Annotated in this window: 47 protein-coding genes (1 of these 47 only partly in view); 31 read left to right on the forward strand and 16 right to left on the reverse strand. The window is 67.1% G+C overall.

The window, feature by feature from the left end:
* The first annotated feature begins 1,154 nt into the window (after positions 1-1,154).
* Both ACFPK0_RS12665 and aceE read left to right on the forward strand, forming a co-directional pair.
* A complete protein-coding gene (locus ACFPK0_RS12665; RefSeq protein ID WP_056084681.1) occupies positions 1,155-3,452 on the forward strand; it encodes an NADP-dependent malic enzyme in 2,298 nt (765 codons plus the stop codon).
* 151 nt (positions 3,453-3,603) lie between these two features.
* Positions 3,604-6,300 (forward strand): pyruvate dehydrogenase (acetyl-transferring), homodimeric type, encoded by a 2,697-nt coding sequence (aceE, locus tag ACFPK0_RS12670; protein ID WP_377341236.1) that lies wholly within the window; start codon positions 3,604-3,606, stop codon positions 6,298-6,300.
* An 80-nt stretch (positions 6,301-6,380) separates the two neighbouring features.
* On the opposite strand, the gene ACFPK0_RS12675 is transcribed toward aceE, so the two are convergent.
* Positions 6,381-6,713 carry a hypothetical protein gene (locus ACFPK0_RS12675; protein ID WP_056084687.1) on the reverse strand — a complete coding sequence of 111 codons (333 nt, stop codon included), beginning with the start codon at positions 6,711-6,713 and terminating at the stop codon, positions 6,381-6,383.
* A gap of 88 nt (positions 6,714-6,801) precedes the next feature.
* Positions 6,802-7,470, reverse strand: coding sequence for a glutathione S-transferase family protein (locus ACFPK0_RS12680; protein WP_377341238.1), 669 nt, complete (start codon positions 7,468-7,470; stop codon positions 6,802-6,804).
* Between the two features lie 366 nt (positions 7,471-7,836).
* On the opposite strand from ACFPK0_RS12680, the gene ACFPK0_RS12685 reads away from it, so the two are divergent.
* The 3 genes from ACFPK0_RS12685 (at position 7,837) to ACFPK0_RS12695 (ending at position 11,332) form a co-directional block, all read left to right on the forward strand.
* Positions 7,837-10,068: a glycoside hydrolase family 3 C-terminal domain-containing protein gene (locus ACFPK0_RS12685; RefSeq protein WP_417715062.1), complete on the forward strand. Its 2,232-nt coding sequence runs from the start codon at positions 7,837-7,839 to the stop codon at positions 10,066-10,068.
* Between the two features lie 142 nt (positions 10,069-10,210).
* Positions 10,211-10,513, forward strand: coding sequence for a DUF3247 family protein (locus ACFPK0_RS12690; RefSeq protein ID WP_056084696.1), 303 nt, complete (start codon positions 10,211-10,213; stop codon positions 10,511-10,513).
* A gap of 81 nt (positions 10,514-10,594) precedes the next feature.
* Complete coding sequence (locus tag ACFPK0_RS12695) at positions 10,595-11,332, forward strand: hypothetical protein (RefSeq protein ID WP_056084699.1); 738 nt, start codon at positions 10,595-10,597, stop codon at positions 11,330-11,332.
* Between the two features lie 9 nt (positions 11,333-11,341).
* Here ACFPK0_RS12695 and ACFPK0_RS12700 read toward each other — a convergent pair whose 3' ends face one another.
* Together ACFPK0_RS12700 and ACFPK0_RS12705 are read right to left on the reverse strand one after the other, a co-directional pair.
* Positions 11,342-12,163, reverse strand: a complete 822-nt coding sequence (locus ACFPK0_RS12700; RefSeq protein ID WP_056084702.1) for a ferritin-like domain-containing protein — start codon at positions 12,161-12,163, stop codon at positions 11,342-11,344.
* Between the two features lie 132 nt (positions 12,164-12,295).
* Positions 12,296-12,712, reverse strand: a complete 417-nt coding sequence (locus ACFPK0_RS12705; RefSeq protein WP_056084705.1) for a universal stress protein — start codon at positions 12,710-12,712, stop codon at positions 12,296-12,298.
* Positions 12,713-12,922: 210 nt separating this feature from the next.
* Between ACFPK0_RS12705 and ACFPK0_RS12710 the strand changes: the two genes are divergently transcribed.
* The 10 genes from ACFPK0_RS12710 (at position 12,923) to lpdA (ending at position 21,633) form a co-directional block, all read left to right on the forward strand.
* Positions 12,923-13,381, forward strand: a complete 459-nt coding sequence (locus ACFPK0_RS12710; RefSeq protein ID WP_056084707.1) for a hypothetical protein — start codon at positions 12,923-12,925, stop codon at positions 13,379-13,381.
* Positions 13,382-13,493: 112 nt separating this feature from the next.
* Positions 13,494-14,024, forward strand: a complete 531-nt coding sequence (locus ACFPK0_RS12715; RefSeq protein ID WP_056084711.1) for a peroxiredoxin — start codon at positions 13,494-13,496, stop codon at positions 14,022-14,024.
* A complete protein-coding gene (locus ACFPK0_RS12720) occupies positions 14,024-14,551 on the forward strand; it encodes a hypothetical protein (protein WP_056607814.1) in 528 nt (175 codons plus the stop codon). The genes ACFPK0_RS12715 and ACFPK0_RS12720 overlap by 1 nt, the downstream gene beginning before the upstream one ends.
* A gap of 83 nt (positions 14,552-14,634) precedes the next feature.
* Entirely contained in the window at positions 14,635-15,384 is a 750-nt protein-coding gene (locus tag ACFPK0_RS12725; RefSeq protein WP_377341245.1) for a DUF2884 family protein, read from the forward strand.
* An 85-nt stretch (positions 15,385-15,469) separates the two neighbouring features.
* Positions 15,470-15,916, forward strand: coding sequence for a ferritin family protein (locus tag ACFPK0_RS12730; RefSeq protein WP_056084717.1), 447 nt, complete (start codon positions 15,470-15,472; stop codon positions 15,914-15,916).
* Positions 15,917-15,927: 11 nt separating this feature from the next.
* A complete protein-coding gene (locus ACFPK0_RS12735) occupies positions 15,928-16,503 on the forward strand; it encodes a DUF924 family protein (RefSeq protein WP_377341247.1) in 576 nt (191 codons plus the stop codon).
* A gap of 135 nt (positions 16,504-16,638) precedes the next feature.
* Complete coding sequence (locus ACFPK0_RS12740) at positions 16,639-16,968, forward strand: hypothetical protein (protein WP_377341249.1); 330 nt, start codon at positions 16,639-16,641, stop codon at positions 16,966-16,968.
* A gap of 262 nt (positions 16,969-17,230) precedes the next feature.
* Positions 17,231-18,886: a dihydrolipoyllysine-residue acetyltransferase gene (gene aceF, locus ACFPK0_RS12745; RefSeq protein ID WP_377341251.1), complete on the forward strand. Its 1,656-nt coding sequence runs from the start codon at positions 17,231-17,233 to the stop codon at positions 18,884-18,886.
* 10 nt (positions 18,887-18,896) lie between these two features.
* Positions 18,897-19,808: a mechanosensitive ion channel family protein gene (locus tag ACFPK0_RS12750; protein WP_377341252.1), complete on the forward strand. Its 912-nt coding sequence runs from the start codon at positions 18,897-18,899 to the stop codon at positions 19,806-19,808.
* A gap of 52 nt (positions 19,809-19,860) precedes the next feature.
* Complete coding sequence (gene lpdA / locus ACFPK0_RS12755; RefSeq protein WP_377341253.1) at positions 19,861-21,633, forward strand: dihydrolipoyl dehydrogenase; 1,773 nt, start codon at positions 19,861-19,863, stop codon at positions 21,631-21,633.
* Between the two features lie 56 nt (positions 21,634-21,689).
* Here the strand turns inward: lpdA and dinB are convergent, their stop codons facing one another.
* Positions 21,690-22,826, reverse strand: a complete 1,137-nt coding sequence (gene dinB / locus ACFPK0_RS12760) for a DNA polymerase IV (protein WP_082520277.1) — start codon at positions 22,824-22,826, stop codon at positions 21,690-21,692.
* Positions 22,827-22,962: 136 nt separating this feature from the next.
* Between dinB and ACFPK0_RS12765 the strand changes: the two genes are divergently transcribed.
* Together ACFPK0_RS12765 and ACFPK0_RS12770 are read left to right on the forward strand one after the other, a co-directional pair.
* Complete coding sequence (locus ACFPK0_RS12765; RefSeq protein ID WP_056084736.1) at positions 22,963-24,291, forward strand: APC family permease; 1,329 nt, start codon at positions 22,963-22,965, stop codon at positions 24,289-24,291.
* Positions 24,292-24,433: 142 nt separating this feature from the next.
* On the forward strand, positions 24,434-26,557 hold the full coding sequence (locus tag ACFPK0_RS12770) for a beta-agarase (RefSeq protein ID WP_377341254.1): 2,124 nt from the start codon (positions 24,434-24,436) through the stop codon (positions 26,555-26,557).
* Between the two features lie 44 nt (positions 26,558-26,601).
* Here ACFPK0_RS12770 and ACFPK0_RS12775 read toward each other — a convergent pair whose 3' ends face one another.
* Genes ACFPK0_RS12775 through ACFPK0_RS12785 form a run of 3 tightly spaced genes read right to left on the reverse strand, consistent with a single transcriptional unit; the run spans position 26,602 to position 28,399 of the window.
* Entirely contained in the window at positions 26,602-27,009 is a 408-nt protein-coding gene (locus ACFPK0_RS12775; protein WP_056607802.1) for a hypothetical protein, read from the reverse strand.
* The gene (locus ACFPK0_RS12780) at positions 27,006-27,476 is read right to left on the reverse strand and encodes an Mpo1 family 2-hydroxy fatty acid dioxygenase (protein ID WP_377341255.1); all 471 of its coding nucleotides are present in this window, start codon (positions 27,474-27,476) and stop codon (positions 27,006-27,008) included. Before ACFPK0_RS12780 ends, ACFPK0_RS12775 begins: the two co-directional genes overlap by 4 nt.
* 26 nt (positions 27,477-27,502) lie before the next feature.
* The gene (locus tag ACFPK0_RS12785) at positions 27,503-28,399 is read right to left on the reverse strand and encodes a phosphoribosylaminoimidazolesuccinocarboxamide synthase (protein ID WP_056607798.1); all 897 of its coding nucleotides are present in this window, start codon (positions 28,397-28,399) and stop codon (positions 27,503-27,505) included.
* A gap of 150 nt (positions 28,400-28,549) precedes the next feature.
* Here ACFPK0_RS12785 and ACFPK0_RS12790 point away from each other — a divergent pair, with 150 nt between their 5' ends.
* The 10 genes from ACFPK0_RS12790 to ACFPK0_RS12835 all read left to right on the forward strand — a co-directional run bounded on the left by ACFPK0_RS12790 (position 28,550) and on the right by ACFPK0_RS12835 (position 42,095).
* Positions 28,550-28,861 carry a c-type cytochrome gene (locus ACFPK0_RS12790; RefSeq protein WP_377341256.1) on the forward strand — a complete coding sequence of 104 codons (312 nt, stop codon included), beginning with the start codon at positions 28,550-28,552 and terminating at the stop codon, positions 28,859-28,861.
* On the forward strand, positions 28,858-29,664 hold the full coding sequence (djlA, locus tag ACFPK0_RS12795) for a co-chaperone DjlA (protein ID WP_056607793.1): 807 nt from the start codon (positions 28,858-28,860) through the stop codon (positions 29,662-29,664). Before ACFPK0_RS12790 ends, djlA begins: the two co-directional genes overlap by 4 nt.
* 150 nt (positions 29,665-29,814) lie before the next feature.
* Entirely contained in the window at positions 29,815-30,492 is a 678-nt protein-coding gene (rpe, locus tag ACFPK0_RS12800) for a ribulose-phosphate 3-epimerase (protein ID WP_056607785.1), read from the forward strand.
* Positions 30,493-31,158: 666 nt separating this feature from the next.
* Positions 31,159-31,848 carry a proteobacterial dedicated sortase system response regulator gene (pdsR, locus tag ACFPK0_RS12805; RefSeq protein WP_056607784.1) on the forward strand — a complete coding sequence of 230 codons (690 nt, stop codon included), beginning with the start codon at positions 31,159-31,161 and terminating at the stop codon, positions 31,846-31,848.
* Between the two features lie 14 nt (positions 31,849-31,862).
* The gene (locus ACFPK0_RS12810) at positions 31,863-32,444 is read left to right on the forward strand and encodes a hypothetical protein (protein WP_377341484.1); all 582 of its coding nucleotides are present in this window, start codon (positions 31,863-31,865) and stop codon (positions 32,442-32,444) included.
* A gap of 32 nt (positions 32,445-32,476) precedes the next feature.
* Positions 32,477-34,501, forward strand: a complete 2,025-nt coding sequence (locus ACFPK0_RS12815) for an ATP-binding protein (protein ID WP_377341257.1) — start codon at positions 32,477-32,479, stop codon at positions 34,499-34,501.
* A gap of 73 nt (positions 34,502-34,574) precedes the next feature.
* Entirely contained in the window at positions 34,575-36,086 is a 1,512-nt protein-coding gene (gene trpE, locus ACFPK0_RS12820) for an anthranilate synthase component I (RefSeq protein WP_377341259.1), read from the forward strand.
* A 65-nt stretch (positions 36,087-36,151) separates the two neighbouring features.
* Positions 36,152-38,818, forward strand: coding sequence for a glycoside hydrolase family 3 C-terminal domain-containing protein (locus ACFPK0_RS12825; protein WP_377341261.1), 2,667 nt, complete (start codon positions 36,152-36,154; stop codon positions 38,816-38,818).
* Between the two features lie 47 nt (positions 38,819-38,865).
* A complete protein-coding gene (locus tag ACFPK0_RS12830; RefSeq protein WP_377341263.1) occupies positions 38,866-40,953 on the forward strand; it encodes an alpha-N-arabinofuranosidase in 2,088 nt (695 codons plus the stop codon).
* A complete protein-coding gene (locus tag ACFPK0_RS12835; protein WP_377341265.1) occupies positions 40,950-42,095 on the forward strand; it encodes an alpha/beta hydrolase in 1,146 nt (381 codons plus the stop codon). Before ACFPK0_RS12830 ends, ACFPK0_RS12835 begins: the two co-directional genes overlap by 4 nt.
* Positions 42,096-42,146: 51 nt before the next feature.
* Here ACFPK0_RS12835 and ACFPK0_RS12840 read toward each other — a convergent pair whose 3' ends face one another.
* Positions 42,147-43,352 carry an AGE family epimerase/isomerase gene (locus tag ACFPK0_RS12840; RefSeq protein WP_377341267.1) on the reverse strand — a complete coding sequence of 402 codons (1,206 nt, stop codon included), beginning with the start codon at positions 43,350-43,352 and terminating at the stop codon, positions 42,147-42,149.
* A gap of 126 nt (positions 43,353-43,478) precedes the next feature.
* On the opposite strand from ACFPK0_RS12840, the gene ACFPK0_RS12845 reads away from it, so the two are divergent.
* Positions 43,479-45,026: a carboxylesterase/lipase family protein gene (locus tag ACFPK0_RS12845; RefSeq protein WP_377341269.1), complete on the forward strand. Its 1,548-nt coding sequence runs from the start codon at positions 43,479-43,481 to the stop codon at positions 45,024-45,026.
* A gap of 6 nt (positions 45,027-45,032) precedes the next feature.
* Here the strand turns inward: ACFPK0_RS12845 and ACFPK0_RS12850 are convergent, their stop codons facing one another.
* A complete protein-coding gene (locus ACFPK0_RS12850) occupies positions 45,033-46,424 on the reverse strand; it encodes a GDSL-type esterase/lipase family protein (protein ID WP_377341271.1) in 1,392 nt (463 codons plus the stop codon).
* Between the two features lie 254 nt (positions 46,425-46,678).
* Here ACFPK0_RS12850 and ACFPK0_RS12855 point away from each other — a divergent pair, with 254 nt between their 5' ends.
* The 3 genes from ACFPK0_RS12855 to ACFPK0_RS12865 are packed head-to-tail and all read left to right on the forward strand — an operon-like array spanning position 46,679 to position 50,001.
* Entirely contained in the window at positions 46,679-47,929 is a 1,251-nt protein-coding gene (locus tag ACFPK0_RS12855) for a sugar MFS transporter (RefSeq protein WP_056607771.1), read from the forward strand.
* Positions 47,926-48,930, forward strand: a complete 1,005-nt coding sequence (locus ACFPK0_RS12860) for a carbohydrate kinase family protein (protein ID WP_377341273.1) — start codon at positions 47,926-47,928, stop codon at positions 48,928-48,930. The genes ACFPK0_RS12855 and ACFPK0_RS12860 overlap by 4 nt, the downstream gene beginning before the upstream one ends.
* A 21-nt stretch (positions 48,931-48,951) precedes the next feature.
* Positions 48,952-50,001, forward strand: coding sequence for a LacI family DNA-binding transcriptional regulator (locus ACFPK0_RS12865; protein WP_377341275.1), 1,050 nt, complete (start codon positions 48,952-48,954; stop codon positions 49,999-50,001).
* A gap of 292 nt (positions 50,002-50,293) precedes the next feature.
* Here the strand turns inward: ACFPK0_RS12865 and ACFPK0_RS12870 are convergent, their stop codons facing one another.
* The 6 genes from ACFPK0_RS12870 to ACFPK0_RS12895 all read right to left on the reverse strand — a co-directional run.
* Positions 50,294-51,445, reverse strand: a complete 1,152-nt coding sequence (locus tag ACFPK0_RS12870) for a lactonase family protein (RefSeq protein ID WP_377341277.1) — start codon at positions 51,443-51,445, stop codon at positions 50,294-50,296.
* 123 nt (positions 51,446-51,568) lie between these two features.
* The gene (locus ACFPK0_RS12875; RefSeq protein WP_377341279.1) at positions 51,569-52,339 is read right to left on the reverse strand and encodes an N-acetylmuramoyl-L-alanine amidase; all 771 of its coding nucleotides are present in this window, start codon (positions 52,337-52,339) and stop codon (positions 51,569-51,571) included.
* Positions 52,340-52,403: 64 nt separating this feature from the next.
* Positions 52,404-53,096, reverse strand: a complete 693-nt coding sequence (locus tag ACFPK0_RS12880; RefSeq protein WP_377341281.1) for a M15 family metallopeptidase — start codon at positions 53,094-53,096, stop codon at positions 52,404-52,406.
* A gap of 155 nt (positions 53,097-53,251) precedes the next feature.
* On the reverse strand, positions 53,252-54,832 hold the full coding sequence (locus ACFPK0_RS12885) for a serine hydrolase (RefSeq protein ID WP_377341283.1): 1,581 nt from the start codon (positions 54,830-54,832) through the stop codon (positions 53,252-53,254).
* A 148-nt stretch (positions 54,833-54,980) separates the two neighbouring features.
* Positions 54,981-56,180, reverse strand: coding sequence for a dipeptidase (locus ACFPK0_RS12890; RefSeq protein ID WP_377341285.1), 1,200 nt, complete (start codon positions 56,178-56,180; stop codon positions 54,981-54,983).
* 137 nt (positions 56,181-56,317) lie between these two features.
* A protein-coding gene (locus tag ACFPK0_RS12895) for a TonB-dependent receptor (protein WP_377341287.1) crosses the window boundary here: on the reverse strand, positions 56,318-57,435 show its 3' end. Its footprint extends 1,939 nt past the window's final position; the window shows 1,118 of its 3,057 coding nt (coding positions 1,940-3,057); the start codon falls outside the window, past its right edge — the gene reads right to left on this strand; the stop codon is at positions 56,318-56,320.

The following is a 57,435-nucleotide window of genomic DNA, read 5'->3' on the forward strand; positions in this document are numbered from 1 at the left end:
GTACGCAGGGTCATGGATGTGGTTTCCTTCCAGGGCATGAAGTGGCACCTCGACCGCGTCAGAAATCAGCAGCGAGGTGTAACCCATGTCCTGGCACATCTGTTACCTGTGTCTCCGGTCCATACAGTGGCCAAGAGAAAAGTAACCAAAAGAGAAGGCCACCCCGCTTACGCGCCTTGCGGACATCCTGTCCGCAAGGTTCGCGGACGGGCTGCGGGGTTTGTCGACAGCACATCCTGTGCTGACGCCAAACTGGCTTGCATCCATGCAAGCCACCCTTCGGGCTTTTCCTCCGCCTGCCCGCCGCTTCAGAGGGGGCCCCCGGGTAGAGCAGCGCGCCATCGTGGCGCGCACTCGGTACGCAGCGGCTGCGCCGCCGCGAGAGCGTCGCGGCATGAAGCCTCTGCTTTTTTCTCACCTTTTCCCTCACCGTCCGATCGCCCTGAGCGTAGCCGCGTCGCGGCGAAGTCGAAGGGTGAGGCCGTGCGGCCCTTCGACTTCGGCCTTCGGCCTACGCTCAGGGAGAACGGCTGAGGTTGGCGGCTTTGCCTTTGCCTTTGCCTTTGCCTTTGCTTTCGCTTTTTGCCCTGGCTCCATCCCGAGTACGGGCCAGGATGGCCCGTCGCTCTACCCGGGGCCCCTGTGCGGCGGTGAGGCGGGGTCGACAAGGCCGCACAGCGGGCGTTGCCAAGGATGACAACGCCTTTTCGCGCGGGCAGGAGCCCGCTCGAAAAGCCCGGCCCCGCCTCACGGACTTGCCGCCCATGGCGAGGGCATGGATGCCCGAGTTGAGGCAACGCAGGAGCGGTTGCCCGATGCCCGGCAAGCGCCAAGCGGGGTGGCCTTTCTCTTTGGTTACTTTCTCTTTACTCCGGGCGTCCTGCCCTCCACCCTTCGGGCCAGCTTCGCTGTTCGCACGCGCTTCCTGCGCGTGCGTGGCCACGCAAAGAGAAAGTGACTCGAGCGCCGCAGGCGATCGAAAGCTCTTGCTTTTGCATCGGCTCTAGCTCTACCAGAAAGCATCGCGACTGAAGTCGCTCCCACAACCCGCCCGCACGGTACTTTTGGAACGGGTCGCCGGTTTAACCCGGTGCTAACATCGAACGAAGCTTCCGCCGCGCGGAATTCTCCCTTTTCTCGCCGAAAACGCACCGATGACTCTTCCTGAAGAACTGCGTCTTGCCGCCCTCGAATATCATCGCCTGCCGCGCCCCGGCAAGATCAAGGTCACGCCGACCACCTCGCTGCTGACGCAGCGCGATCTGTCGCTGGCCTATTCGCCCGGCGTCGCCGCGGCCTGCGATGCGATCGTGGAGGACCCGACGTCGGCGGCCGAATACACAGCCCGCTCCAACCTGGTGGCGGTGATCAGCAACGGCACGGCGGTGCTGGGGCTGGGCAACATCGGGCCGCTGGCGGCCAAGCCGGTGATGGAAGGCAAGGGTGTGCTGTTCCAGAAGTTTGCCGGCATCGATGTATTCGACATCGAGATCGACGAGAACGATCCGGACAAGCTGGTCGACATCATCGCCAGCCTGGAACCGACCTTCGGCGGCATCAACCTGGAAGACATCAAGGCGCCGGAGTGTTTCATCGTGGAGCGCAAGTTGCGCGAGCGGATGAAGATCCCGGTATTCCACGACGACCAGCACGGTACCTCGATCATCGTGGGCGCCGCGGTGCTGAACGCGCTGGTGGTGGTGGGCAAGCGGATCGAGGATGTGCGCATCGCCACCACCGGTGTGGGTGCGGCGGGCATTTCCTGCCTGGACATGCTGGTGGCACTGGGCGTGAGGCGCGAGAACATCCTGGCCTGCGACGTGCACGGCGTGCTGCACAGCGAGCGCACCGACCTGGACCCGGACAAGCAGCGTTATGCGCGCGACACGCCGATGCGCACGCTGGAGGAGATCGTCGATGGCGCCGACATTTTCCTGGGCCTGTCCGCCGGCGGCATCCTGAAGCCGGCGATGGTCGCCACCATGGCCGAGCGGCCGATCATCTTCGCGCTGGCGAACCCGAACCCGGAGATCACCCCGGAAGACGCCAAGGCGGTACGGCCGGACTGCATCATGGCCACCGGCCGTTCGGATTATCCGAACCAGGTCAACAACGCGCTGTGTTTCCCGTACCTGTTCCGCGGCGCGCTGGACGTGGGCGCCACGGTGATCAACGAAGCGATGAAGATTGCCTGCGTCAAGGCCATCGCGGCGCTGGCGCGGCGCGAGTCGTCCGACGTCAGCGCGCGCGCCTACGGCGGCAAGCCGCCCAGCTTCGGGCCGAATTACCTGATCCCGCAGCCGTTCGATCCGCGGCTGCTGATCCAGTTGCCGCCGGCGGTGGCGAAGGCGGCGATGGAGTCGGGCGTGGCGACGCGGCCGATGGAGGATTTCGTCGCCTACAACGACAAGCTCACCAGTTTCGTGTTCCGCACCGGCCTGCTGATGAAGCCGGTGTTCGAGCGGGCCAAGGCGGCGCCGGCGCGGGTGGTTTACGCCGAGGGTGAGGAGGAGACCGTGCTGCGCGCGGTGCAGACGGTGGTGGACCAGGGCCTTGCCGTGCCAATCCTGATCGGCCGCCCCGAGGTGATCGAGAAACGCATCAAGCGCGCCGGCCTGCGGCTGAAACCCGGCGTGGACGTGGAGATCTGCAACATCAACTCCGACCCGCGTTTCGACGCCTACTGGCAGCACTACCACCAGCTGATGGAGCGCCGCGGCGTGACCCCGTCGATGGCCAAGGCGGTGGTGCGCTCGCGTCCCACCGCGATCGCGGCGCTGATGGTGGAGCGTGGCGAGGCCGATGCGCTGCTGTGCGGCATGGTCGGCCAGTTTCCCAGCAAGCTGAAATATATCCGCGACATCATCGGCATGGACGAGGGCGTCAGCTCGGCCTCGGCAATGGCGGCGGTGGCCACCGAGAAGGGCACGTTCTTCTACCTCGACACCCACGTGATGGACGACCCCACGCCCGAGCAGATCGCCGAAGCCACGCTGCAGGCGTCGATCCGGCTGAAGCTGTTCGGCATCACCCCGAAGATCGCCCTGTTGTCGGCCGGCAACTTCGGCAGCCGCGACTGCTGCGGCGCGCACAAGATGCGCAAGGCGCTGGAGCTGATCCGCGCCAAGGCGCCGCGGCTGGAGGTGGAAGGTGAAATGCAGGCCGACACTGCGCTCACCCCCGCGCTGCGCGAGAAGCTGTTTCCGCACTCGCGGCTGGAGGGCAAGGCCAACGTGTTCGTGTTTCCCAATCTGGATGCGGCCAACATCGCCTACAACATGAGCCGCATGCTCACCGACGGCGTGGTGATCGGGCCGATCCTGATGGGTGTGGCCAAGCCGGCGCACATCCTGATGCCGCAGTCGACGGTGCGCCGGATCGTCAACATGACCGCGGTGGCCTCGGTCGAGGCGCAGATCCGCATCGGCACCCGGATTCAGGCGGCGCCCTGAGACGAAACGCCGCCGCACCGCCGTGACACCGGGCTGCCACCGTGCGGTGGCGCACGGGTGGGCCGGCCGCTAAACTTGATGGGCTCGCTGCATCCCCGGCCGCGGGTTCCCACATCAAGTCAGGCACCGCACGGCGCCGCGGAGAATCTTCATGGATCAGCTCGACGATATCCTCAATCAGGACATCGACCCTACCGAAACCGGCGAATGGATCGATTCGCTTGATGCGGTGATCCATCACGATGGCACCGAGCGCGCGCATTTCCTGCTGGAAAAAATGGTCGATACCACCCGTCGTTCGGGTGGCTACCTGCCGTTCAACCCCACCACTGAATACGTCAACACGATCCCGCCCAGCCAGGAGGCCAAGAGCCCCGGCGATGCGGCGATGGAATGGCGCATCCGTTCGCTGATCCGCTGGAACGCGATGGCGATGGTGGTGCGGGCCAACCGCAAGCCGGGTGAACTGGGCGGCCACATCGCCAGCTTCGCCTCCAGCGCCACGCTGTACGACGTGGGCTTCAACCATTTCTGGCGCGCACCCAGCGCCGACCATCCGGGCGACCTGATTTTCCATCAGGGCCATTCCAGCCCGGGTATCTACGCCCGCTCGTTCCTCGAAGGCCGCTTCGACGCCGACCAGCTCGACCTGTTCCGCGCCGACGTGATCGGCCGTGGCCGTTCGCTGACCTCTTACCCGCATCCGTGGCTGATGCCCGACTACTGGCAGGTGCCGACGGTGTCGATGGGCCTGGGCCCGATCCAGGCGATCTACCAGGCGCAGTTCTTCAAGTACCTGGAAAACCGCGGCCTGGTGCCCAAGAGCGACCGCAAGATCTGGTGCTTCATGGGCGACGGCGAATGCGACGAGCCGGAGTCCCTCGGCGCCATCTCGCTGGCCGGCCGCGAGGGCCTGGACAACCTGATCTTCGTGATCAACTGCAACCTGCAGCGGCTCGACGGCCCGGTGCGCGGCAACGGCAAGATCATCCAGGAGCTGGAGGGCGTGTTCCGCGGCGCCGGCTGGAATGCCCTCAAGCTGGTCTGGGGCAGCTACTGGGATCCGCTCCTGGCGCGCGACAGCAAGGGCGTGCTGCGCAAGCTGATGATGGAAACCGTCGACGGCGAGTACCAGGCCTGCAAGGCCTTCGGTGGCGCCTACACGCGCGAGAACTTCTTCGGCAAGTACCCGGAGACGCGCGAGATGGTGGCCAACCTCAGCGACGACGACATCTGGCGCCTGAACCGTGGCGGCCACGACCCGCACAAGGTGTATGCGGCGTACCACGCCGCGTCGAACACCAAGGGCATGCCGACCGTGATCCTGGCCAAGACGGTCAAGGGCTACGGCATGGGCCTGGGCTCGGGCGAATCGCAGAACCCCACCCATCAGCAGAAAAAGCTGGACGACGAGTCGGTGCGCACGTTCCGCGACCGCTTCAACATCCCCGTACCCGACGACAAGCTGCACGAAGTGCCGTACTACCACCCGGGCAAGGACTCCCCGGAAGTGCAGTACATGCTGGAGCGCCGCAAGGCACTCGGCGGCGCGCTGCCGCAGCGTCGGCGCACTACCGATGTGAAGCTCAAGGCGCCGGACCTGTCCGCGTTCGAGCAGATCACCAAGGGCACCGGCGACCGCGAGATCAGCACCACGATGGCGTTGGTGCGCGGCATGAACCTGCTGTTGCGCGACAAGGCCATCGGCCCGCGCGTGGTGCCGATCGTGGCCGACGAGGCGCGCACGTTCGGCATGGAAGGCATGTTCCGGCAGATCGGCATCTACGCGCCGTTCGGCCAGAAATACCGTCCGCAGGATTCCGACCAGCTGCTGTACTACCGCGAGGACCAGAAGGGCCAGGTGCTGCAGCAGGGCATCAGCGAGGCCGGCGGCATGGCCTCGTGGATGGCCGCGGCCACCAGCTACAGCATCAGCAACCAGCCGATGCTGCCGTTCTTCATCTATTACTCGATGTTCGGCTTCCAGCGCATCGGCGACCTCTGCTGGGCGGCGGGCGACATGCGCTCGCGCGGCTTCCTGGTCGGCGGCACCGCCGGTCGCACCACGCTGAACGGCGAAGGCCTGCAGCACGAGGATGGCCATTCGCACCTGCTGGCCGGCGCCATCCCCAACGTGAAGGCGTACGACCCCACGTTCTCGTACGAAGTGGCGGTGATCATGCAGGACGGCGTGCGCAGCATGCTGCAGGAGCAGGAGGACCACTACTACTACATCACCGTGATGAACGAGAACTACACCCATCCGGACATGCCCAAGGGCTGCGAGGAAGGCGTCATCAAGGGGATGTACCTGCTCAAGGACGGCGGCAAGGGCAAGAAGGGCGAGCTGCGCGTGCAGTTGCTCGGGTCCGGCACGATCCTGCGCGAGGTGATCGCGGCGGCCGAGCTGCTGGAGAAGGATTTCGGCGTGAAATCCGACATCTGGTCCTGCCCCAGCTTCGTCGAGCTGCGTCGTGACGGTTTCGATGCCGAACGCTGGAACCGCCTGCATCCGGAAGCCGAGCAGCGCGTGCCGTATGTCACCGGCCTGCTGGACGGGCGTTCTGGCCCGGCGGTCGCCGCCACCGACTACGTGCGCGAATTCGCCGACCAGATCCGTGCGTTCATCCCCGACGGCATGCACTACACCGTGCTGGGCACTGAGGGCTTCGGCCGCTCCGACACGCGTGAGCACCTGCGCGAGTTCTTCGAGGTCGATCGCCGCTGGATCGCCCATGCCGCACTGGCCGCACTGGCGAAGGAAGGCAAGGTCAGCGCCAAGGACGTCAGCCGCGCCATCAAGCAGTACAACCTGGATCCGGAAAAGCCGAATCCGCTGAGCGTCTGATCGATCCTGAAGCAATAAAAAAACCGCCCTTTCCGGGCGGTTTTTTTATCTTCCGATGGCGCCGTCAGGCACCGTCGAGCTCAATCGTCATCGCTGCTGAAAGCGCGGCGCAGCAGCAGGAAGGCGCCGATGGTGCCGGCCACGATTGCCACCGTGGCGACCGGGTGGCGATTCACCTGGCGGCGCATGCGGCGGTAGTGGTAGTTGGTTTCGTCGGCCAGGTCTTCCGCGGCGCGGGTCAACTGGCGGCGATAGCGGCCATCGCCCGCGCCGAAACGCTCCTGGATGCGGCGACGACCGCGGTCGATGAGGTTCTGCGCGCTGTCTACCGCGCCGTTCGCGGACTGGCGAACGCGTTGGCCGGCCTGCTCGCTGGCGTCACGAATCTGCCGTTCGATATCACGTCTGTGCATGGCGTTCTCCTGGACTCTGCTGACGTCACAGGCTGCCAGCGCATTCGTGAGCGAGGCGTATACCCGCGCGGTCGGGCACGGGTACCGTTCAGCCCAGCAGGTACTCGCCGCCACGCTGCAGCGCACGCTGGTAGCCCGGGCGTGAGTGGATGCGTTGCAGGAAGGCGCACAGTTTCGGCCGCGTCTCGTCCAGCCCGCCGCGCGCGGCGAACGCCTCCAGCGGAAAACTCAACTGGATGTCGGCCACGCTGAAGGTGGTGCCGCCGAACCAGTCGCTGTTTTGCAACCGGGATTCGAGGTAGTCCAGATGCAAGGCCAGTTGCGGGTCGACGAAATCGTGCTGCACCCTGCGCGCGATGCCCTTGCCGATCGGCTTGGCGAAAAACGGCATCGGCGCGCGTTCCACCCTTTGGAACACCAGCTTCAGCAGCAACGGCGGCATCGCCGAACCTTCGGCGTAGTGCAGCCAGTAATTGCAGCGCAGGCGCTCGGGCGTGCCATGCGCGGGAATCAGCACACCGGCGCCGTAACGATCGGCCAGGTACTCGACGATGGCGCCCGACTCGGCCACGGTCAGCTTGCCGTCGGTGATCACCGGCGACTTGCCCAGCGGGTGCACCGCGCGCAGTTCGGGCGGCGCCAGCATGGTTTTCGGGTCGCGCTGGTAGCGCTTGATCTCGTACGGCACGCCCAATTCCTCCAGCAGCCACAGGATGCGTTGCGAGCGCGAGTTGTTGAGATGGTGCACGACGATCATGAAGGCTCCGCAAGGGGCGACATGGTGAGTGGGTATCCGGCGGCGCCGGCCACGTGCGCAAGCATGCCGCACTGCATCACAGCATGCCTGATTCGCGTCCGTGCGGCAGATGCTCCGAGTGGCCGCCGAGCGATCGCGTCGTCTGGACATCCGAACCGTGCTCCAACTACTGTAGGGCGGTTCTGAAGGGGTGATGAATCGGCAGTGTCCCGGTCCGGAATCAGCAAACTTCCGGACACCCGGCCAGGCGCAAAAACGCTCCTTCCCCATCGACGTTCCCGCCTGGCCCACCCTCGTGGCATTCCGGCCGGCGCGTCGCCCAACGCAACCCGAGGACGAAACATGACGGTACCCAGGAAAATCGGCTTGATCGCCGCATGCGCGCTCGGCGGCCTGATGGCATCGCCCGCGTTTGCCCAGGAGCCGGCGCCGGCGCCGACGCGCCAGGAACTCGCCGGCAAGCCGTGGATGAACACCCACCTGAGCGCCGCCGAACGCACCCAGCTGGTCCTCAAGGAAATGACCCAGGAGGAAAAGCTGCGCCTGGTGATGGGCTATTTCGGCACCGACCTGGACGGCAAGCATTACAAGCGGCCGAAGGAATCGCTGCACCAGTCCGCGGGCTTCGTCTACGGCGTTCCGCGCCTCGGCATTCCCAACCAGTGGCAGACCGATGCCGGTGTGGGTGTGGCGTCGCAGCGCGGGCCGAACGTGCGCGAGCGCACCTCGCTGCCCTCGGGCATGAACACCGCGGCCACCTGGAACCCCGAGGTCGGCTTTGCCGGCGGCGCGATGATCGGCGCCGAGGCGCGTTCGTCCGGCTTCAACGAGATGCTGGCCGGTGGCGTCAACCTGGTGCGCGAACCGCGCAACGGGCGCAATTTTGAATACGGCGGTGAAGACCCGCTGCTCGCCGGCACCATCGTCGGTGCGCAGATCAAGGGTATCCAGTCCAACCACATCATCTCGACGCTGAAGCACTACGCGTTGAACGATCAGGAGACCGGCCGCAACTTCCTCAACGTCGAGGTCGACGATGCGGCGGCGCGCATGTCCGATCTGCTGGCATTCCAGATCGCCAACGAACAGGGCCAGCCCGGTTCGGTGATGTGCTCCTACAACCGGGTTGACGGTATCTATGCCTGCGAAAACCCGTACCTGCTGAACGAAGTGCTGAAGGGCGACTGGGGCTTCAAGGGTTTCGTGATGTCCGACTGGGGCGCGACCCACAGCACGGTCCAGGCGGCCAACAACGGCCTGGACCAGCAGTCCGGCGTGCCGTTCGACAAGTCGCGCTATTTCGGTGACGCGCTGGGCGAGGCGGTGGCCAATGGCTGGGTGCCGCAGAAGCGGCTTGACGACATGGCCGGCCGCGTCCTGTACGCCATGTTCGAGCACAAGCTGATCGACGATCCGGTCACTGGCCCGAAGACCAACATCGATTTCGCCGCCCATGCCAAGGTCACGCAGAACGATGCCGAAGAAGGCATGGTGCTGCTGAAGAACGACAACGCGCTGCTGCCGATCAAGACGGGCCTGAAGAAAATCGCCATCATCGGTTCCCATGCCGATGTGGGCGTGCTTTCCGGCGGTGGTTCGTCGCAGGTCTACCCAGTGGGCGGCATGGCGGTGAAGGGGCTGGGCCCGGATTCATTCCCCGGCCCCACGGTGTACTTCCCGTCGTCGCCATTGAAGGCGATCCAGGCCCGCGCGGGCAACGCCAAGGTCACGTTCAATGATGGTTCCGACCCCGCCGCCGCCGCGCGGCTGGCGGCGGCCAGCGATCTGGTCATCGTGTTTGCCCATCAGTGGACGGCCGAAGCGTTTGACGTGCCCAACCTGTCGCTGCCCGACAACCAGGATGCGCTGATCGCCGCGGTGGCCAAGGCCAATCCGCATACGGCCGTGGTGCTGGAAACCGGCGGCGCGGTGCTGATGCCGTGGCTGAAGGACGTCGGCGCGGTACTGGAGGCGTGGTATCCGGGCACCAGCGGCGGCGAAGCCATCGGCCGGGTGCTGTTCGGTGAAGTGAATCCGTCGGGCCATCTGCCGATCACCTTCCCGGCCTCGGAGCAGCAACTGCCGCGTCCGGTGCTCGATGGCGACCCGAAGAAGCCGGAGCTGCGTTTCGACGTCAATTACAGCGAAGGCGCGGCCGTGGGCTACAAGTGGTTTGACCTGAAAGGCCTGAAGCCGCTGTTCCCGTTCGGTTATGGCTTGTCGTACACCAGTTTCAGCCATGACGGTCTGGCCGCCCACTGGGCCGATGGCCAATTGACGGTGAGCTTCACGATCAAGAACACCGGCGCCGTGGCCGGCAAGGATGTGGCGCAGGTTTACGTCGCGTCGCCGAAGGGCCTGTGGGAAGCACCCAAGCGTCTGGGCGCGTTCCAGAAGCTGGCGCTGAAGCCGGGTGAAAGCCGCAAGGTCAGCGTCAAGGTCGACCCGCGCCTGCTGGCGATGTACCAGAGCAAGGACAAGACCTGGAAAATCGCCAGCGGCGAGTATCAGGTGACCGTGGCCAAGTCCGCGCTCGATCCGCAGGCCAGCGTGACGGTGAAGCTGCCGGCGACGACCGTGGACGTCAACGGCAAGTAGCCCGTTTTGCAGTGCATTCGAAAGCCCTTCCGGCTCTGCCGGAGGGGCTTTCTGCTTTCCGGGGTGACCGCGCCCGCACGTTGACACCGCGTTGCCGCCATGGCGTTTAGCGTGCCGGCAACGCGTTTCGACGGATGCATCCATGACCAGGCAAGCCACCCACGTCTACACCGAGCCACGGGATATCCAGCGCTTCGAGACGCTGGTGCAGGCATTGTCCGATGGCGCACGCGTCCGCCTGCATCTGGTCGATGGCCAGCATTGCGAGGGCGTGGTGTGCGCCCGCCCCACCGTGCAGATGTTCTACGACGACACCGGCAAGGAGGGCGTCAATGGTGTGGTGGAGCTGGAGCACCTGAACCTGTCGGACTGGCGCCGGCGGGTGTGGTTCGACCAGATCACCGACGTGGAGCTGCTCGATACGAATGCACCGTTGCGGGCGTGACTGCAGCCGTGCCGCCGCTGCGGTTGCACCACAGTGGTGGACGATTCAAGCTAGTGGCTTTGTCCCTGCGAGCCTTTGCCGATGATCCGACTGACGATTTTTCGCCTGGCCCTGGCCACGTTTCCTTGTGGGCTGGTGATGCTTGCCGGTTGTTCCGGTGGCGGTGCGCCGGCGCCGGGCGCGGAGCAGCAGCAGGCCGCCGCGAAAGCGCAGGCGGCGGCCACCAATCTCGACACGTATCGTCAGCTGGTGCGCATCGGCAACGACCAGATGGCCGTGTCGATGGGCCAGGACATCGTGCGCCGTTTCCCGCAGAGCGAGGCGGCGGCAGAAGTGCAGAAGACCTTGCCTGCCATCGAGAAGCGCTATCGCGAAACCAGCGAGAAAAACCGGCTGGCGCGGTTGTGGCTGTACCAGGTGGCGCCGATGCAGGGCGGCACCCAGTCGACTGCCACCATCCAGAGCAGCAAGCCCGGTGGCAACGACAGTGTGCGCCTGATCCTGCGGCGACATACCGACTGGGGCCAGAGCGTGTTCCTGTTCGGCTCGGGCGCGGGCTTCGTCTGTCGCGGCAATTGCACCATCAAGGCGACCGTCGACGGCAAGCCGGTGGGGATCAAGGCGTTTGCGCCGCCCAGCGGCGAGCCGGCGCTGATGATCCGCGATGACAAGCAGTTCCTGGCCCTGCTGCACGGCGCGGCGAAAATCACCATGGACGTCACCGTGGCCGATGGCGAGAAGAAGGAAACGCTGCTGTACGAGGTCGGCGGTTTCGATCCCGCGAAGTGGCAGAAGCTGGACAAGCCGAAAAAGAAGTAGCACGCCGACTCAGTGCAGGAACAGTTTCTCGGTGATGCGCGCCAGCGGGCGTGCCATCGCCTTCTGCATCCACGGTGACAGGTCGAGTGGCTTGATCAGCATCTTCACCGTCATTTCCGCGGGAATGTGTCGGCGCAGCAGGCCCTGCGCCCGGTCGCTGATGCGGCGGAACTCCGCCTCGTTTTCGCGCAGGTGCGGGTAGCACTGGTTGAACACATGGCGAAGGGCGATATCGCTGTCCTCGCTCTTGATCTCGCGCACTCGCCGCAGAATCGCCCGGAAAACCTTGTAGCGACCGAAGTCCCCGCGTTCCCGGTACAGCAGGTAGTGACGATAGAAGTGCTTGTAGTGGCGCACTTCATCACTCTTGATGTAGCCGGTGAGTTCCTTCAGCACCGGCTCGTCGGTGATGTCGTGCAGGGCGCGGTAAAGGCTGGCGGTACCGGTTTCCACCACGCAGCGCGCGGCCAGCTCCAGCCCGCGAGACGACTCCAGCTGCTCGGCGGTGCACACCGCGCCGTAGTCGTGCCAGAACGTGGCGAACGCCGCGTCCCAGTCGAACTCCGGCCACACGGCGCGCACATACGCGGCCAGCGCGCGGCCGTGCTGTAGCTCTTCGTGTTTCCAGTGTTCGGTCAGCCAGGTCTGCAACTCGGCGTCGTCGGCGAAGTGGTCGACAAGATTCTGCGCGTACAGGTCCGAGCCGCTTTCCACGAAGGAGGAGCTGCACAGCAGGAAAAACAGATCCTCGTTGTGGCGGATGCGGGCAATGTCGATTTGGCCGAGGTCCAGGCTTTCGAGGGTCCAGGGCAGGGCGGTGGTATAGGTCAACGCGATTCCTGTGAGTCACCGGATGTGGCGGCATCTTGCGCGCGGCCACATGACGAGGGGATGAGACAGGATAGGTCGTGTGGGTGCTGGCGGATTAACGCCACCCGACTTGCCGGCTGCGCGACGGAAGTTTCAGCGCACCACGGTGACCGGCACGTGCGCCTTGGCAAGCACGTTGCTGGAGACCGAACCCAGCAGCCAGCGCGCCAGCGCGCCGCGCTCGGTGTGGCCGATCACCAGGTGATCCACGCCGTGCTGTTCGATCTGGCTCAGCAGCACGTCGCCGGGGCTGCCGTAGGTCAGTTCCACGTCAACCAGTTCGTTGGCGTCGGGCACGATGGCGGTCAGTTCGTCCAGCAACTCGCGCGCGCGCTGGGTGCCCGAATCGGCCATCAACAACGCCGACACATCGGCCCCGCCCTCGGTGACCTGCAGCACCGACACCACGCGCACGCGGCCATGGTTGCAACGCGCCAGGTCGATGGCGAACTGGAAAGCGCGGCGTGATGCATCGGAGCCGTCGTAACCCACCAGCGAATACTTGACCATGATTGCTCCTCGGCGCCGTTCGACATCGGACGCAACGAGTCTAGGAGCCCTGTCGGCAGAAACACAAACCGCCGCGACCGTGCGGGCAAACCGCGTTCTCCGCGCGATGAACGCCGTGTTCATCGAGCGGGACATGGCGGGCTTGCCTGCACATTCGCATCACGCGGCGATGTACACGCTTCGCCCTCCCACCCTCTCAAGGAGATGACCATGATCAAGCGTACTTTTGGAATGGCGGCACTCGTGTTGGCCTGCGCGGGTGCGGCGACGATGATGCCGGCCGGCCAGGCCCAGGCAACCGATGCCAAGGTGGATTGCCACCTGGTCTACAACCTGTCCGGCTGGTCGCTGATCTACAAGCACGCCGAGGGTACCGGCACCATCACCTGCGAAAACGGCCAGACGGCCAATGTGAAGATCGAGGTGGTCGGCGGCGGCCTCACCGCCGGCAAGTACCGGATCAACAACGGCAAGGGCGAGATCAGCGACGTGCACGATATTTCCGATGTGTTCGGTGATTACGCCCAGGCCGGCGCCGAGGCGGGCGTGGTGAAAAGCTCGGGTGCGCAGGTGCTGACCAAGGGCACCACGTCCCTGGCATTGGCGGGCACCGGCGAGGGCGTCAACCTCGGTGTGTCGGTGGGCAAGTTCACCATCACGCGACGCTGAGCGGGGCCGACAGGCGGGATGAAAAAGGAGGGGCGCCGGTGGCGCCCTTCCTCGTTTCTACGCGTAAACTGCGGACTGTCGTTTTTTCCCGTCATCCATGGAGAGTCCGCCCATGCGTCGCATTTCCTGTTTGCTTGTCGTGGCCTTGTTATTCGGTCTGGCGGCCCCGGCATGGGCAGCGGGACCACAGGTGGGGCAGGTCGCGCCGGCCTTCCATTTGCAGGATCAGAACGGCCACTGGCTGCAGCCGTCCGATTTCCACGGCCAATGGCTGGTGCTGTATTTCTACCCGAAGGATTTCACCCCCGGCTGCACCACCGAGGTGTGCACCTTCCGCGACGACATCGCCAAGCTGCGCAAGGCGGGCGCCAAGGTGGTGGGCATCAGCCTCGACGACGTGAAATCGCACGCCGAGTTCGCGCGCAAATACCACGTGCCCTTCCCGTTGCTGTCCGACGCGGACACCACCGTCGCCGCCGCTTACGGCGTACTGGCGTCCCGCGGCGGCTCGCATTACGCACGGCGCACCACCTTCCTGATCGATCCGCAGGGCAAGGTGGCCAAGGTCTATGAGGACGTTGACCCGGAGAAGAACTCCGCCCAGGTGCTGGCCGACCTCGCCGCGTCAAAGGCGGCGGGCTGATGCCGCTGCTGGTTCGCGCCGAAGGCCGGGTGGCGCCCGGACGCGGGTTGGCGGCATGGCGTGTGGTGACCTGGCTGTTGCTGCTGTTTGCCGCGATCGGTGGCGTGCAATACATCAACCACGGCAGCGCCGTCTGGGGTGAGCTGCAACGCTGGCCCGCGGGCGACACCGACCACGTGCCGGCGCTGCAGCGCATGCTGGCGTGGGATGCGGCTTACCTGCTGGTCGCGTTTGTCATCATCGTGCTGTGCGCGGGCGTGATCCTGCGTCAGGCCTGGGCGCGTTCCGCCCTGCGCGTCGCCGCCGTGCTGCTGGCGGCGTGGGCGCTGGCCAGCGGCGTGCTGCTGGCTTCGGCGATGCGGGCACTGTTTCCGGCGGACACCGCCGTGTCGCTGATGGTGGCGCAGCTTCCGCACAGTTACCTGCTGGCGCTGGGGATGAAGGCCGTCGCCGTGCCGGTGCTGCTGTGGCTGGCTTGGCGGTTGGGTCGGCCGGACGTGCGTGCCCGGTTCATGCGCCGGCGCTGATGGACGTTTGCCTGCAGGCGCATTCAGCAGGGATTGGTGCGCCGGCCGTTATGGGTGATCAACGTTTTCCAGGGATCCATCCGATGCGCCTTCGCCTGCTTGTCTTGCTGTGCACAACGTTGACGGCCACCTCGCTGTCGGCGCAGGAATGGGCGACCACCTGCCACGCCAGCAGCAGTTACGACGTCACCCTGAAGCCTTCAAGCATCCTGTTCGACCGGCCGTCACCGGCCCCGTTCCACGTCGAGATGCAGCAAGGCACGTTGCGCACCGACGGCACAGCGGTAGCGCTGAATGCGGAGCAGCAGGATCGCCTGACCCTGTTCGAGCGCGAGCTGCGCGCGCTGGCGCCGCGCGTGCGCACGGTGGCGCAGCACGGGCTGGATATGGCGGTGCGGGCGCTGAAAGAGGAGACCCAGGGCATGAGCCTCGGCGCCGACACCCGGGCGGAGCTCGATCGTCGCCTGGCCAGCCACGCGGCCACCTTCAAGCAGCGCATCGCCGCCAGCAACAGCACCCACGACTGGCAGAGCGACGTCATCGACCAGTACGCCAACCAGATCGCCGCCGACGTGCTGCCGTTGCTGGCCAACGACCTCGGCCAGCAGGCGCTCGACGCGGCGATGCGGGGTGATCTGCAGGCGGCGGCGACGCTGCGCGACCAGGCCACCGGGCTGGCCAGCGGCCTGCGACCACGACTGGAACAGCGGATGCAGGCGCTGCAACCGCAGATCGCCGCCTTGTGCCCCGCGATCACCCGGCTGGCCGATCTGCAGCAGGGCGTGCGTGGCAGCAACGGCCAGCCGCTGAACCTGCTGCACATCGGGCAGTGACTGCCTGATCGCCGTTCAGGGCTCCCTAAGCGGTGAGCGACGAGGATGACGCGTCATCTCGCTTCATCACCCGCTGGAGCCGATTGTGGCGCTGTTCGCTCCCCGTTCCATCTACGAACCCCTGATCCAGCACAGCATCGACCTGTGCCGGCTGTACCGCCGTGCCGCCACCGCCGCGCGCGAGCCGGGGTTGCGCAGCGTGCTGAATGAAAACGCCCAGACGCTGATGCTGGTGGTCGCCGACCTGCAGGCACAACAGCGCAGGACCGGTGAACCGTCCCGGCAGCGTGGCACCTTGCGCGGCACGCTGCGGGCACAGTGGGCGGCGGGCATGCCCAACAACGCCTCGCGCACGGACAACGACTGGATCCACGCACTGGGGCAGTACGAAGTGCGCTTGCTGCACCTGTTCGAACGCGCCACCATTGCCACCGCCCCTGCCGACGTGGCGCTGGTGCTGCGCCGGCAACTGCCGCGCCTGCACGGCATCCACCTGGACATGCATGGCCTGGGTGGCACCGCGCGTCATTGAAGGAAGATCCCATGTCGCCGACCGCCGAGGCCGTGCTTGCCTTCTGGTTTGCCGAGGAAAGCGCCGCGCACTGGTTTGCCGCCGACGCCGCCTTCGATGCGCAGATCCGCACCCGTTTCGGTGCCGTCGCCACCGCCGCGGCCGACGGTGAACTCGATGGCTGGACGCGTACGCCGCTGGGCTGGCTGGCGCTGCTGATCCTGCTGGACCAGTTCAGCCGCAATCTCCACCGCAACGATGCCAAGGCCTGGGCGCAAGACCCCAAGGCGTTGTCGCTGGCGCTGGCGGGCATCGAACGCGGCGACGACCAGGCCCTGCCGCCGCTGCAGCGCGTGTTCGCCTATCTTCCGCTGGAACACGCCGAGGATCTCGCCGTGCAGCATCGCTCGGTGGCGCTGTTCGAGGCGCTTTGCGCCGAGTCGGGCCCCGAACAGCGGGCGTCGTTCGAGGGCTTTCTCGACTACGCGCGGCGCCATCGCGACATCATCGAGCGCTTCGGCCGCTTCCCGCACCGCAATGCGGTGCTGGGCCGTTCGTCCACGGCGCAGGAGGCGATCTACCTGGCACAGCCGGGCGCCGGCTTCTGATCGACCGGCGCCGCGCTGGCGCCGATGCCGGCAAACCCCTTCGCGTACATGCAGCGGTTTCCGATACCGTCCCGCGGCGCACCGCGCCAGCCTGATCGGCGCCCATCACGGGCTACCTCGCCATCGGGAACGACCATGCCCAAACCCGCCACATCCCTGCCGCTCGCACTGGCACTCGCCTGCGCGCTCGGCCTCTGCAGTACGGCGACTTTCGCCTCCAATACCTTGCGCGTCGGCAACCAGGTCCTCACCACCGGCGACAGCGTGATGCGCGTGGTTGAGCTGCTGGGTAAGCCGTCGCGCAAATTCCGGCGCCATCCCGCCACGTCGCGCCGCGGTCGTGGCGTGCGCGTGATCACCGATGCCGACCGCGGCGAGCAGTGGCAATACCGTCGCGGCAACCACCTCACCACGGTGACCATCATCGATGGCACGGTAGGTGACATCGACGACCGGCGCCGCTGAGAACGCGCTACCCGCCAGGCGCAACCCGGGTGATTTCGGCCCCGGGCGCCGCCGCCCTGCGATCGACGCCAGCCGCCGATCCGTGACCCGCGTTGCCGCATCCGCCATGGGCGGGTTCGGCCCCGTCGAGCGTCCTCCGCGACCCGCATACTCCGCCGCATAGTGGGCGAAAGACCCGCCTGTTCGTTATGATTGGCACTTGTTTCCGCCGCGATCCCCTCCGGCGGCGCACCATTGTCCCCGCCATCTCCAGGAGCCATTCATGGCCGATCTCAAAGAAGCTCGTGTTCCCGACATCGGCCACGCTGACGTACCGGTCATCGAAGTACTGGTCAAGGCCGGCGACCGCGTCGAGAAAGAACAGAGCCTCATCACCCTGGAATCGGACAAGGCCACGATGGAAGTCCCCGCGCCGTTCGCCGGCACGGTGAAGGAAGTGAAGCTGAAAGTGGGCGATGAAGTTTCCGAAGGCGCGGTGATCGCCATCATCGAGGCTGACGGCGCTGGCGCCGCACCCGCCGCCCAGGAAGCACCCAAGGCCGCCGCCGCCCCGGCGCCCGCCAAGCAGGCCGAGGCGCCCCAGGCGCCCGCCGCTGCCGCGCCCGCGCCATCCGCCGGCGGCGTGCGCCCCGCGCTGGTGCCGGACATCGGCCACTCCGGCGTGCCGGTGATCGAAGTGCTGGTGAAGGTGGGTGACACCGTCACCAAGGACCAGAGCCTGATCACGCTGGAGTCGGACAAGGCCACGATGGAAGTGCCGTCGCCGTTCGCCGGCGTGGTGAAGGAACTGAAGGTGAAGGTGGGCGACGAGCTCTCCGAGGGCGACGTGATCGCCATGATCGAAGGTGGCGATGCCGCGCCTGCCGCTCCGGCAGCCGCACCGGCCCCGGCGCCGGCACCCGTGGCGGCTGCACCGGCACCTGCGCCCGCGCCGCAAGCCGACCGCAGCAACCTGCCGGTGGCGCGTCCGCCGGTGGATGCCAGCGTGGTGATGCCGGGCGATGCGCCGTACGCCAGCCCGGCGGTGCGCGCATTTGCCCGCGAGCTGGGCGTGGACATTGCGCAGGTCAAGGGCAGTGGTCGCGGCGGCCGTATCCAGCGCGACGACGTGAGCGGCTATGTGAAACACGCGCTGGCCTCCGGCGCGCGGCCGGTTTCCGGCGGTGCGGCGAGCGCTGGCAACGGGCTCAGCCTGCTGCCGTGGCCGAAGGTGGATTTCGCCAAGTTCGGAGAGATCGAGGAAAAGCCGCTGTCGCGCATCCAGAAGATTTCCGGCGCCAACCTGGCCCGAAACTGGGCGATGATCCCGCACGTCACCCAGCACGAAGACGCCGACATCACCGAGCTGGAGGCGTTCCGCAAGCAGCTTGGCGCGGAGAACAAGGACACGAAGATCAGCCCGCTGGTGTTCCAGATCAAGGCGGTGGTGGCGGCGCTGAAGGCGTTCCCGCAATTCAACGCCTCGCTGGACGAGAGCGGCGAGAAGCTGGTGCTCAAGAAATATTTCCACATCGGCATCGCGGTGGACACGCCCGATGGCCTGGTGGTGCCGGTGATCCGCGACTGCGACAAGAAGGGCCTGCTGGACCTGGCGCGCGAGCTGGGCGAGATCTCCAAAAAGGCGCGCGACAAGAAGCTGGGCCCGGCCGACATGTCGGGCGGCTGCTTCTCGATCAGCTCGCTGGGCGGCATCGGCGGCACGTACTTTACGCCGATCGTCAACGCGCCCGAAGTGGCCATCCTGGGTGTGTCCAAGTCGGCGATGAAGCCGGTGTGGAACGGCAAGGAGTTCGCGCCGCGGCTGATGCTGCCGCTGTCGCTGTCCTACGACCACCGCGTGATCGACGGCGCGCTGGCCGCCCGTTTCGCCGTGTTCGTGGCCAACCAGCTGGCCGACATCCGCCGCCTGCTGCTGTGACGGAGGCCGCATGCTGCTGGCGGCGGCACTGATTCCCGCGGAGCCCGCAGCTACGCCGGTCAGCGAGTGGTTGAGTCGCCCGCTGTTCCACGGCGGCGGCTTTGATCTGACCGTCGGCTCGCTGGCGGCGGCGGTGCTGCTGTTCTGTCTGTGCGTATTGCTGTCGATGCTGGTGCGGCAGTTGCTGCGCCGTTATGCGCGCCGCTACGAGCACGTCAACCTGTCGTCCATCTACGTGTTCGGCCGCTTGATGCACTACCTGTTGCTGCTGGTCGGCGTGTTGCTGGCGCTGAATGCCAGTGGCATCCCGATCGCCCGCTTCACCGTGTTTGCCGGCGCGCTGGGTGTGGGCCTGGGCTTTGGCCTGCAGGCCATCTTCAACAACTTCGTCTGCGGCGTGGTGCTGCTGTTCGACCGCAGCCTCAAGGTGGGCGACTTCGTCGACCTGGCTTCCGGCGTGCACGGCCGCGTGCGCGACATCCATATCCGCGCCACCCGCATCACCACCAACGACGACATCGATGTCCTGGTGCCGAACTCCGAATTCGTGAACGGTCGCGTGGTCAACTGGACCGTGCGCGAGGGCTTCCGGCGCCTGAAGGTTCCGTTCCACGTGGCCTACGCCAGCGACAAGGAAACCGTGCGGCAAGCCGCGCTCCAGGCGGTGCGCGAAGTGAAGTTCACGCTGGACGCCGAGGGCGACAAGGCGCCGCAGGTGCGACTGGTGGCTTTCGGCGAATGGGCGCTGCAGTTCGAGCTGGTGGTGTGGCTGAATGCCGATGCCACCCGCCGACCCGGCGCCGCGCTGGCCGCCTACAACTGGGCGCTGCATGATGCCTTGCTGGCGCATGGCATAACGATTCCCCTGCCGCAGCGCGACGTGCAGTTGCGCCGGCCCCAACGCGCTATCCCTGTCTCCTGAATCCCGTGGCCGGCGGCCACAACCGCCGGCCCGCAACTCCCGAGGAAAAACCATGGCCAACACCATCGAAGTAAAAGTTCCCGATATCGGCCACGACAACGTGCCGGTGATCGAGGTGCTGGTGAAAGCCGGCGACACCGTGGAAAAGGAACAGAGCCTGATCACGCTGGAGTCGGACAAGGCGACCATGGAGGTTCCCTCCAGTGCCGCGGGTGTGGTCAAGGAGTTGAAGCTGAAGGTGGGCGACGAGGTTTCGGAAGGCGCGGTGATCGTTGTGCTGGAGGTCGCCGGCGATGCCGCGGCGGCCGCCCCGGCACCGCCGCCCAAGGTCGAGGCGCCGAAGGCCGCTGCGCCCGCCCCGACACCTGCCGCCTCGCCGGCGCCGACTGCCGCAGGCGCGTCCGGTCGCACGCCCGACGTCGAATGCAAGCTGGTCGTGCTCGGCTCCGGCCCCGGCGGCTACACCGCGGCGTTCCGCGCCGCCGACCTGGGCGTCGACACCGTGCTGGTGGAGCGCTATGCCAGCCTGGGCGGTGTCTGCCTCAACGTGGGCTGCATCCCGTCCAAGGCGCTGCTGCATGCCGCCGCCGTGATCGATGAAGCCGAGGCGATGGCTGCCCATGGCGTGAGTTTTGGTGCACCGAAACTCGATCTCGACAAGCTGCGCGGTTTCAAGGAAAAGGTGGTCGGCCAGCTCACCGGCGGCCTGGCCGGCATGGCCAAGGCGCGCAAGGTGCGCACCGTGCAGGGCACCGGTACCTTCGTTTCGCCGAACGAACTGGAAGTCCAGACGAACGACGGCGTGAAGCTGATCCGTTTCGAGAACGCCATCATCGCCGCCGGCTCGCAGTCGGTGAAGCTGGGCATGTTCCCGTGGGACGACGAGCGCATCCTCGACTCGACCCGCGCGCTGGAAATGAAGGACGTGCCGAAGAAGCTGCTGGTCGTCGGCGGCGGCATCATCGGCCTGGAAATGGCCACGGTGTATGCGGCGCTGGGCAGCGAAGTGACCGTGGTCGAGTTCATGGACCAGATCATCCCGGGCGCCGATGCCGACCTGATCAAGCCGCTGGCCAAGCGCCTCGGCAGCCGGCTCAAGGGCATCCACCTGAAGACCAAGGTGGTCAGCGCCAAGGCCACCAAAAAAGGCATCGAGGTCGGTTACGAGGGCGAAAGCATTCCCGAAACCACGCTGTTCGATCGCGTGCTGGTGTCGGTGGGCCGCTCGCCCAATGGCGGCAAGATCGGCGCGGAAAAGGCCGGCGTCGCGGTGACCGATCGCGGCTTCATCAACGTCGACACGCAGATGCGCACCAACGTGCCGCACATCTTCGCCATCGGCGACCTGGTCGGCCAGCCGATGCTGGCACACAAGGCCACCCACGAGGCGCACGTGGCGGCCGAAGTGGTGGCCGGGCTGAAGAGTCATTTCGATGCGCGGGTGATCCCGTCGGTGGCGTTCACCAACCCGGAAATCGCCTGGGTCGGCGTGACCGAACGCGAGGCGAAGGAGAAGGGCCTGAAGATCGGCGTGGGCAAGTTCCCGTGGGCGGCCTCGGGCCGCGCCATCGGCATCGACCGCACCGAGGGCTTCACCAAGCTGATCTTCGACGAGGAGACCCATCGCATTGTCGGTGGCGGCATCGTCGGCGTGAACGCGGGCGACCTGATTTCCGAACTGGCGCTGGCGATCGAGATGGGCAGCGAAGCGGCCGACATCGCCCTCACCATCCACCCGCATCCCACCCTGGGCGAGTCGGTGGGGATGGCGGCCGAAATCTACGAAGGCACCATCACCGACCTGTACATCCCGAAGAAGAAGTGACCCTCGACAGGCTGTAGGAGCGCACCGTGTGCGCGAATGCTCCTGTAGGAGCGGCTTCAGCCGCGATGCTTCTCATTCGAAGCCATCGCGACTGAAGTCGCTCCCACAAACAGATCGCCCTGCATCGCCTCGTCCTCCGCTGCGATAAAGCCGGACAAGCCCACGCCGACCAGTCGATAGCGGTGATCCGCTGACTGGTCCACACGATCACGCAGCGCACAGGCGATATCGGCCAGCGCGTGGGCCGATGACGGGTGTGTCGACGGCGTCAGGCTGCGGGTGAGGGTGCGGAAATCCGAGGTCTTGAGTTTCAGCACCACGGTGCGCGCCACCCGGCGGTGCTCGCCGGTGCCGTGCTGGCGCAGGTGACCGGCCCAGGCTTTTTCGGCCAGGCGGCGGATGTGCGGTTCGATCTCGTCCAGCGGCAAATCATGCTCGAAGGTGTCTTCGGCGGAAATCTGCAGGGTGGGGCGTTCGGACTGCACCGCGTGGTTGTCGATACCGCGCGCCAGTTCATGCAGGCGGCGGCCCCAGCGACCGAAGCGGCCCTCCAATTCGGCCAGCGCATGCGCCCGCAGCGCACCCACGGTATCAATGCCCAGCGCCGCCAGCTTCGCCTCCATCACCTTGCCCACCCCGGGCAGCCGGCCGACGGGCAGCGGGGTGAGAAACGCTTCGACCTGGTGCGGGCGGATGACACAGAGGCCGTCGGGCTTGTTCCAGTCCGAGGCGATCTTGGCCAGGAACTTGTTCGGCGCCACGCCGGCCGATGCGGTCAGCGCCGTCTCGGCGCGGATCGCCGCCCGGATCGCCTCGGCGGTGGCGGTGGCCGAGGGCAAGTCGGTTTTCGGGTGGGTGACGTCCAGGTAGGCCTCGTCCAGCGACAACGGCTCGATCAGGTCGGTGTGCCGCGAAAAGATCTCGCGGATCTGCCGCGACACCGCCTTGTAGCGCACGAAATCCGGCGGCACGAAGATCAGCTGCGGGCACAAGCGCTCGGCCCGCATCGCCGGCATCGCCGAGCGCACGCCGAACACGCGCGCCTCATAGCTGGCCGCGCACACCACCGAGCGCGCGCCACGCCAGGCCACCGCCACCGGCTGGCCGCGCAATGACGGATCGTCGCGCTGCTCCACCGACGCGTAGAACGCGTCCATGTCGATGTGCAGGATTTTTCGTGGAGGGACGGACACGCGGGCAACCGGAATACCAATGCCCGGATTCTAGAACCCGCCACGGTCACCATGTGTCAGCAGTGATGCGGATGGCCGACTCCGCGGTACGAATGGGGCTGGTCGAAACCACCCGCACAATGGCAAGGTGGCGGCCATGACGACCCAACCTGCCGCCTATGCCCGCCGCCTGAACAGTTGGGACGCGGCGATGATCGTGATCGGCGGCGTCATCGGCGCCGGCATCTTCCTCACGCCGTCCACGGTGGCGCGCAACACGGGCTCGGGTACCGAGGTGTTGATCCTGTGGACGGTCGGCGGCTTGCTGACCCTGGCCGGCGTGCTGTGTTACGCCGAGCTGGGCGCGCGGCGGCCCCAGGCGGGCGGCATCTATGTCTATCTGCGCGAGGCGTTCGGGCTGCTGCCGGCGTTCCTGTTCGGCTGGACGATGGCGCTGATCAACTACCCCGGCAGCGTGGCGGCGGTGGCCACCATGTTCGCCCGTTACCTGTGCGCGGCGATCGGCTTGCCGCTGCTGTATGCGTCGCCGGTGGCGGTGGGGGCGATCGTGTTCATCGTGGGCGTCAACCTGTTCGGCATCCGTGCCGGTGCGCTGATCCAGAATACGTTCACCGTGTTGAAGCTGGCCGCATTGGCCTTGCTGGTGGTGGCAGGGTTGATCCTGGCCGACGGCAATTTCGGCCTGGCGCTTTCGACCGACAGCGCGCATCCGGTGTCGTCGTGGGCTTTCGCAGGCGCGCTGCTGCCCGTGCTTTTCAGCTACGGCGGCTTCCATTACCTGAACGATCTGGCGGGTGAGGTGCGCGATCCGCAACGCACCTTGCCACGCGCGCTGGGTCTGGGCATGGGTGGGGTGGTGATCTGCTACGTGCTGGCCAACCTGGCCTATCTGGGCGGCCTGGGTCATGCGGGCCTGGCCGCCAGCGAGGCGCCGGCGGCGGACCTGATGGCGAAGCTGTTCGGCCCGCACGGCGCCACCGTGATCGCGGCGGGCATCGCCTGTTCCACCTTCGGTTACTGCAGCATCGCGATCGCCGGCGGTGCCCGCGTGCTGCAGACGATGGGCGCCGACGGCATGTTCTTTCGCGCGGCCGGGCGCATCGATGCGCGCACCCGGGCGCCGCAGATCGCATTGCTGGCGCTGGGCGCGTGGGCGATCGTGCTGACGCTGTCGGGCAGTTTCAACCAGTTGCTCAACTACACCACGGTGGGCGAGTGGCTGGGCCACGTGTTCGGCATCGCCACGCTGTTCTGGTACCGCAAGCATTTCATCGACGAGCCGGCGCCGTACCGGGTGCCGTTCTATCCGCTGCTGCCGCTGGTGTTCGTGATCACCGTGTTCGGCGTGATCGTGGCCTCGGCGATCAACCGCCCCGGCGACGCGGGCATGAGCCTGCTGATCATCGCGCTGGGCGTGCCGGTGTATTACGGCTGGCGCTGGCTGGAAGGTCGCAAGGCGGGTTGAATGCGGCGCTGAGATCGGCACTCGGTGGGCAACCGATGCGGTGGCCGTGCCGTTGCCTGGCGACCGCGCGTTGCGCGCACCGCGATGGCTGCGCTTCACCTTCGCGCGCCATACTCGACGTTTCGATCGAGACGGCGGAGCCATGAAGCGAATCGTCCTCGCCGGTTGCCTGGGCCTGTTGTGCGGCTGCCACGCGCAGGCGTCGATGACGCCGATCGATCTGGCCGCGCCCGCCGCGAAGGCACGTGTCACGCTGGAGCGTGTGCACCGCGATGGCGCGCCACAGACGATCGACGGTTTCACCCTGCAGCGCTTCACCTTCGAGGCGGCCGCTTCGCCGGCATTGACGGTGACGTCGGCGAACGCGTTGGCTGACGGCGACGAACTGCTGGTGCAGGTGCAGAACGCGATGCCGTGGGCGGTCACGCTGACCATCGACATCGGCGGGGCGAACCCCGATCAGCACCTGCACGCGCAGGTGGGTTTGCCGGCCGGACCGCCGCAGACGCTGGTGATCCCGTTGCACGCGACAAGTCCGCGCCAGATGGGCATGCAGGTCGCGCCACCGATGCCGTTCGACGATCACGGCCGCCCCATCCTGCTTGCCACCACGATGGAAGGTCGGCTCGAACCGCGCACGGTGCACACGCTGCGCTTCGGGGTGCCGGCGCCGCAGGCGGAGCAGACGTTGCTGTTTGGGCGCGTCGAGGCGGTTTCCGGGCAGGCGCTGCAGCGTGAAGCCTATACCGGCATCGTCGATCGTTATGGCCAGGCCGCGCGCGGCCAGTGGCCGGGGAAGATCACGTCCGACGCCGCCTTGCGTGCCGCGCATGCCAGCGAACGAGTGGCACTCGACAAGGCAAAAATGCGCGTCGGTCAGGACGAGTACGGCGGACGTCTGGACGTCCAAAACCTGACAAAAACCGGTTGGTTTCATACGCAAAAGGCGAATGGACGCTGGCACCTGGTGACACCCACAGGCCATGCGTTCTTCTCGCTGGGCGTCAACGCGGTAGCTGCCGATGGTGGGCGCAGTTATGTCGAAGGCCGCGAGTTCATGTTCACCGGGTTGCCGCCGCGCGATGGCGAGTGGGCCGCGTTCTACGGCACGGGCGACAATCGCAGCGCGGAGCAGGGCGCCAGCCAGGGTATCGGCTACAACCACGGGCGCTGGTTCGATTTCTACGCGGCCAACCTGTATCGCGTCGATGGCACGGGCTGGCTGGCCGCATGGCGTACGCGCACGCTGCAGCGGTTGCAGGCCTGGGGCTTCAACACCCTGGGCGACTGGAGCGACCCGGCGCTGGGACAGGCGCATCGCCTGCCGTACACGCGCTCGATCAACATCGCCGGCGCTTACGCCAATGTCGCCAGCGGGCTGGATTACTGGGGCCGCATGCCCGATCCGTTCGATCCGCGATTCGTGCAGGCGACCGATGCCGCCGTGATCAAGGCCAGCACCGGCGTGCGCGACGACCCATGGCTGCTGGGCTATTTCGCCGACAACGAACTGGCCTGGGCCGGCGCGGGTGCCCAGGGGCGCTGGGGTCTGGCGCAGGGCACGCTGGCGGGCGATGCGGCCAGTCCCGCCAAGCGGGCGTTCATCGCCGCGCTGCGCAAGAAATACGTGGCGCCCGAAACGCTGGCCAATGCCTGGGGCATCGCGCTGACCTCATGGAGCGCGCTCGACGCCACCGGTTTTGCGGCGCCGCTGCCGAGCGCGGCGCATCCGGCCATCGCCGACGACTATCGGGCGTGGTTGCGGCAGTACGCGGACGCCTATTTCCGCACCGTGGCGGAGGCCATCCACCGGCACGATCCGCACCACCTGTTCCTGGGCGGCCGCTTCGCGGTGAACACGCCGGAAGCGGTGGCGGCCTGCGCCCGCTATTGCGACGTGGTCAGCTTCAACGTCTACGCCGACCTGCCGCAACACGGCTTCGACGCCGCCGCGATGCGCGCGCTGGACAAGCCGGTGCTGATTAGCGAATTCCACTTCGGCTCCGACGACCGCGGGCCGTTCGGCAAGGGCGTGGTCTCGGTGGCGAACGAGGCGCAACGCGGCCCGGCCTATGCGCGCTTCCTGGCGGCCGCCGCCGATGATCCGCAGATCGTGGGCGCGCACTGGTTCCAGTATCTGGATCAGCCGGTGACCGGTCGCCTGCTCGATGGCGAGAACAGCCACGTGGGCCTGGTCGGCATCACCGACATCCCGTTTGGCGGGTTTGTCGATGCGGTGCGCGAGGCGAATCGCCGACAGCGATGATGTCCGACTCGGTTCCTCCCTGCATCGCAAGGGAGGGAGCAGAACTACGCCAGGCTGGTCGCCACGCCGAAGCTGATCGCCATGATCGCCGCCACCGCCATGCAGGCGCTGCCGGGGCGGATGCGGCGGGCGTCGATGCGCGGCACCAGCCGCCACAGCAGCACGGTGCCGATCAGCATGTCCAGCACCAGCGCCCAGCGCAGCAACCCGGAGGTCAGCAGGGCGCCATACGGCGGCTGCAGGTGTCCCTCGTAGGCGGCCACGCCCACCACCAGCAGCATGCCGAGCATGGTCCAGACCAGGCAGGCCAGGTAGATACGGTTGAACACCACGGCGCAGCGTTCGGTCCAGCGCAGCACCGACCAGCCGATGAGCGCGAACACCAGCGCCGCCATGCTGCTGTAGAGCACCCACCACAGCAGGCTGCTGATCACGGTAAGAAAGGTGGTCATGTGATCTGCTTGAACCCCAGTTTGCGCAGCAGCTTCGCCATCAGCCATGCAGGGCCGATCAGCAGGTAGGAAAGATCGGTGAGGAAGCTGGGCCGGCGCCCTTCGTACTGGTGGCCGATGAATTGGCCGATCCACGCCACCACGAACACGGCGATCGCCACGTAGCACAACATCGTGGCGCCCAGCCGGTAGTACAGCAGGTTGGTAAACAGCCCCAGCACGGCGAACGCCAGCAGCAACCCCAGCGCCAGCCGATGCGAGCGCTTCCAGTACCAGTAGAACGCCAGCACCATCACCAGCACCGACCAGGCGCCCGGCCGCGCGAACGACGCCGGCACGGGGATCGTCCACAACAGCGCGATCACCGACCACACGATCGGCGGCACGCACAGCCAGTGGAAAACCTGATTGGTGGGGTTCTGGTGATCCCGGCTGTAGCTGTCGAGCCAATCCTGCATGGTGCGCATGGGGATCTCCGGAGCGTGGTTGCCGATCAGTCGAGCCGGATGCCGGCCAGCTTGTGCAGCGCCTCGCCGTATTTCGCGGCGGTGCGGGCGATCACCTCGTCGGGGATCACCGGACCGGGCGCGGTCTTGTTCCAGTCCTGCGTTTCCAGCCAGTCGCGCACGAACTGCTTGTCGTAGCTGGGCGGGCTGATGCCCACGCGGTATTCGTCGGCGGGCCAGAAGCGCGAGGAGTCGGGCGTCAGCATCTCGTCCATCACGTACAGCTTGCCGCTGGCATCGGTGCCGAATTCCAGCTTGGTGTCGGCGATGATGATGCCGCGCTCGGCCGCATAGGCCGCTGCCCAGCGGTAGATTGCCAGCGTGGCCTCGCGCACCTTGCCGGCCAGCTCGGCGCCCACCGCGTCCACCATCACTTCGTAGCTGACGTTCTGGTCGTGGTCGCCCACGGCGGCCTTGGTCGACGGGGTGAAGATCGGTTCGGGCAGTTGCTGTGCCTGCTGCAGTCCGGCCGGCAAGGTGATGCCGCACAGCGCGCCCGTGGCGCGGTAATCCTTCCAGCCGGAGCCGATCAGGTAGCCGCGGGCGATCGCCTCCACCGGCACCGGCTTCAGCCGCCGCGTCACCACCGCGCGCTTTTCGTACAGCGCCAGGTCGGTGCCGGGCGGCAGTACCTCGGCCAGCGGCACGTCGAGCAGGTGGTTGGGTACCAGGTGCGCGGTCTTGGCGAACCAGAAGTTGGAGATCTGGGTCAGCATCTCGCCCTTGCCCGGGATCGGGTTGGGCAGCACCACGTCGAAGGCCGAGAGCCGGTCGGTCGCCACCATCAGCAAGCGGTCGTCGGACAGCGCGTAGACGTCGCGCACCTTGCCACGGTGAATCAATTCCAGGCCGGGCAGGTTCGATTGCAGCAAGGTGGTGGGCACGACGGCGGTTCCGCTGGGGGAGAGACGCCCATTCTAACGGCTGCGGCCGGGCGGCCGGAAATGCGGCATCGGCGCACACGGCGTCCGGTCCGCGCGGCGGGTTGCGGGTGCACTGCTAGAATTGTCGACCTTTAGCCCCATGTGTTGCCGATGCGAATTTCATTGCTCGCGGGACTGTGCCTTGTCGCCGCTTCCACGCTTTGCGCCCAGACCGTGCCGCGCCCCGCGCGCCTGGGCTTGTGCGCGGCCTGCCACGGCGCCAATGGCGAAGCCACCATGCCCGGTGCGCCGAACCTGGCCGGCCAGCGGCTCGACTACCTGCGCGACGCGCTGGCGCAGTATCGCGACGGCCGCCGCGACGTACCGGTGATGCGCACCGCCATCGGCGCCGTCAGCGCCGCCGACCTCGACGCGCTGGCGCGCTGGTACAGCGCACAGTCGCCCAAGCAGGCGCAGCCATGAGTTACTCGTATACCTTGTGGTTCACGTTCTTCGGCCTGCTGATCGGGCACGGCGCCGGCGCGATCACCGGCGCCATCATCGGCTTCATCTTCGACAACCTGCGCCACAGCCAGCGCAAGCGCGCCACGCCGGAGGCGGGTGGTTTCGTGGGTCCGCTGTTCACCCTGCTGGGCGCGGTGGCGAAATCCGATGGCCGCGTGTCGGAGGCGGAAATCGCCATCGCCGAGCGTCTGATGAGCCGCATGGGCCTGGGCGCCGAGCAGCGCAAGCAGGCGGCCACCAGTTTCAATGTGGGCAAGCAGCCGGAGTTCGACGTCACCCACACCATCAACGAGTTGCGCCAGTGGGTGGGTATGCGCCGCGACCACGCGTTCCCGGTGCTGGATGTGGTGATCGAGACCGTGCTGGCCGAAGGCAACCCGCCGCCGGAGAAGATGGCCATCCTGCGCCAGCTGGCGTTCGCGCTGCGCATCAGCGACATGGAGCTGATGGCGCTGATGGCGATGAAAGGCTACGCCTGGAACGCCGGCCCCGGCCGACGCGGCCATGGTCCGGGTGCGGGTCCGGGCGGCTACGTGCCGCCACAACGCTCCAGCCAGGGCCCCGACCCGTATACCGTGTTGGGCGTCGACCGCAACGCCGACGATCGCGCGATCAAGCGCGCCTACCGCAAGCTGATTTCCGAACACCATCCCGACCGCCTGGGTGACCTGCCCGACGACATGCGCAAGCGCGCCGAATCGCGCGCCAGCGAGATCAACGCGGCGTACGACCGGATCAAGGAAGCGCGCGGGTTCAAGTGACGGGAATGGGGAATAGGGAATCGGTTGAGGCGCTTGGCCGTGACGTGCCGGCTGGATACATCGGTTTCAGAGCATCATGATTACCGTATTCCTCACGGACCTCGTGAACTTCCCATTCCCGATTCCCCATTCCCGATTCCCGGCCCCCAAATGACCAAGCAAGCCCCGATCATCGCCCCCTCCATCCTCGCCGCCGATTTCGCGCGCCTGGGCGAGGACACCGCCGCCGCGCTGGCGGCCGGTGCGGATTGGGTGCATTTCGACGTGATGGACAACCATTACGTGCCCAACCTCACCATGGGGCCGATGGTGCTGGGCGCGCTGCGCAAGTACGGCATCACCGCACCGATCGACGTGCACCTGATGGTCAAGCCGGTGGACCGCATCGTGCCGGACTTCGCCAAGGCCGGTGCCAGCCTGATCAGCTTCCACCCCGAAGCCAGCGAGCACATCGATCGCACGCTGGGGCTGATCAGGGATTCGGGCTGCCAGGCCGGCCTGGTGTTCAACCCGGCCACGCCGCTGGACCATCTCGATTACGTGATGGACAAGCTCGACATGATCCTCATCATGTCGGTCAACCCGGGCTTCGGCGGGCAGAAATTCATCCCCACCGCGCTGGAGAAACTGCGCCAGGTGCGCCAGCGCATCGACGCCAGCGGCCACGCGATCCGGCTGGAGATCGACGGCGGCGTCACGGCACAGAATATCGGGGCCATCGCGGCCGCTGGCGCCGACACCTTCGTGGCCGGCTCGGCGATCTTCCACGCCGGCGATTACCGCGCCGAGATCGCCGCGATGCGCGAAGCCATCGCCCAGGCTCGCTGAGCCCCGAGCCGCCGAGCCACGCATAAAAATCCCGGCCAGCAGGGACTGGCCGGGAGAAACGTCATCGTCGACGTGTGAGTCACCACTCGATTGACCCGCCGACCGGTGCCGCCGCTGCAGAGAGGGATCAGCGACGACCTCGGTGTCCACGGCAATGGCATGACGAAGCCAATCCCCTGTTCTGACCCGGGCAAACCGGGTTGGTTCCCGAGCCAACACGGCGGATTTGTTCAGGTTTCCGCCGCTGACGCATTCGTGTCGCCGTCAGTACGCGCCCAGCAGGAAGCCCAGCAGCAACGCGCCGAGGGCCAGCGTGACGCGCAAGGGTTCGAAGCTGCGCAGCTCGGCGTTGGGGTCCACGTTCAATCGATCGGAAGCAGGCATGGCGTTCACGGGGTTGGGGGTACACGACGAATTTGAACGGTTCGTGGGGTGGGATTACTGTCCGAAGCAGGCAATTCGGCGGCAGATATCTGGCGATACCGGGGCAGCGGCGTTGCCGGGCCCTCGGCGTCCATCGCGCTGAAGTCGGTCGATGCTCCCTCAAAATTGGCCCCGCAAGGCAATCCCGGGTGTTGCCCATGGCAAAACGCGGGCGTCGCGTCGCCGCGCCTTGCGTGGCGGCAGCGCGCATAGCACGCTGCACGCTCCACACGGGAGCCAGCCATGGGTCGCAGCATTGCCATCGTCGAGGACGAGCCGTCCATTCGCGCCAACTACGTCGAGGCGTTGAACCGTTTCGGCTACGACGCCCGCGGTTACGCCTCGCGCCAGGAGGCCTCCAGCGCATTCGCGATGCGGCTGCCGGAGTTGGTGATCATCGATATCGGCCTGGGTGACGAGCCGGAAGGCGGCTTCGACCTGTGCCGCGAGTTGCGGGCGAAGTCGGCCACCTTGCCGCTGATTTTCCTCACCGCGCGCGATTCGGATTTCGACGTGATCTCCGGCCTGCGCCTGGGCGCCGACGACTACCTCAGCAAGGACACCAGCCTGCATCAACTGGCCGCACGCATCGCGGCGCTGTTCCGGCGCATCGCGTCGTTGCAGGCGCCGGCGTCCAGCGAGACGGTGATCGAGCATGGGCCGCTGAAGCTGGAATCCGAGCGCATGCGCATCACCTGGAACGATGCCGAGGTGCCGCTGACCGTCACCGAATTCTGGATGGTGCACACGCTGATCCGCTTCCCCGGCCACGTGAAAAACCGCGACCAGTTGATGCGCGAGGCGGAACTGGTCGTGGACGACGCCACCATCACCTCGCACATCAAGCGCATCCGCAAGAAATTCATCGCGGTGGCGCCGGAGTTCGACGCGATCGAAACCGTGCACGGCGTGGGTTACCGGTGGAAGCCGTGATGCCACGCATGTGGATGGTCCTTGCGCTGCTGTTCTTTGTGGGCACGGCTGCTGCCGCGACGCCGGCGGATGACACGCTGGCGCACGGTGCCCGCGATGGCGCGGCGCCGGCGTGGTCGATCGCCGTGGCCACACCGACCGGCTGGACCCGCGACTGCTGCCTGTACGCCCGCGCGATCGGCGTCGATGCCGTGCTCTACCAGGGCGAATGGACCGGCAAGCCACAGCGCGTGATGGTGCTCAATGTGTGGCCGCAGAAACTGCCCACGATGGCGGCGGAAATGGCGGCCGACCACAAGCGCTACCTGCAGCTCGATCCCGCCGGCAAGGTGTCCAGCTTCGCCGTGCGGCACCGGACCATGAGCTGCGAGGCCACGGTCTACCAGGGCAGCGACCACATCGACGATGTGCTGGTGTTTTGCGACCCGGGCAAGGCCAGCGGGGTTCGTCTCAGCTGGTCGATGACGGTGAACGACAACGACCCGCAGCGGCGCGCCCTGCTCGATGATTTCATGCGGGTGGTGGTGGCCACCCGCTATCACCGTGACCACGAAGCGCACATACCGGCGCGTGCGGCGGGCCCGCGTGGTGGCTGAACGGTCATGCCGTTGATGTGGGCGGCTGGCGCATGACGCTGCGCCGCAAACTGCTGCTGGTGGCGTTGTGCACGCTGGCCTTGCCGGTGGCCGGCTGGCAGTACGCGCGGCAGATGGAATCGCTGCTGCGCGAAGGCCAGGCGCAGGCCTTGCTGGCCTCGGCACGGGCGGTGGCGCGCAGCCTGGCTGTCACCGGCGCGGTACAGGCGCAAGGCGACGCGGGCTGGTACGTGCAGACCGCGGTCAACCCGATCACCGTGGATGGTTACGCCGACGACTGGGCGCCGCTGACGCCGTGGCGTCAGCCGCTCAATCCCCGTCGCGGGACCGACGGCAGTCTGTTGCTGGCGCGCGATGGTGACGGCTTGTACCTGTACGCGCAGGTCAGCGACACCCAGCGCACGCGCGCCGACGCAGGCGACGCGAACGCGTTGGCCGCCGATCACCTGATCCTCGCGCTGGCCAACGACGCCGGGCAACAACGCTATCTGCTGGCCAGCGCGGCGCCGGGTGCCGTCGTGGCCCAACTGCTCGATCCGCCGGTGCCCGGGTTGCCCGACCAGCTTGCGGCGCAATGGCAGGAGGACGGCAGCGGCTTCCGGGTGGAACTGCGCCTGCCGGCCACGCTGCCGTTGCGCGGGCTGGGCGTGGGTGTCTACGTCGCCGCCACCGGTGGCGACCGCATGGCGGCCCCGGTGCGACCGTTGCTGGGCTACTCGGAGGCGCTGTCGGCCGAACTGGCGCAGCTGGCGCCGGACCGCGTGCAGGCACGCGTGTTGGCACCGGGCGGCTGGTTGCTGGCACGCAGCGGTGGGCTGAATACCCGCCCCGGCGTGGATGCCCAGCCCGGCTGGTTCGCCTCGCTGGTCTATCGCTCGCTGCTGGCAGCGCGGCTGGAAGACGCCGATCTGTGGTCGCAGGACGTGCCGCGGCTGGCAACCGGCGAAGTGGCCACCGCGGCCTCGGGCCATCCCGCCAGCGTCTGGCGCGCCGGCGAGGAGCGCGGCAGCGTGGTGTTGTCGGCAGCCGTGCCGATCGTTCGCGATGGCCGGATCGACGGCGTGTTGCTGCTGGAACAGGCCAGTCGCGCGGTGCCGCTGCTGGCCAATCGCGCCTTGCTGGGCCTGTTGCTGACCAGCGTCGGCGTGCTGCTGCTGGCCGGCGCGATCCTGCTGGCCTTCGCCACCCGCCTCAGTGTGCGCCTGGCGCGCTTGCGCAATGCGGCCGAACGGGCGCAGTTGAACGATGGACGGCTGGATGGCCAAACCCGGCGGATCACCTTCCCGATGAGCGACGCGCCCGACGAGATCGGCGACCTGGCGCGCAGCTTCGAGAAACTGTTCGACGTGGTCGGTGGCTACACCGATTACCTGCGCACGCTGGCGTCGAAGCTGTCGCACGAGTTGAACACGCCGCTGGCCATCGTGAAGTCCTCGCTGGACAACCTCGAACATGCCCAGCTCCCCGCCGAGGCGCAGCCTTACCTGGCCCGCGCCCGCGATGGCGCGGCACGTCTCGGTGCGCTGGTGCGCGCCATGGGTGAGGCCAGCCGCATGGAACGCGCGATCGCCGCTGCCGAGGCGGAGGATGTGGACCTGCGCGATGTAGTGCGCGGTTGCGCCGATGCCTACCGCGCGCTGGCCGGCACGCGCCGCCTCGATTGCGTGCTGCCGGAGTCACCGCTGCCCATGCACTGCGCGCCCGAGCTGATTGCCCAGGCGCTGGACAAACTGTTCGACAACGCGCTGTCGTTCACCCCGGAAGATGGCTGGCTGCGGCTCAGCCTGCGCCCGCTCGATGACGGCGCCGAGATCGAGCTGGCCAACCAGGGCGCGCCGTTACCGGCGGCGATGCAGGGCCGTCTGTTCGACTCGCTGGTGAGCCTGCGCGACAAGGCCGTCCCCGGCGACGCGCCGCATCTCGGTCTGGGCCTGTACGTGGTGCGGCTGGTGGCCGAGCGCCACGGCGGCAGCGCCAGCGCGCGCAATCTCGACGACGGCAGCGGCGTGGCCTTCAGCCTGCGGCTGCGGCACATGCCGCGGCAGCGGCTGGCTTGAGATCGCTCCTCCCTCCGTTGCAGGGGAGGGAGCGAAAGGCCCGATTCGCGGGATGTTTGCGACTGCCCCTACAATGGCCGTTCCCCGTTTGGCCATCCGGATCATCCACGTGATTTCCCGAGACGAGTTCGACGCGCTGGCTGCCCAAGGGCATACGCGCATACCGCTGGTGCGCGAGGTGTTTTCGGACCTCGACACGCCGCTGTCGGTGTACCTGAAACTGGCCGATGGCCCGTACACCTTCCTGTTCGAATCGGTCGAGGGCGGCGCCACCTGGGGACGCTATTCGATCATCGGCCTGCCGGCGAAGCGTGTGTACCGCCTGCGCGGCCACGAGCTGGAAGTGGAGGATTCGGGTGAGGTCACCGAACGTCGCCACCTCGATGACCCGCTGGGCGAGATCGAGAAACTGCGCGCGCAGTACGACGTGCCGCGGCTGCCGCAGCTGCCCGCGTTCTCCGGTGGCCTGGTCGGCTATTTCGGCTTCGAGACGATCGGCTACATCGAGCCCCGGCTGGCCCGGTGGGACCGCGCCGACGAGCTGGGCACGCCCGACGTGCTGCTGATGCTGGCCGAGGAAGTGGCCGTGTTCGACAACCTCAAGGGCCGGCTGTACCTGATCGTGCACGCCGATCCATCGCAGCCGCAGGCCTATGCCGAGGCGCAGCGCCGGCTCGACGCACTGGTCTACCGGCTGCGCCAGGGCGGCGCCTCGTACCCGCAGCTGGCGCAGTCGGTGGCGCTGGACGAGGGCGATTTCAAATCCTCGTTCACCCGCGAGGAGTTCGAGGCGATGGTGGAGAAGGCGAAGGAATACATCCGCGCCGGCGACATCTTCCAGGTGGTGCCGTCGCAGCGGCTCAGCATCGGTTTCAATGCGCGGCCGGTGGACGTCTATCGCGCGCTGCGTGCGTTGAATCCCTCGCCGTACATGTATTTCGTGGACCTGGGCGCCACCCAGATCGTGGGCTCCTCGCCGGAGATCCTGGCGCGGCTGAAGGACGGCAAGGTGCTGGTGCGCCCGCTGGCCGGCACGCGCAAGCGCGGCGCCACCGAGGAGGAGGACCGGGCGCTGGAAGCCGAACTGCTGGCCGACCCGAAGGAGCGCGCCGAACACGTGATGCTGATCGACCTTGGCCGCAACGACATCGGCCGCATCAGCGAAACCGGCAGCGTGGAAGTCAGCGACTCGTTCGCGATCGAACGCTACTCGCACGTGATGCACATCGTGTCGCAAGTGCAGGGCACCGCGCGCGCCGGCCTCAGCTACATGGACGTGCTGAAAGCCACGTTCCCCGCCGGCACGCTCAGCGGCGCGCCGAAGATCCGCGCGCTGGAAATCATCCAGGAGCTGGAGCCGTACAAGCGCAACATCTACGCTGGCGCGATCGGCTGGATCGGCTGGTGGGGCGATGCCGACACCGCCATCGCCATCCGCACGGCGGTGATCCAGGACGGCCGCCTGCACGTGCAGGCCGGCGCCGGTATCGTCTACGACTCCGATCCCGCCGCCGAGTGGGAGGAAACGATGAACAAGGGCCGCGCGCTGTTCCGCGCCGTGGCGCAGGCGGCGAAGGGTCTGTAAGGCCACATATCGAACGCGAAACATGGCAGTCACTGACTGCGCAAACCATCGAAGGGGAGCCAAGCATGCGTATCTGGACAGGAATCTCGGCCGTCGTCGCATTGGCGGCACTGGCTCCACTCACGGTGGCGGCACAAGCGGCACCTGCCGCCAGCCAGACCGCCACCGACGCGGCCACCGCGAAGGCCGAGGCGCTGGTAGCGCGGATGACGCTGGCCGAGAAACTGCCGCAGCTGCTCAACGTGGCGCCGGCCATCCCGCGGCTGGGCATCCCGCGCTACAACTGGTGGACCGAATCGCTGCACGGCGCGCTGGGCACGCTGCCCACCACCAACTTCCCCGAGCCGATCGGCCTGGGTGCCAGCTTCGATGCGCCGCTGGTCAAGCGCGTTGCCGCAGCGATCAGCACCGAAGTGCGCGGGCTGCACACGCTGGCACGCCAGACGGGACGTCTGGGCCGCATCGGCACCGGGCTCGACACCTGGTCGCCCAACCTCAACATCTTCCGCGACCCGCGCTGGGGCCGTGGCCAGGAAACCTATGGCGAGGACCCGTTCCTCACCGCGCGCATGGGCGTTGCCTTCGTCGAAGGCATGCAGGGGCCGAATCCAGATCGTCCCGAGGTTATCGCCACGCCCAAGCATTTCGCCGTGCACAACGGGCCCGAGTCGACCCGCCATGAAGCCAACGTTTTCGTGTCGAAGCACGACCTGGTCGACACCTACCTGCCGGCGTTCCGCGCCGCGATCACCGAGGCCAAGGCCGGTTCGGTGATGTGCGCCTACAACCGCATCGACGGCCAGCCTGCCTGCGCCAACGACATGCTGTTGAAGCATTACCTGCGCGGCGCGTGGGGTTTCACCGGCTACGTGGTGTCCGACTGCGATGCGGTGAAGGACATCAGCGACCACCACCACTACGCGCCCGATGGCGCCGCCGCCGTCGCCGCCGCGGTGCGGGCGGGGGTCGACAACGAATGCAACGGCGCGACCTTGTCCGATACCGCGGGGCTGGAGGATCGCTACAGCGAAGCGCTGCAGCGTGACCTGATCTCGGTGGCCGACATCGACCGCGCGCTGGTGCGCCTGTTCGCGGCACGCTACCGCGTGGGCGACCTGGCCGGCCTGCCCGGCACGGCGCCGGCGGTGCCGCCGTCGGCCATCGGCAGCGCGGCGAACAGCCAGCTGGCGCTGGACGCCGCGCAAAAGACCCTGGTGCTGCTGAAGAACGACGGCGTGCTGCCGCTCAAGGCCGGCGTGAAAGTGGCGGTGATCGGCCCGCTGGGCGACGCCACGCGCGTGCTGCGCGGCAACTATTCGTCGCCGCTCAGCGGCACACCGGTTTCGGTGCTGGACGGCCTGCGGCAGGTGCTGGCCGCAGGCCAGGTGACCCTGGTGCCATTCGGTCCATCGATCACCGATGGTGACCGCGTGCCCACCGCCGTGCTGCAAACGCCCGATGGCAAGCCCGGGCTGCTGGCGCGCTACTACAACCCGGTGACGCCGCCGCCGGCCAAGTTCGACGCCGCCGACATGGCCAAGCAACTCGCCGCCATCCGCTACCAGGCCAAGCCGGTGGTCAGCCGCATCGAACCTGACGTGGGGCAGCGCGATCTCGACCTGGCCAAGGTCAACCACCATCACCGCACCGTGTGGACCGGTTTCCTGGTGCCGCCGGAAAGCGGCACCTATCGGCTTGGCCTGTCCGGCACCCGTGGAACGATGTCGTTCAATGGCGCTGCCTTCGTCGACCGCACCCACTCCGCGTGGAATGACCTGGCGACGATGAAGACAGTGACCCTCGAGCGCGGCCACCGCTATCCGATCACCGTCGAGGTGACCGGTCACGTCGACCTGGCGTGGAAGCGCATCTCTACCACGCCGGAGGCCGATCTCGATCGTGCTGCGGCGCAGGCCGACGTGCTGGTGGCCGTGGTCGGCCTCACCTCCGACCTCGAGGCCGAGGAAACCGGCGTCTCCGTGCCCGGCTTCGCCGGCGGCGACAAGACCACGCTGGACCTGCCGGCCGACCAGATCGCGATGCTGAAGCGGGCCAAGGCCACCGGCAAGCCGTTGGTCGTGGTGGCCATGAACGGCAGCCCGATCGACCTGGCGTGGAGCAAGCAGAACGCCGCGGCGATTCTCGAAGCGTGGTATCCGGGCCAGTCCGGCGGCCTGGCCATCGCCAACGTGCTCAGCGGCAAGACCGATCCGGGCGGCCGCCTGCCGCTGACCTTCTACCGCAGCGTGGCCGACCTGCCGCCGTTCGGCGATTACCGCATGGAAGGCCGTACCTACCGCTACTTCAAGGGCGAGCCGGTCTACCCGTTCGGCTTCGGCCTCAGCTATACCGAGTTCACCTACGGGCCGCTTCAGGTGACACCCGCCGCTGGTGGCGCCGCCAACGGCCTGCACGTGTCCACCGTGGTGACCAACGCCGGCCAGCGCGAAGGCGGTGACGTGGCACAGCTTTACCTGCGCTTCCCGAATATTCCGGGCGCACCGCAGGTGGCGTTGCGCGGCTTCCAGCGCGTGGCGTTGAAACCAGGCGAAACGCGCACCGTCAGCTTCGACCTCTCGCCACGCGACCTCAGCGCGGTCACCGCCGACGGCCAGCGCGAGGTGATGCAGGGCGATTACACCGTCAGCGTGGGTTCGGGCCAGCCCGACACCGGCGTGGCGACGCGCGAGGCGCGTTTCTCGGTGGATCGGGCGGTGGTGATGCCCGACTGACAACGGCCGCGGCGCGGCGCTGACAACACATCGAAGGGGAAGGGATGATGCGGAAGTTTCGAATCGGGATGCTGTTTGCGGCCTGCGCGGTCGCCATGCTGCCACTCGGCGCCGCCGCTGCCGAGGCGGCGGCCGTGCAGGCACAGATCCATGTCGATCGGCAGCACCAGCCGGTGTCGCGTTACGAGTACGGCATGTTCATCGAGCCGATCGGCAGCCTGGTGGCGCGCTCCTTGTGGGCCGAAATGCTCGACGACCGCAAGTTCTATTTCCCCGTGGTGGATGCCGCGCACGATCCCGTGCAGCCGCCGAGACTCGACGGCCCGCCGCTGCCGCCGCTGCGCAAGTGGCGGCCGATCGGCGACGTCGCGGCGGTGACGATGGCCAGCGACCATCCCTACGTCGGCGCGCAGGACGTGGTGGTGACGCTGGATGGCTCGCACGTCCGCGGCATCGGCCAGAGCGGCCTCGGCGTGGCCAAGGGCAAGTCCTACGACGGCCATATCGTTTTCAGCGGCACGCCGGATGCGGTCGTCTCGGTCACGCTGGCGTGGGGCGATGGCGCCCGCCAGCAGCAGACGGTGAAGCTGCCTGCGGCGACCTCGTCGTGGCAGACGGTGCCGCTGCATTACGTGGCCGGTCGCCGGACGGATGATGCGAAGTTCACCATCACCGGCACCGGTACGGGCCACTTCCGCGTCGGCGTGGTGTCGCTGATGCCGGCGGACAACATCGACGGCTGGCGCGCCGATACGGTGGCGATCCTGAAGACGCTCAACTCCGGATTCTGGCGGCTGCCCGGCGGCAATTTCCTGTCGAACTGGGACTGGCACGAGGCGATCGGCCCGCGCGACCTGCGCCCGCCGATGTACGACCGGGCTTGGGGTGCGATGCAGGCCAACGACTTCGGCATGGACGAGTGGATGACGCTCACCCGGCTGATCGGCGTCGAGCCCTACGTGACCGTCAACGCCGGGCTGGGCGACGCCCATTCGGCGGCGGACGAGGTGGAATACCTCAATGGCCCGGCGAGCAGCGAATGGGGCGCCAAGCGTGCCGCCAACGGCCACCCCGAACCCTACGGCGTGCGCTACTGGAACATCGGTAACGAGCCGTATGGCTGGTGGCAGATCGGCCGCACCACGCTCGACTACTTCATGCAGAAGCACAACCGCTTTGCGGCGGCGATGCGCGCAGTCGACCCGTCGATCATCCTGATCGGATCGGGCGCCATGCCCGACCAACTGCATCCGCGCGAGGCCAAGGAGAACGCTTCGCTGGCCAGCATCCAGCACAAGTTCGGCACCGAGGAAGACTGGACCGGCGGCCTGCTGCGCGAGGCCTGGGGCAACTTCGACGGCATCAGCGAGCACTGGTACGACCGCGTCGAACAGCGCCCCGACGCGCCGCCCGCCGACGAGCTGCTGGAGTTCGCCCGCGCGCCGTCCAACCAGGTGCGCATGAAGGCCGAGGAGTGGCGCATCTACCAGCAGCGCTTCCCGAAGATGAAGGCGGCGAACACCTTCCTGTCGATCGACGAGTACGCGTACATCGGCGCCAAGCCGAACCTGAAGCTGTCGCTGGCCTACTCGATGGTGATGCAGGAAATGCTGCGCCATTCCGATTTCCTGCGCATGGCCGCGTTCACCACGGGCTCGTCCACGATGGACATCACGCCCACCGCGTCCACCCTCAACGCCACCGGCATGGTGTTCAAGCTTTATGGCGAGCACTTCGGCGAAGGCATGATCCCGCTCGATCTCAGCGGCAACGCGCCGCAGCCCGATCCGAAATACCCGGTGGGCTTCGACCACCCCAAGGTCAACGCGGGCAGCCCCACCTATCCGCTGGACATGGTCGCCGCGCTGACACCCGACCGCCGCACGCTGACCATTGCCGTGGTCAACGCCACGCACAAGCCGCAGCCGGTATCGATCACGATCGACGGCGCCCGCACCATCGGCAAGGGCACCCTGTGGCGCCTGAGCGGCGCCAGCCTGGCCGCGGAAAACAAGGTCGGTGCGGCGCCTGGCGTGACGATCAAGCAATCGGCTGTGCCCGCGCTGGGTACGAAGCTGGTGGTGCCGGCGATCTCCACCGCGATCTACGAATTTCCGCTGGAGGGTGACCGATGATCGACCATGCCATGGGCCAGACCCACTGCCGTGACCGGCACGCCGCGCGCGCGAACCCCTCCGGAGGCATCAGGCGAGTGCTTGCCCTGGCTGGCGCGGCGCTGGTATCGCTGGCGTTCTGGGGCACACCGGTACAGGCGCAGGCACCGAACAACAGCCCGCCGGCCGTGGCCGGGGCGAAGGCGGTGACGGTCGAGCACATCAAGGTGCACGGCGCCTCGCTGGAGGGCAACCTGGAGCACGAGTCCGCCGATCGCGATGTGCTGGTGGTGCTGCCGCCCGACTACGCCAGCCATCCGGATCGCCACTATCCGGTGGTCTATGCGCTGCACGGCTATTCGATCGGCGCCGAGCAGTGGACCAAGGAAATCCACGTTCCGCAGACCATCGAAAACGCGTTCGCCAAGGGCGCGCGCCCGATGATCGTGGTGCTGCCCGATTCGAAGACGGTCTTTGGCGGCTCGATGTATTCGGGCTCGCCCACCGTGGGCGATTTCGAGACCTTCATCCAGCATGACCTGATCGCCTACATCGACGCCCACTACCGCACGCTGCCCGATCGCCTGAGCCGCGGCCTGGTCGGCCATTCCATGGGCGGCTACGGCGCCACGCGCATCGGCATGAAGCACCCCGACGTGTTCGGCGCGCTGTACATCATGAGTCCGTGCTGCCTGTCGCCACGCACCGGCGACCAGCTCGACGCCAAGGCGCTGGCGTCGCTGGAATCGCTCAAATCCGCCGCCGACGCCGTCGACCTGCCGTTCATGGCGCGTGCCACGCTGGCCACCGCCGCGGCGTGGTCGCCCGACCCGGCCAGGCCGCCGTTCTATTTCGACCTGCCCACCAGGAACGGGGAACTGCAGCCGGACGTGCTGGCCAAATGGACGGCCAATGCGCCGCTGGTTTTCATCGACCAGTACATCGGCAACCTGCGTCGCTATGGCGCGATCGCCATCGACGTGGGCGACCAGGACGGGCTGCGCTTCGACGCGCGCAAGCTGCACGAGGTGCTCGACAGCTACGGCATCAGCAACAGCTTCAACATCTATCCCGGCACCCACGTCAGCAACGTGGCCTTCCGCTTCCAGGACGAGGTGCTGCCGTTCTTCAGCAAGCATCTGAGGTTCGAGGCCGCGCCGTAATCGACCCGACAGGCGGGCGTCATGCCCGCCGCAGGTGACGCCTGGTGAGGCTCAGCTGATCCAGGCCAGCACGTCGTAGCAGGCGCCCATGGTGTGGTAATCGGTCTTGCCGGCCGGACTCTTCTCGTCGCTGTACGACTGGTTGTCGCGGCTCAGGATGCGGTACCAGGCGCCGTAGCGGTGGTCGACCATGTGCTGCCAGCTGTATTGCCACAGTTTCTGGTAGGCCTGCCAGTAGCGCTCCTCACCGGTGCGGGTGGCCAATACGGCCGCCGCCGCCAGCGATTCGGCCTGCACCCAGTAGTACTTGTCGGTGTCGTAGAACGCGCCGTCACGGTCGAGGCCGTAGACCATGCCGCCGTGTTCGTGATCCCAGGCTTGCGTGAGCGCGTAGTCGAAAAGCTGCTGCGCCTTGGGCAGGTACCAAGGCTCGGGCGCGTAGCTCTCCAGGATCAGCAGCAGCTTGGCCCACTCGGTCTGGTGACCGGGCTGGAAACCCCACGGCTTGAAGATGTTGCTGCGGTCGTTGAAGTTGTATTCCCAATCCACCGACCAGTCGGGGCGGTAATGCTCCCACACCAGCCCGCCGGTCAACGCGGCCTGGCGATTGACCATGTGCTCGGCCAGCAGCTTCGCACGCGCCAGGTAGCGCGGCTTGCCGGTGGCCGCATAGGCGGCCAGCCACGCTTCGCAGGCATGCATGTTGGCGTTTTGCCCGCGGTAGTCGCTGAGCTTCCAGTCCGCGTCCGCCTCGTCGGCGTAGAGGCCGTGGTCGGCGTCCCAGAAGCGTTGCTCCATCAGCTCCCAGGTTTCGTCGAGCCAGTCCTCGGCCTCGATGACGCCGGCGTGGAACGCCTTGGCGTAGGCCAGCGCCACGAACGCCAGGCCATAGCAATGCTGGCTGGCGTCGGTGACCACGCCATCGCGCAGCTCCCACGCATAGCCGCCGGTTTGCGGGTTGCGATGCACCTGCCGCAGGTAATCCAGGCCGTGCTGCAACGCCTGCTGGTACGCCGGGTCGCCGAACGCCTTCCACGCCATGGCGTAGTCGTAGATGAAGCGCGTGCTGCTGACCAGATGCCGCCCGCCGCGATCGTAGATGCTGCCGTCGTCGCGGAAGTAATGAAAAAAACCGCCCGCCGGATCGATACACCGCGGGTGATAGAAACGCATGATGCCAGCGGCATGCCCAAGCAGAAATTCGCGCGAGCGAAAATCGGGGAGCGCCTGACGGGCAGTGCTTTCGCTGAGTGTCATGTCTATCTTTCCCACAAACCGGACCGGTGGACGGGCACCGCGGCGCGCGACTGAGGGTTCACGCGGCGATGTCGTGGTAAGGTTACCAGAACATCGCCACAAGGCGCACCGTTGTCGGAGAAACGCATGCGGAACCCGTATTCCCATCGCGCATCGCGCGCCGTTGGCTCCAGGCCGCATCGCCTGCGAGGCCTGCTTTTCGGGCTGGTGCTGCTGACGTCGCTGTCGGCGCTGGCCGCGCCCGCGAAGGTCACCGTCTCCACCGATAACGGCAGGCTGGCCGGGCAGTCGGACGGCAAGGGCGGCGCAGTGTTTCTCGGCGTACCGTTCGCGGCTCCGCCCACCGGCGCACTGCGCTGGCGGGCGCCGCAGGACGTCGCGGCGTGGTCCGGTGTGCGCGATGCCACCCATGCACCATCGGCCTGCGCGCAGAACGATTACGGCTGGAACAAGGCCGACGCCATGCATTCCAGCGAGGACTGCCTCTACCTAAACCTCAACACGCCGAACCTGCACCCGTCGCGGCCGCTGCCGGTGCTGGTGTGGATCCACGGTGGTTCGAACCGGGCCGGCTCGGCGGCGGACATCGACCGGATCAAGCTGGCACACGCGGGCATCGTGGTGGTGTCGGTGCAATACCGGCTCGGCGTGCTCGGCTTCATCTCGCTGCCGGCGTTGTCGGCCGAGCAGGGCGGGCACTCGGGCAACTACGGCTTGATGGATCAGCTGGCCGCGTTGAAGTGGGTGCAACGCGAGATCGGTCGTTTCGGTGGCGATCCGCAGCGCGTCACCATCGCCGGTCAATCGGCCGGCGGCATGGACGTGGGCTTGCTGACGCTGGAAGCGCGCGACCAGCACCTGTTCGTCGGCGCATGGGCTACCGGCGGTACGCCCGCTTTCGGCCAGAGCGTGCGCAACCTCGCGCAGAACGAAGCGCTGGGCACGCAGCTCGAACAGCGGCTGCGCGTGGACAACCTGCAGCAACTGCGCAACGCCCCGCTGAAGGCGCTGCTGGCGGCCGACCTGCAACTGCACACCGACGCCATCACCGACGACAGCTATCTGTGGCTGCAGGCCGTGGTCGACGGAAAAGTCGTCACCGAGCCGCCGGCATCGAGTCTCGCCGACATTCCAGCAACGGCGATTCCCTATGTGCTCTCGACCAACCGCATCGAACTGCAGGTGCCCGGCGGCAGCGCGAAGATCGACCGCCGGTTGCACCAGGTATTTGGCCAGCATTACGCCGCCGCCGCGCGACATTACGGTGTGGACGGGAACGCAGGAGCCGCTGCCGATGCGGCGAACCTGGGAACGCTGGCCGAGCGCATCGGCACCGATACCGATTTCCGCTGCGCGGGCAATCACGTGCTGGCGCGCTACGCCGCGCACGGCGCGCTGGCGTGGCGGGCGCAGTTCTCCTTCGAGCCATCGCACCACAGCGCCGAGTTGCCCTACCTGTACGAGGGCACGCCATTGAACGCCGCGCGGCCGGCGGTGAGCCCGCAGGCCTACTTCATCAACTTCATCAAGACCGGCGATCCCAACGGCGCGGGGTTGCCGTCGTGGCCCCGCTTCACGCCAGACACCGGGGCCTATGTCGACATGAGCGCCGCCGGCGTGCGCGCGGGCACCCATCTGGGCGGGTCGATCTGCGATCTGTTCGACGGTGTGTAACCTGCCTCAATGGCAGCGCGCGGCCGGCTGCTCCTGCGCATGGAACAACACGTTGTAGGCCAGCGTGCCCATCACCGCGTAACCGCGATCGTTCGGATGCAGGCCGGTATCGCCGGCGCACACCTGGGCCATGCCTTCCGGCAAGGTCGGCTGTTGCGCGGCCAGCGGCGATGGGTTGTACGCGCCGGCCAATGCCGGCGAGAAATCCACCACGCTGTCGAACGCGCCGGCGCTGCGAATCCATTGATTGACGCTTTGGCGCGTGGCTTCCGTGGCCGGTGAATACCAGCCGTCCCCGGTGAATCCGGCGAACGGCGGAATGGTGCCGCCGTGGATGCGCAGGTGATGTGCGTGGGCGGCATCGGCCAGCATGCGCAAGCTGTCGATGATGTCGTGAGCGGCCGCGCCGCGCGGCTGGCCGGCCGCATCGATGCCACGGTTGAGGTCGTTGGTACCCAGCAGCACGATCACGTCGGTCACCCCGGCGCGGTCGATCACGTCGCGCTCGAAACGCTTCAGCGCGGCCGGGCCGAACGGCAGATAGGTCTGGTCGCTGGTCAATTCATTACCGCCGATACCGGTGTTGATGACGCCGGCGCCGGGTGACGTTGTCCGGTTTGCCAGCGTGGCCAGCACGCCCGGCCAGGTCTTGTCAGGCGCGGTGGCATAGGCACCGTCGGTGATCGAATCGCCGAACGCCACGATGACGCGGGTGGGCTGCGCCGCTTCGACTTCCACACCTTCGAGCACATAGATATGGGACGCCGCATCCTTGTCGAATGCCGCAAGCAGAGGCCGCGACGCCAGCGATGCTGCCCGCAGCGCGTTGCCCGCCACCACCGCCGTGGTGGTCGTGGTCTGGGCGGCGTGGTAATCGGCGATGGCGCTGTTGTCGTGGAAATAAAGGCTCACCACCAGGTTGGACAATGCCGGCACAGCCAGCGCGATCGGGTCGCTCAGCGCCGTGGCGCCAGCGGGAATGGTCAGCGTGGGCTTGCCGCCGAAACGCAGCGCGTGGCCATGCGCAGGTTCGATGGCGGTGTGATCGCCCGCCGCATCGGCGGCCGGCGCCACGCTGGCCGCGGTGATGGTCAACGGCGCCGAGCCGTACACATTCGACAACCGCACGCGCACCCGTTGGCCGCCCACGCTGACCCGCACGATTTGCCGGACCGTGGCATCGCGCAGATGCGGTGCGGCGTAAATGCCCTCGTGACCAGGCGAAGGCTGGACATGGGAAACCATCGCCTGGCCCCAGGTTTCCACCCATGTGCCGGTGGCGGGCGCCGCCAGCGCGGAGCCGGCGATACCCAGCAGCAACAACGCAAGGGCGGCTGGAAGTCCGATCCAGGGTCGGCTTGATCGATGTGCTGCACGGCCAACGTGGGTGAGGTTCATACGGGTTTCTCCGAGAGTGGCCGATACGCAGACGACGGATTCGTGCCCATGTGGCGGCAGGCTTTTCCTGATCGCGATTTACGGGTAACGTTATCACACGGGTCGGCGAGTGATTCGTCGGCAGCCGGGGGATCAGGCAACGTGGCGTCGTCAGCGTCACCGTGCTTGCCGCCCACGGCGCGGATGGCGGAAGCTCCGCGTGGTATCGACATCGATTCTGCCCACCCATCGTTTTTCACCAAGGTAGCCGCGCCATGCCTCGTAGCAACGCCAGTACCCGTACCGCGCTGATCGTGATCAATGCCGTGTTCCTGATGTGGGGCTTGATGACGGTACTCAACGACATCCTGATCCCGCACCTCAAGGGCCTTTTCACGCTCAATTATTTCGAGGTGATGCTGGTGCAGTTCACCTTCTTCGGGGCGTATTTCATCATGTCGGTGCCGTGCAGCGCGCTGCTGGCGCGCATCGGCTACCGCGCCACCATCATCACCGGCTTGCTGGTGACCGCGGTGGGCGCCGTGCTGTTTCTGCCGGCGGCCGCGGTGTCGTCGTATCCGCTGTTCCTGTTCGCGTTCTTCATCATGGCCAGCGGCATCACCGCGCTGCAGGTGGCGGCCAACCCGTACGTGAGCCTGCTGGGCGAGCCGCGGCTGGCGTCGAGCCGGCTGAACCTGGCGCAGATGTTCAACTCGGTGGGCACGGTGCTGGGGCCGTACATCATCGGTCCTTTGATCCTGTCCGGCGCCACGCTGGGGGCCGCCGCGCTGGCCGCGCTGCCGGAAGCCGAACAGGTCGCCTACCGGATGTCGCAGGCGCGGCTGGTGCAGGGGCCTTATCTGGTACTGACCGTCGTGCTGGTGCTGCTGGCGCTGGCGATCTGGCTGTTCCGGTTGCCGCCGCTGGCCACCAGTGAGGACGCCTCGGCGGCCAGCGAGCATCGCTTCATCGACGCCTTGCGCCATCCGCGCGTGGCGTTGGGCGTGGTGGCCATCTTCGTCTACGTGGGCGCGGAAGTGTCGATCGGCAGCTTCCTGATCAACTTCATCGCCCGGCCGGACATCGGCAACATCAGCGAAGCCGCCGCCGCCCATTACGTGGCGTTGTACTGGGGCGGCGCCGTGGTGGGCCGTGCGGTGGGCTGGCTGCTGATGAAGGTGCTCGACCCGCGCACCCTGCTGGGCGTGTTCGCGCTGATCGCCGGGCTGCTGGTGATCGGCACCATGGCCTCGCACGGCAACGTGGCGGTGTGGGCGGTGGTGTCGATCGGCCTGTTCAACTCGATCATGTTCCCCACCATCTTCACCCTGGGCATCGACAACATGGGCCCGCTGACCGGTCGCGCCTCGGGGTTGATGATCATGGGCATCGTGGGTGGGGCCGTGCTGCCGATCGCGCAGGGCGCGCTGGCCGACCAGATCGGCATCCAGCATGCGTTCGTGATTCCGCTGCTGTGCTACGTCTACATCCTGTACTACGGCTTCAAGGGATCGCGCCTGGCATGAAGAGCATCCTCTGTTTCGGCGAGGCGCTGATCGATTTCCACGCCCAGCCGCCCACCGATCCGTCGTCGCCGCCGGCCTACCTGCCGCATGCCGGCGGCGCGCCGGCGAACGTGGCGGTGGCGGTGGCGAAGCTGGGCGGACACGCGGCGTTTGCCGGCATGCTGGGCGCCGATGCATTCGGCGATCTGCTGCTGCGCAGCCTGGCCGATGCGGGCGTGGACATGCGCTACGTGCAGCGCACCGACCAGGCGAACACGGCGCTGGCGTTCGTGTCGCTCGATGCCAGCGGCGAGCGCAGTTTCAGCTTCTATCGACCACCGTCGGCCGACCTGCTGTTTCGCGCCAATCACTTCGACGAGCGCGCATTCGCCGACGCGGCGATCTTCCACGTGTGTTCGAACAGCCTCACCGAGGAGGCGATCGCGGCGGTGACACTGGAAGGCATGGCGCGGGCTCGCAAGGCGGGCGCGCTGGTGAGCTTCGACATGAACCTGCGCCCGGCCTTGTGGCCGGCCGGCGAAAAGCCCAACCCGCGCTTGTGGGCAACGCTGGCGGCCGCCGACCTGGTCAAGCTGAGCGTGGAAGAGCTGGATTTCATGGCCGCCGAGGCGGGCAGCCGCGAGGCCGTGTACCGACGCCTGTGGCAGGGCCACGCCCGCTGCCTCATCGTCACCGACGGCGCGGCGGCGATCCACTGGCTGACGCCTGCGCAGGCGGGCCGTTTCCAGCCGCATGCGGTGACCGCGGTCGACACCACCGGCGCGGGCGATGCCTTCGTTGGCGGCTTGCTCTACAGTCTCGCCGCGCATCGGGCGCAAGCCGATTCGCTGGCCGACCTGATGGCTGACGCGGGCACGCGCGACGCGGTGCTCGGCTTCGCCGCCGCCTGCGGTGCGCTGGCGGTGGGGCGGCGTGGTTCGTTCGCCGCCATGCCCGACATGGCCGAAGTGCGCCGCTTTCTCGAAGACCACGGGTCCGCCGTTTCGCCGCACGCCGGGTAAACTGGACGCTCAGGAGGCTTCATGGCCAAGAGCAAGCGTCGCACTTCGCAAACCGTCACCATCCTCGATGTCGCCAGCCGCGCCGGGGTTTCGCCGATGACCGCCTCGCGGGTGATGAACAACAACCCGCGCGTGGGCGAGGCGATGCGCGATCGCGTGCTGGCCGCCGCGGCCGAGCTCAACTACCGGCCGAACCTGGCGGGGCGCTCGCTGCGCTCGTCCAACGCGGCGCGCATCGGCCTGCTGTACAGCAACCCCAGCGCGGCCTATCTGAACCAGCTGATGATCGGCGTGCTGGAAGAGGGCAGCCTCAGCGGCGCGCAGATCCTGGTGGAAAAATGTAGTGGCATCCGCAGCCAGCGCGCCGCGGTGCAGCGGTTGCTGGACACCGGCGTGGACGGCGTCATCCTGCCGCCGCCGTTGTGCGACTCGCGCCAGACCAAACGCGAGCTGGACCAGGCCAACATCACCGTGGTGGCGGTGGCCACCGGCGCGCCGGTGGCGGGCATCAGTTCCGTGCGCATCGACGACTACCAGGGCGCCAGTGCGATGACCCAGCACCTGCTGGATCTTGGCCACACCGCGATCGCGCTGATCAAGGGCGACCCCAAGCACACCCCCGCGGTGCTGCGCGCGCAGGGTTTCGTCGACACCATGGCGCGTGCGGGTCTCACGGTGCCGGCCGAGCACATCGTGCCGGGGCTGTTCACCTACCGCTCCGGCCTGGCGGCGGCCAGCACGCTGCTGAAGCTGAAAAACCGGCCCACCGCGATTCTTTCCAGCAACGACGACATGGCCGCGGCCGTGGTTGCAGTGGCCCATGGCATGGGCCTGCGCGTGCCCGGCGATCTGTCGGTCACCGGCTTCGACGACACTCCTGTGGCCACCACCATCTGGCCCACGCTCACCACCATCCACCAGCCGGTAACGGCGATGGGCCGCACCGCCGTGCGCCTGATGCTGGAGGAAATCCGCTGCAAGCGCAGCGGCAAACCCAAAGCCGGCAATCACCAGGTGATGAAGTATTCGCTGGTCAAACGCGAATCCTCCGCAGCACCCCCGCGCGGCTGAAAAGCTGAGCTTCCTTCCCCGCAAAGCGGGGGAAAGTGCCCGATAGGGCGGATGGGCGCTGTCCCTTCTCCCGCTTGCGGGAGAAGGTGCCCGACTGCGAAGGCAGGATGCCGAAGCGAACGGCGAAGCCGGCCCGAAGGGCGTGTCGCAGGAGCGGCACGTAAGGCGGAAGAGGGCGCTCTTGATCTTGGCCTTTCCGCACGAACGAAAAGCCCCCTTCAGCCCTTCGGGTAGCGTTTGAGCTTTGCGGTGGCTTGGTGCCGCGAACGAAAAGTCCCCTCAACCGCGGCCGTCAGAACTTCACCACCTCGACCCAGTTCGCATCCTGGCCGACGGGATAACGGCCGTTGAGTTTCAGCGCGCCGCTGGTGGGGTCGATGTCGAACACGGAGATGTGATCCGACTTCTCGCCCGAGCAGATCAGGTATTTGCCGTCGGGCGTGATGGCGAAGCCGCGCGGCTGCTTCTCGGTGGGGTAGGTGCCGACCAGGGTCAGCGCGCCGCTGGCCTTGTCGACCTTGAGCGCGCTCAGCACGCTGCTGGTGCGTTCGGAGGTGTAGAGGAACCTGCCGTCCGGCGTGACGTGGATATCGGCGGCCCAGATATCGTTGCTGGTGTCCGCGTGCGGCCGCTGCGCCGGCGTGGGGTTGCGCACGAAGCGCGGCGCGCCGGGTACCAGGGTGGTGTCGGCCGGCATCGCGCTGGTGACGGCCTGCTGGGTGAGCCGGCCGGTGGCGGGATCGAGCGCGTAGGTGATCACCTTGTCTTGCAGTTCGTCGAGCACGTAGACGTAGCGGTCGTCAGGTGAAAAGGCGATATGGCGTGCGCCCAGCCCGGTCGGCAACTGCAATGCGGGCGGATCATTCGCGGTGACCTTGCCGGTGTTCGCATCGAAGCGGTACTGGAACACCTTGGCACCGCCGAGGGTCTGCGCGAACAGGTAGCGGTTGCTGTTGTCGATGTGCACCGAATGCGCGTTGCGGTCGGTCTTCAGCGTCTGCGTGGGTTTGTCGGTCAGCTTGCCGGCGCGGATCGGCGTCACCGTCACCACGTCGTCGTCGTAGGAGGAGGCGAACAGGTAGTTGCCGGTCCGGTCCAGCGAGATATAGGCCATCGGATGCCACACCGGCGACTGCGAAACCTTGTCCAGGCCCCCGGTGGCGGGATCGATGGTGAAGGTCTGCACCGCGTGGGTGGGCTTGTCCACGCTGGCGTACAGATAGCGACGGTCGGGGCTGACCGCCATCGGCATCACGTTGCCGCCCGCGGTCACGGTGGCGCCGGGGGTGAGCTTGCCGGTCTGCTCGGCCAGCTGGTACGTCGAGATGGTGCCGTCGATGGCGTTGGAGACGTACACGTAGGTGGTGGCATGCAGCGTCGGCAAGCCGAAGGCCAGCAGCAAGGCCGAGCCGCGCAGCAGGGTCGTGCGGATGATGGGTGTCATGGCGTCCTCTCCGGGTAGATGGCTTGTCGCGTCGAAAGCCAGCTTGCGAGGGTAGCGCAGGCCGTGCGCGCACGGGCGACTCGCGCGGTCCGATGTGGCGCGACAAAACCGACTGCCGCGGATTCAGTGCGCGTCGTCGCCGCGTTCGATCGTCTGCACCAGGCTGTAGAGGACGCGCAGATCGGTCGCATCCAGCGTCTCGCCCTCGATGCCGCGATAGTGGTGGTGGAACGCGCGTACCGCGGCGGCGCGATCGTCCAGCGGGTAACCCACCAGCGCCAGCGCCATCCAGGGGTCGAAGCCGGCCGGCGGGTCGATCAGCGGCGCCCGCGGCCACAGCCCGTAACCGGCGGCGGCCAGTTGCTGCCACGGAAACAGCGGGCCGGGATCGACCTTGCGGGTGGGCGCGAAATCCTCGTGCCCCACGATCTGCGTGGGCGGGATGTGCAGCCGTGTGGTGAGGTCGGCGAGCAGCCGCAGCAGGCCGGCGATCTGCGGCTGGGCGAACGGGGTGGCGCCATCGTTGTCCAGCTCGATGCCGATCGAGGCGGAGTTGATGTCGGTGATCGTGCCCCAGCGTCCCGGCCCGCCATGCCAGGCGCGCAGCTGGTCGGACACCAACTGGTAGATGTGCCCGTCGGCGCCGATCAGGTAATGCGCGCTCACCGGACCGCCGCTGTTGGCGGTGCGCAACGTGTGCAGGCTCTGTTGCACCGAATCCTGGTCGGTGTAATGCAGCACGATCAGCACCGGCCGGCGGATGTCGTGGTTGGGCGAGGGCACCCAGGTGGCCAGCGGGTTGCGCGGCGGCGCATGGGCGCAGGCGCTCAGCAGCGCGATCAGGAGCAGCAGCGTGGCGGTACGCCAGCGTCGGGAATCGAAGGGCCTGGGCATCGATGCATCATCCCGTCGACGGCGCGGAAAGCGCGTGAATCGGCATGGCGATCTCATGCAGCGCTCATTGCACCGGTACGTCGTAAAGCGTGTGCGGCGTCGGCTCAGGTTGCAGCGTGTAATGCCACCATTCCAGCGGGTAGTTCCTGAAGCCTTCGCGTGCCATCGCATCGAGCAGCAGTTGGCGGTTGGCGTGTTGTTTCGCGGTGACGTCGGCAGCGTCGGTATGCGCACGCGTGCCGAAGAAATCGAAATCCGTACCCATGTCCAGCGCCGCGCAAGCGTCGTCGGCGGTGCAACGCTGCAGCGTGAGATCGACGGTAGCGCCACGGCTGTGTCCGGACACCGGCGCGATGTAGTCGCCCAGCAGCTGCGATTTGTGCAGGTCGGGGTAATGCTGCGGCTTGGTACGCAGGTCGCCCAGGTCGTGCGCCCAGCGCACGAAGTGCGCCACGGCGCGGGCGGGGCGGTAGCAATCCCAGATCTTCAGACGCAGATGTCGCGCACGCAATTCATGTTCCACCCGTGCCAACGCGTCAGCCACCGGCTGCAGCAGCAGGCATTTGGGTGCGAGATAGCCGTCTATACGTGTACCCACGAAATTGTCGCGGCCGGCGTACTTGATGTCCTCGGCGATGTCGGGCACCTGCGTGCGGATATCGACAAGGCCGGCCTCGACGGCGGTGCGGGCGGATGAGCGCGTGACTTGCGCGGCTGCATGGGCGCTCCCTATCAGCAGGCACGCCACCAGCGCCATCGCCTTCCTTCCCCCGCTTGCGGGGGAAGGTGCCAAAGGCGGATGGGGGCGCTTTTGTCGAAAGCCTCGAAGGTCAGAGGTTGCATGCTCCGGTTGGCCCCCATCCGCCCTCCGGGCACCTTCCCCCGCAAGCGGAGGAAGGGTTGGGATCGTGCTCATGGGCAATCTCCCACGCGTTCGAAGCGCAGGTCTTCATAGTCCGAACTGAAGTCGCCCTGCGGATCGAACTTGGCCATGCGCAGCGTGGCCGGCCCATCGCCCGCGGCATGGAAGTCCATCCACGCATCGGGATCGACGCCGGCATCGTCCCAGTGCACGAAATAGCGGGTACCCAGCCGCATCACCGTGCCGGCCAGCCGCGGCGATTTCTTCGCGGCAAAACGCAGCTGGCCGCCGCGCGGACACACGGCGGCCTCGCCCAGCCAGGGATCGCGATAGATGCCGGTGAACGCCGCCAGTTCGGCGGGCCCGACGGGTTGGCGCGCCGAGGTGTCCGGCGCCGAAGCCGACGCCGGGCGTTGTTTCACCTGCTCGTCCAGCGCGTCCGCGTACCACGCCACGCCGCGACGTTCTTGCGGCGCGGTGAAGTGTTTCATCAGCACTTCGCCCAGCACCGTGCGCGCATCCTCTGCCTCGCCATTGATCATGAATACGAAACCGCTCTGCCGGTCGGGCAGCAGCGCCAGCATCGAATACATGCCACCGAGCGTGCCGGTATGCCACACGGCCCATGCGCCATCGACGTCGGCCATGCGCCAGCCGTAGCCGTAGGCCATCACATGCGTGTTGTCCCACTGGCGACGCTGGGTGGATACGGGGATCAGCATGTGCGGCGCCTGCAGCGTGGCGCGCTGCGGCCACGACAGCCACTGCAATTGCGCCGGCGTGGGCACCAGCCAGTTGCGCGCCCAGGCCAGCATGTCGGTGAGATCGCAGCGGATGCCGCCGGCCGGCGCCGAGGTGATCGCGGGAATGGTGGCGCCGTCCTCGTGCATGGGCACGTTGCGGCCGTCGTGCCGGTAGTGCGGTTGCGCCACGTTGCCCACGGCGTCGCGATTCCAGCTGCCGACCTGGCAGCGGTCCAGCCCCAGCGGTTCGAACACCTCGCGCCGCATCAGCGTCTCGTACGGCGCGCCGCCGGCCGCGGCGGCCACTTCGCCGGCCACCACGTAGAGCAGGTTGTCGTACTGGTATTGCGAGCGGAAGCTGTAACCCGGCTCGATGTAGCGCAGCCCGTGGATGATGTCGGCGCGGGTGAATGTGTTCGGCTCCGGCCACAGCATCAGGTCGCCGCCGCCCTCGGGCAGGCCGCTGGAATGGGTGAGCAGGTCGGCCACGCGCATGTTGGCGGTGACCCAGGCGTCGTGCATGCGGAACTGCGGCAGGTACTTCGTCACCGGATCGTCCCAGCGCAGCTTGCCCTGATCCACCAGCCGGCCCAGCAGGGCGGTGGTCATCGCCTTGCTGTTGGAGGCGATCTTGAACAGCGTTTGCGGCGTGATCTTTTCGCCCGACCCGGCCACGGTTTCGCCGGCGGTGCGGGTGTAGACGACCTGGCCGTTTTCGATCACGCCGACGGCAATGCCTGGCAGGTGGTAACGGGCGATCACCGCATCGACGATGGGGTCGTAGGTGGCACGGGAACGCGCAGAGGAAACTTCGGCGTGTACCGGCACCAGCGCCGCGGCCAGCCCAAGAAGCGCGGCGGCGAGGAAGGCGCGGGAATATCGAAGCATCTCCGTCATTCCAGCGAAAGCTGGGATCCAGTGTCTTTCGCCTTTATGGGGCTTCGGTAAAAACCGGAGGCGCTGGATCCCAGCTTTCGCTGGGATGACGGGCGAGGGGCTTTCCGTGCGAGTGGTGGTTTGGCCCGCGCCCAGACCTTCAATGCCGCGCATCACGCTCCACCTCGCCCCACACGCGCAACAGGTTGCCGCCCCACAGCTTGGCGATGTCGGCGTCCCTGAAGCCGTGCCGGCGCATCGCGGCGGTGAGGTTGCGGGTTTCGCTGGCGTCGGCCCAGCCGGTGATGCCACCGCCGCCGTCGAAGTCCGAGGCGATGCCGACATGGTCGATGCCAGCGACCTGCACCATGTGCCGGATCTGTTCCAGGTAGTCGTCCAGCGTGGGCAGCGGATGCTGCTGCTGGATCTTCGCCATGCCGGCGGCCATCGCGGGCAGGTAGTCGTGCTTGTCGCTGTCGTACTTCGTGTCGCCGGCGGCTTTCGCCACGGCGTCCTGCAATTTCTCCTCGGCGGCTTCGCGGGCCGGGTCGTGCTTCAGGAACTCCTTGTACGCCACCGCCTGGATCACGCCGCCCTTGGCGGCGATCGCGCGCAGCAGGTCGTCGGGCAGGTTGCGCGGGTGATCGAGCACGGCGCGGGCGCCGGAGTGCGAGGCGATGACCGGCGCCGTCGACACCTTCAGCGCGTCGCGCACGCAGGCGTCGGAAGCGTGCGATACGTCCACCATCATGCCCAGCTGGTTGGCCCGCTGCACCACGGCGCGGCCGAAGTCGCTCATGCCGGTGTCGGCGGCGCTGTTCATCGCCGGCTCGCCGTGTCTGGTATCGGGCTGCGAACTGGTGCACAGGTCGTTGTCGCCCACATGCACCAGGCCCAGCGAACGCACGCCGCGGTCGTACGCGGCATCGAGCCGGTGCAGGTCGTGGCCCAGCGAATAGCTGTTCTCGATCGCGATGGTGGCCGACAGCAGGCCGGCCTGGTGGTTGGCCATCAATTGCGCCGGCGTGGTGGCCAGGCGGATGCGGTCGGGATATTTCAGCAGCATGTGGCCGATGCCGTCGTACTTCTGCCGCGCCTGCGCCATGGCCCGCGCGTAGCCCGCGTCGGTCAATGGCCCCTGCGGCACCCAGACCACGAAGAACGCCGCATTCAATCCACCGCGCTCCATCTTGCCCAGGTCGACCAGCAGCGGCGTGGGCTTGCCCACGTCGAAGCGCGGCTCGCCCATGTAGTCGAACGGGATGTCGACGTGGCTGTCGATGGTGACTGGCGGGTCCTGCGCCTGGGCGGCGCCCGCGGCCAGTGCGGCGAGGATGGCGAGGCTTGCGATCGTCTTCATGCGGTTTCCCGGTCACGGGCCGGCTTCGACCATAGCCCCGATGGTGTTTGCGGTGTGTGTGGCCCTGGCATGGCCGCACCCTGAAAAAAAATGGCGACCCGCTGCAGCGCAGGCGGGTCGCCAACGGGGGAGATGCGTCAGAAATCCAGACTCACCGTGAGCTGGGCGAAGCGCGGCGACTGGAAGCGGATGCCTTCGCCGAAGGTGTCGCTGGTGCTGTCGGAAATGGACGGCTGCAGGTCCTGGTTCACGCCCAGCGTGCGCTGCGAGTTGAGCAGGTTGTACACCGCGAACTTGGCCTTGATGCGGCCGTCGGTGCCGATCGGTTTCTGCCAGCTGATGCTTGCGCCCAGGTCGTAGCTCCACGGCGTGCGGCCGTACTTGCCGCGCGGCGAGCGTTCGTACACGCGTTGCTCGGACGGATACGGTACCGGGTCGCCATCGGCGTCCACCTCGCCCGGGATGAAGCCGCAGTTCTGCACGCAGATGTAATAGCTGTGGTACGAGGTGGCGTCGTACGGATTGCCGCTGCCGAAGCCGGTGACCGGCGTGCCGGAGAGGATCTGCAGATCCGCGCCGAGTTGCCATTGCGGCGTGATGGCATAGGTGCCGCGCAGCTTGATCTGGTGGCGGCGGTCGTTGGGCAGGTAGCCGTCGCCGCCGAAGTTGACCCACGGGTCGTCGAAGTTCTCGGTGCGGCCGGTGTCGTCGAAGTTGGTGTCGGAGTTGACCGGGCCTTCCGCATTGCCGCGGCTCCACGACAGCGTGTACGACGCGTTGAACGCCCACTTGTCGTCCCACGCGCGGTCGATCTGGAATTCCATCGCGGTGTAGGTGCGCTTGGGCTTCACCCAGCCGCGCTCGCCCAGGTAGTTGCCGTCGCTGTCGTACATCGCCCAGCCGTGCTTGGCGGTGTCGATGTCCACGTAGCCGTCGGGCGTGCCGTCGCAGTTGGTGTCGCCCCAGATGGAGACCTTGGAGCCGGGATTGGCCATCACCCACTGAGTGGTCGGGTCGCCGTCGCTGTCGAGCAGCGGGCCGCAGGGCGTCTGCGTGATGCCCATGTCGTCGATGGCGTTGTGCAGGCGGCGGTAGGTGCCGCTGACGCCCCACGACCATTTGTCGTCGAGCATCTGCTGGAAGCCCAGGATCAGCTCGTCCTGGTAGACCTGGTCCATGTGGTGATCCACCTCCGAGCGCAGGTCGCCCACGCTGCCGTCGCCCTGCGACACATCCACGCCGCCCAGTTGCGGGC

The sequence above is a fragment of the Rhodanobacter ginsenosidimutans genome, from assembly GCF_042655685.1.
Taxonomy (GTDB): Bacteria; Pseudomonadota; Gammaproteobacteria; order Xanthomonadales; family Rhodanobacteraceae; genus Rhodanobacter; species Rhodanobacter ginsenosidimutans.

Bases quoted from the DNA above. Each gene is read 5' to 3' on its own strand.
- ACFPK0_RS12665 (WP_056084681.1), top strand. From the start codon at position 1,155: ATGACTCTTCCTGAAGAACTGCGTCTTGCCGCCCTCGAATATCATCGC.
- aceE (WP_377341236.1), top strand. From the start codon at position 3,604: ATGGATCAGCTCGACGATATCCTCAATCAGGACATCGACCCTACCGAA.
- ACFPK0_RS12675 (WP_056084687.1), bottom strand. From the start codon at position 6,713: ATGCACAGACGTGATATCGAACGGCAGATTCGTGACGCCAGCGAGCAG.
- ACFPK0_RS12680 (WP_377341238.1), bottom strand. From the start codon at position 7,470: ATGATCGTCGTGCACCATCTCAACAACTCGCGCTCGCAACGCATCCTG.
- ACFPK0_RS12690 (WP_056084696.1), top strand. From the start codon at position 10,211: ATGACCAGGCAAGCCACCCACGTCTACACCGAGCCACGGGATATCCAG.
- ACFPK0_RS12695 (WP_056084699.1), top strand. From the start codon at position 10,595: ATGATCCGACTGACGATTTTTCGCCTGGCCCTGGCCACGTTTCCTTGT.
- ACFPK0_RS12705 (WP_056084705.1), bottom strand. From the start codon at position 12,712: ATGGTCAAGTATTCGCTGGTGGGTTACGACGGCTCCGATGCATCACGC.
- ACFPK0_RS12710 (WP_056084707.1), top strand. From the start codon at position 12,923: ATGATCAAGCGTACTTTTGGAATGGCGGCACTCGTGTTGGCCTGCGCG.
- ACFPK0_RS12715 (WP_056084711.1), top strand. From the start codon at position 13,494: ATGCGTCGCATTTCCTGTTTGCTTGTCGTGGCCTTGTTATTCGGTCTG.
- ACFPK0_RS12720 (WP_056607814.1), top strand. From the start codon at position 14,024: ATGCCGCTGCTGGTTCGCGCCGAAGGCCGGGTGGCGCCCGGACGCGGG.
- ACFPK0_RS12725 (WP_377341245.1), top strand. From the start codon at position 14,635: ATGCGCCTTCGCCTGCTTGTCTTGCTGTGCACAACGTTGACGGCCACC.
- ACFPK0_RS12735 (WP_377341247.1), top strand. From the start codon at position 15,928: ATGTCGCCGACCGCCGAGGCCGTGCTTGCCTTCTGGTTTGCCGAGGAA.
- ACFPK0_RS12740 (WP_377341249.1), top strand. From the start codon at position 16,639: ATGCCCAAACCCGCCACATCCCTGCCGCTCGCACTGGCACTCGCCTGC.
- aceF (WP_377341251.1), top strand. From the start codon at position 17,231: ATGGCCGATCTCAAAGAAGCTCGTGTTCCCGACATCGGCCACGCTGAC.
- ACFPK0_RS12750 (WP_377341252.1), top strand. From the start codon at position 18,897: ATGCTGCTGGCGGCGGCACTGATTCCCGCGGAGCCCGCAGCTACGCCG.
- lpdA (WP_377341253.1), top strand. From the start codon at position 19,861: ATGGCCAACACCATCGAAGTAAAAGTTCCCGATATCGGCCACGACAAC.
- ACFPK0_RS12765 (WP_056084736.1), top strand. From the start codon at position 22,963: ATGACGACCCAACCTGCCGCCTATGCCCGCCGCCTGAACAGTTGGGAC.
- ACFPK0_RS12770 (WP_377341254.1), top strand. From the start codon at position 24,434: ATGAAGCGAATCGTCCTCGCCGGTTGCCTGGGCCTGTTGTGCGGCTGC.
- ACFPK0_RS12775 (WP_056607802.1), bottom strand. From the start codon at position 27,009: ATGACCACCTTTCTTACCGTGATCAGCAGCCTGCTGTGGTGGGTGCTC.
- ACFPK0_RS12780 (WP_377341255.1), bottom strand. From the start codon at position 27,476: ATGCGCACCATGCAGGATTGGCTCGACAGCTACAGCCGGGATCACCAG.
- ACFPK0_RS12790 (WP_377341256.1), top strand. From the start codon at position 28,550: ATGCGAATTTCATTGCTCGCGGGACTGTGCCTTGTCGCCGCTTCCACG.
- djlA (WP_056607793.1), top strand. From the start codon at position 28,858: ATGAGTTACTCGTATACCTTGTGGTTCACGTTCTTCGGCCTGCTGATC.
- rpe (WP_056607785.1), top strand. From the start codon at position 29,815: ATGACCAAGCAAGCCCCGATCATCGCCCCCTCCATCCTCGCCGCCGAT.
- pdsR (WP_056607784.1), top strand. From the start codon at position 31,159: ATGGGTCGCAGCATTGCCATCGTCGAGGACGAGCCGTCCATTCGCGCC.
- ACFPK0_RS12810 (WP_377341484.1), top strand. From the start codon at position 31,863: ATGGTCCTTGCGCTGCTGTTCTTTGTGGGCACGGCTGCTGCCGCGACG.
- ACFPK0_RS12815 (WP_377341257.1), top strand. From the start codon at position 32,477: ATGACGCTGCGCCGCAAACTGCTGCTGGTGGCGTTGTGCACGCTGGCC.
- trpE (WP_377341259.1), top strand. From the start codon at position 34,575: ATGGCCGTTCCCCGTTTGGCCATCCGGATCATCCACGTGATTTCCCGA.
- ACFPK0_RS12825 (WP_377341261.1), top strand. From the start codon at position 36,152: ATGCGTATCTGGACAGGAATCTCGGCCGTCGTCGCATTGGCGGCACTG.
- ACFPK0_RS12830 (WP_377341263.1), top strand. From the start codon at position 38,866: ATGCGGAAGTTTCGAATCGGGATGCTGTTTGCGGCCTGCGCGGTCGCC.
- ACFPK0_RS12835 (WP_377341265.1), top strand. From the start codon at position 40,950: ATGATCGACCATGCCATGGGCCAGACCCACTGCCGTGACCGGCACGCC.
- ACFPK0_RS12840 (WP_377341267.1), bottom strand. From the start codon at position 43,352: ATGACACTCAGCGAAAGCACTGCCCGTCAGGCGCTCCCCGATTTTCGC.
- ACFPK0_RS12845 (WP_377341269.1), top strand. From the start codon at position 43,479: ATGCGGAACCCGTATTCCCATCGCGCATCGCGCGCCGTTGGCTCCAGG.
- ACFPK0_RS12850 (WP_377341271.1), bottom strand. From the start codon at position 46,424: ATGAACCTCACCCACGTTGGCCGTGCAGCACATCGATCAAGCCGACCC.
- ACFPK0_RS12855 (WP_056607771.1), top strand. From the start codon at position 46,679: ATGCCTCGTAGCAACGCCAGTACCCGTACCGCGCTGATCGTGATCAAT.
- ACFPK0_RS12860 (WP_377341273.1), top strand. From the start codon at position 47,926: ATGAAGAGCATCCTCTGTTTCGGCGAGGCGCTGATCGATTTCCACGCC.
- ACFPK0_RS12865 (WP_377341275.1), top strand. From the start codon at position 48,952: ATGGCCAAGAGCAAGCGTCGCACTTCGCAAACCGTCACCATCCTCGAT.
- ACFPK0_RS12870 (WP_377341277.1), bottom strand. From the start codon at position 51,445: ATGACACCCATCATCCGCACGACCCTGCTGCGCGGCTCGGCCTTGCTG.
- ACFPK0_RS12875 (WP_377341279.1), bottom strand. From the start codon at position 52,339: ATGCCCAGGCCCTTCGATTCCCGACGCTGGCGTACCGCCACGCTGCTG.
- ACFPK0_RS12880 (WP_377341281.1), bottom strand. From the start codon at position 53,096: ATGGCGCTGGTGGCGTGCCTGCTGATAGGGAGCGCCCATGCAGCCGCG.
- ACFPK0_RS12885 (WP_377341283.1), bottom strand. From the start codon at position 54,832: ATGCTTCGATATTCCCGCGCCTTCCTCGCCGCCGCGCTTCTTGGGCTG.
- ACFPK0_RS12890 (WP_377341285.1), bottom strand. From the start codon at position 56,180: ATGAAGACGATCGCAAGCCTCGCCATCCTCGCCGCACTGGCCGCGGGC.